Below are 57,671 nucleotides of genomic sequence, written 5' to 3'. Positions count from 1 at the left end.
AGCATCAGTCACCTTGGGCTCCTTCGAGACATTCTTCGCGAGTGAAGTGAAGAATATGCTGACAGGAGCAAGCAGCATTCCCTGATGCATATATGGGGAGCAATCGCGGCATCTCTGCACTCAGCCAGCCTATTTAGACATGGTTTTTCCTCTGGAAATCCGCATCCATCTCCCCTATGGTCCGCCCAACATAATTTTGCCGCAGATCGCACAATTGCTGATCGCGTCTAAAAGCTGAAAGACGACCATGTCCGCCAATACTGCGCAAGCAAGCCACGACAAACGCCGCACCTTCGCGATCATCTCGCACCCCGATGCCGGTAAGACCACACTGACGGAAAAACTGCTCTATTTCGGCGGCGCCATCCGCATGGCCGGGCAGGTCAAGGCCCGCGGCGAGAAAAGGCGCGCCAAGTCCGACTGGATGAAGATCGAACAGGAACGCGGCATTTCGGTCACCTCGTCGGTCATGACCTTTGAGCATCACGACCTGATCTTCAACTTGCTCGATACACCGGGCCACGAAGACTTTTCCGAAGATACCTACCGAACCCTGACGGCGGTCGACAGCGCCATCATGGTGATCGATGCCTCCAAGGGGATCGAAACTCAGACCCGCAAGCTGTTTGAGGTCTGCCGCCTGCGTGATATCCCGATCATCACCTTGGTCAACAAATGCGACCGGGAGGCCAAGGATCCGTTCGAGCTGATGGACGAGATTCAGGAAACGCTGGCGCTCGATGTATCCCCGATGGTTCTGCCCATCGGCTCAGGCTCCCAATTCCATGGCTGCTTCAACATCACCAATGGCGAATATTACACCGCCAGCACCAAGGGCGATGCCTTTGACAAGGTGGTCGAGACTTCCGGCATCCATGACGAAAAGCTCGACGCGCTGGTCGATGGACAGTTGCTCGAAGAATGCCGCGAAATGATCGAGTTGGCCGAGGTCGGTTATACCGAATTTGATCTGGAGAGCTACCGCGAAGGCCATTTGTCGCCGGTCATCTTTGGCTCGGCGCTGAAGGATTTCGGCCCGACCGCCCTGCTCGATCTGATCGCAGAGATCGCCCCTTCCCCGCGCCCGGCCCCGACCACCGAGCGCATCGTGACGCCAGACGAGAAGAAAGTCTCCGGCTTTGTTTTCAAGGTGCAGGCCAACATGGATTCCAACCACCGCGACCGTGTTGCCTTCATGCGCATTTGCGCTGGCGACTTCAAGCGTGGCATGAAGCTCAAGCAGGTCCGCACCGGCAAGGATGTCATGGTTCACAGCCCGATCATGTTCTTTGCTCAGGACCGCGAAGTGGTGCATGGCGCAGGTCCGGGCGACGTGATCGGCATCCCCAACCATGGCACCATCCGGGTGGGTGACACCTTCACCGAAGGCGAAACCTTCCAGTTTACCGGCCTGCCGGCCTTCGCGCCGGAAATCCTGCGCCGCGTCCGTCTGCCGGATACCTCCAAGGTCAAACAGCTGCGCCGGGCGCTGGAGGATCTGGCCGAAGAAGGCCTGACACAGGTCTTCAAACCCAATATCGGCTCCAACTGGATCATTGGCCTGGTCGGTATCCTGCAGCTGGACGTGATCAAATCCCGCGCCAAGGCCGAATATGGCGTCGATATCGACTTCGAGCCTTTGTCCTACAATATGGCCGTCTGGGTGAAATGCGCTGATGAAGCCAAGATGAAAACCTTCCTCACGGCCAATGCCTCCAACATTGTCCGCGACCGAGAAGGCAGCCCGGTCTTCCTTGCCAAGAGCCAGTGGGAGCTCGACTATACCAAGGAGCGCAACCCGGACATCACCTTCATGAAAACAAGGGAGCTGGTGCAAACCGGCGAATGATCAGCATCAAGCGTGGCCAGTCAGCGCCCCTGCGTGGCGCCCAAAGAGGCTGTCATTGAATGGCAGCCTCAATCAGCCGGGATCTCAAGCCCGGTTGGCAGGCCGTCCATGCTTTCGAGATTCTTTTCCTGCCAATAAGCCTTGATGCCTTCAGGCCCCTTATTCTCGGCCCAGTTGATCAGCGACGGGCGTTCCCCCTGATGGTCGAACAGCGGGACACCATAGCCGCAGGATGTCTGCACCAGGTCGATCGACAGTCTGACAATTTTTCTGGCTCCAAGGGGGACCTCCCCGTCAAAATGCTGGTCAATCAGGGCTTTGAACTCATCCTCGTGCCATCCGATCACCTCGCCCTTGCCATAGAGCCGCAAGATATTCGGCGCACCGGAAAAGGCACAGAACATGATCGTCAACCTGCCATCAGCCAGCAGGTGCGCTGAGGTTTCATTGCCGCTTCCGGTTCGATCGAGATAGAGAACGCAAGACTCGTCAACCACCCTGAAAGCCCCGATTTCGCGGGGTGAAACATTGATCCTGCTATCCGCCGTCGCAGATGCGGTGAAGAAGATATGCTGTTTGGAAATAAAATTTGCCAGCTTCTCGTTGAGGGTTTCAAACTGCTTGGCCATCTTGCTCATTCTCCTCGCCCTGATTGAGACGAGGAGTATAAATCGGCCATCCGACAATGCAATCATCAGGCATGCCCTTGTTTTGCCATGGCCCCACTGCAAGCGGCAGAGGAGGCATGAAGCTGCAGTGATTTCAATGAACAGACGTGACATGTCGCTCCACTGCATCCCGCCAGCAGCTTTCATACGTCCCTTCATTCGCCCCTTTGCTGCTGGAATACTACACAAACAGGCTTTGGTTTCGCGCCAGAATCAAATTTAATCTATGGCAACAGCAGCAACGGCAAAGGCTTTGACACATGGAAGTGACGCGCGACCAACTGGAAATCATGAAGTAAGAGGAGCTGCGCAAGGCTCCCTATCAGCTCAATATCTATCATCTGGCATGGGAGCGGGCCGTTCTCGATTCTGTCGAGTTCATCGAGCCACATTTGAACAATGCGCTGCTATATGGTGCCAAAGAGCCACTTTGGAAATATGCCATCAGCAAGCTCGACCGTCAGAGCATGATGGCCATCGAATTTGGTGTCTATAAAGGTGTATCGGTCAATTATATGGCCCAACGCACACCCGATTACATCTGGCACGGCTTTGACAGCTTTGTTGGTCTGAAGGAAGACTGGAAAGGCATGATCGAGGCAGGTCGCCTGTCCATGCAAGGCAATCATCCGACCGTTGAAAGCAATGTGCGCCTGATCGACGGTTGGTTTCAGGATACACTTCCCGGATTCCTTGAAGAAATCGACGCTGTACCGGATCTGATCCATATCGATAGCGACACCTATGAATCGGCCCACTATATTCTGGAAGAAATGGCCTCAGTCATTCGCCCCGGCGCCCTGATCATTCTCGATGAGCATCACGGCTATCCGAACTGGCGCAATGGCGAGTTTCTGGCTCTCAATCAGGCCAGTGAAAAATTCGGTATCGAATTTGAGTATCTGGCCTTCGCTCAGGAGCAGGCGTTGATCAGGATCACCAAGAACGACGCCTATACCGGCATAAGCGATTCCGAATAGGTCGCGGACCACACCAATGCCATTGGATACGCCGACCCTACAGGCAGGGCTGGCGTATCCTCTTCTCACCAGCCACCTCACTGACAGGCCCCGACGCATTCGGGTTGCCACAAAATGACCCTGAAATGACCCAATTCACCTCAGATTTCCCGCCGCAATTGATCGCCAGACTGACAGGCAAGTCAAATGCATGTCTATCTGGAGTGACCCATGGCCCTTTCAGAACAATCCACGCCAAAGCGCATCATCTCGGATCGCATCCCATGCGAACCAGCCATTCCTTTTGGCCCCTTTTCCCTGCCCAACGAGGTCGATGAGGCAGACGCCATTCTCGACAAGATCCTCAATGGTGAATTGCAGGGCGAAGTGGTCACCGCCACCCCCGTGGCTTTGCCTGACGGGGCGAAGCTGGAGGTGCGATTGCTTGACCTCTCGGACATAGACGCGCCGCTCATCATTTTATGCAATGAGAGCATCAGCGACATTCACCGCCTGCCCCACGCTTTCAGCCTCAACTACAATCACCATGCCATCCGGCGTGGCAACATCTATGCGATTTCAGCCACCATTCGCGTGGGTGGCAAATTGCTATTCGGCAATGCTTGTATTCAACTGGTTTTCACCTCAACGACCGAGGCCTTTGTCCGGCTGCAATTGGTGCCAGTGGGATAAGAAAACCCGGCCTCACTGGTGCAAGGCCGGGTCCAAAATGTCGTCACACAAGCAAAATATCTCTAGTCGATCCGCTTGAGATTGGAGATGTCGCGCACAGCGCCCTTGTCGGCCGAGGTGGCCATCAGGCCATAGGCTTCGAGCGAGCGGGACACAATCCGATCCCGTTTCTCAACCGGTTTCCAGCCACCATCAGGCCTTGCATTCATCGCATCGCGACGGGCCTGCAGCTCTGCATCCGAAATGGCGACATTGATGGTGCGGTTCGGAATGTCGATCTCGATCATGTCACCCTGCTCGATCAGGGCAATCGCACCGCCCGATGCCGCCTCAGGCGAGGCGTGACCGATGGACAGGCCGGACGTGCCACCAGAGAAGCGCCCGTCGGTGATCAAGGCGCATGCTTTGCCCAACCCCATGGCTTTCAAATAAGAGGTTGGATAGAGCATTTCCTGCATGCCCGGACCGCCGCTTGGCCCTTCATAACGGATGACAACCACTTCACCGGCCTTCACATGGCCTTTGGTGATGCCTTTCACCGCATCATCCTGACTTTCAAAAATATGGGCCGGGCCAGAGAATTTCAGAATGCTCTCATCAACCCCTGCCGTCTTCACGATGCAGCCATCTTCGGCAATGTTGCCGGACAGGACCGCAAGGCCGCCATCCTGACTATAGGCATGGGCCTTGTTGCGGATACAGCCGCTTTCGCGGTCACGATCCAGCTCTTTGTAACGCTTGGCCTGCGAGAAGGCCTCCGTCGTGCGCACCCCGCCCGGTGCCGCCTTGTAAAGCTGTTCCACCTCGGCCGTCGGCGAACGCATGATGTCATAGGCATCGATCGCATCGCCGAGCGTCGGCAGATGAACGGTCGAGCAATCCCGATGCATCAGTCCAGCACGGTCCAACTCGCCCAGAATGGCCATGATACCGCCCGCCCGGTGACAATCTTCAATATGATAATTCTGGGTCATTGGCGCCAGCTTGCAGACCGATGGCACGGAGCGTGACAGGCGGTCGATGTCGGCCATGGTGAAGTCGATTTCCCCTTCCCGCGCCATGGCGAGAATATGCAACACCGTGTTGGTCGATCCACCCATCGCGATGTCGAGCGTCATCGCATTCTCAAACGCCTTGAAACTGGCGACATTGCGCGGCAGAACGCTTTCATCTTCGTCCTGATAATAGCGCTTGCACAGATCAACCGCCGTGCGGGCGGCTTTCAGGAACAGTTCCTTGCGATCTGCATGGGTTGCGACAATGGTGCCGTTGCCCGGCAGGGCCAGACCAAGGGCTTCGGCCAGACAGTTCATCGAGTTGGCCGTGAACATGCCCGAGCAGGAGCCACAGGTCGGGCAGGCTTCTTCCTCAACCTTCTGGACCATTTCGTCCGACACGGTCGGATCTGTACCCATGACAATCGCGTCAACCAGATCGAGACCATGGTCAATGCCTTCCGCGCGGCCCGCTTCCATCGGACCACCGGAGACAAAGACCGCCGGAATATTGAGGCGCATCGCGGCCATCAGCATGCCCGGGGTGATCTTGTCACAGTTGGAAATGCAAACAAGCGCATCGGCGCAATGGGCATTGGCCATATATTCCACCGAGTCCGCGATGATCTCGCGTGATGGCAGGGAATAGAGCATGCCGTCATGGCCCATGGCGATGCCGTCATCCACCGCGATGGTGTTCATTTCCTTGGCAATGCCACCCGCTGCCTCGATTTCACGCGCTACCATCTGCCCCAGATCTTTCAGATGCACATGACCCGGTACGAACTGGGTGAAGGAGTTGCAGACCGCGATGATCGGCTTGCCGAAATCCGTATTGCCAACACCGGTCGCCCGCCAAAGAGCGCGCGCGCCAGCCATGTTGCGGCCATGGGTCGAAGTCTTGGAACGATAATCTGGCATGGTAGTCTTTCCTTCAGGACGAGTCTCGGAACCGTCCGGATATGTCGGTGAGATGGTCGAGCCTTGCACGGGGATCAGGAAGGCTACGCATTGGTCCAAACCTGTTTAGACCATTCCATGGAGGGGAGACAATAGCGTTTGTTTCAAAAATCAACGCCTATTTGTATTTTTCGCAAAGCGAGCCGGAGAGAGGATCGCAATCACCAAGCGGGCTCAGCTCCCGCACCATAGCCCTCACAGCCACAGAAAACAAAAAACGGCCCTCATGAGGGCCGCTTTCCCAATCACGCAACCGCTCTGGATTATAGCTCAAAATCTTCGCCGAAGCCGAACTTCTCGGTCACATAATCGATGTCCTTGTCGCCACGACCGGACAGATTGACCAGAATGCTCTCCCCGGGCAGATCCGGCGCCATCCGCATGGCATAGGCAACCGCGTGTGAGCTTTCAAGCGCCGGAATGATGCCTTCATATTTGCCCAGAGCGTAGAAAGCACGCAGGGTTTCATCATCACTGGCCGAGCCATATTGGACCTTGCCGATGGTATGCAAATAGGAATGTTCCGGCCCAACACCCGGATAATCAAGACCAGAAGCAATGGAATGAACCGGCGCAGGCTCACCCGCCTCATCGGTCAGCACAAGGCATTTGAACCCATGGATCATGCCCGGTTTGCCATAGGTGATGGTTGCGGCATGTTTGCCAAGCTCGGTACCCGTGCCATGCGGCTCGACCCCGTGCAGCTGAACCTCGTCATTGTCGATGAAACCGGAAAACAGTCCCATGGCGTTTGACCCGCCACCAACACAAGCCATCACATGATCAGGATTATTGCCGGTCATCTCGAAGAATTGGTCCCGTGCCTCAAAGCCGACAACAGACTGGAAGTCTCGCACCATTTTCGGGAAAGGATGTGGCCCGACCACAGATCCGATGGCGTAAATGGCATCTTCCGCCTGTTCCAGATAGGACATGAAGGCACTATCGACCGCTTCTTTCAGCGTTTTACCCCCAAAGCTCACTGGCACCACCTGTGCGCCCAAAAGCTTCATGCGGATCACATTGGGATGCTCCTTGGCGATATCGACTTCACCCATATGGATTTCGCATTCCATACCGAAATAGGCTGCCGCCGTCGCCAGAGCCACCCCATGCTGGCCAGCGCCGGTTTCAGCAATCAGCTTTTTCTTGCCCATAAATTTGGCAAGCAAGGCTTCGCCCATACAGTGATTGAGCTTATGGGCCCCTGTATGGTTCAAGTCTTCACGCTTGAGATAAATTTGTGCCCCGCCCATTTTCTCGGACAGATTCTTGGCATGCTGCACCGGTGTTGGTCGGCCTTGGAAATGCTTGCGAATATAGCGCAGTTCCGCAATATAGGAGCTATCAACAGCGAGGCGCTCATAGGCGGCGGCGATTTCCTTGAAATGCGGTTCCAGCTGTGGCGGAATGAATGAGCCGCCAAAGTCACCAAAATATCCGTCCTTGCTCGGGACTTGCTTCAAATAACCCATGAACACTCTCCAGTCAGTTGATCGTTTTTATCATTGTCTTGATACCGGTAAAATCCGTAGACTCAACCTAACCAAGAAAGACAGGGCTGAACAGTACCGGCAAACACGTGGGGCCGACATAATTGTCGCGCGTCCATAAGACCTTGGAAGGAGACTGGGTGCAAATCCAGTTTTCCCTTGCACTGGCTGACTACTCGCCATATGCAGCAACGAAATGACAAAGTTCCGTGCGAAGCAAGAGGAAACGTCGCACCTTTGGACCGACATCACACCCACAGCATCACTTTCAGATGAGGGATAGGCGATTGAGCATCATGGACGAACAGACCCCCGGAGCCATCTATGGCATCGAACGTTGGGGCAATGGACGCTTTGAAATCCTGGACAATGGCAATATTGGACTGATCACCCACCATGGTCAGGACACCACGAGCACCGATCTGACGTCGATCCTCCACTCGCTGGAGGAACGCGGCATTGCCTCGCCGATCCTGTTGCGTGTGGCCAACAGCCTCAAACAACAAATTGACCGCATCAACAATGGCTTCAAGAATGCCATCAAGGAACTGGACTACAGCACCGCCTATCGCGGCGTCTTCCCGGTCAAGGTCAACCAGCAGGCCCATGTGATCGAAAAGATCGTCGAATATGGCGCGCCGCACGAATTCGGTCTTGAAGTTGGTTCGAAACCCGAACTGATCATTGCCCTGTCCCAGCGCCTGTCCCGCGAAGCCTTGTTGATCTGCAATGGTATCAAGGATAGCGAGTTCATCAATCTGGCACTTCTGTCCCGTAAGCTCGGCTTCAACACCATCATCGTGCTGGAAAGCGCGTCCGAACTGGAGCTGGTTCTCGAGGAAGCCAAGAAGCTGAAAATCCGTCCGGCCCTTGGCATTCGCATCAAGCTGAACAACCGCATCACCGGCAACTGGGCCTCCTCATCGGGCGACCGTTCGGCCTTTGGCCTGTCATCTCCGGACGTGCTGCGCGTTGTCGATCGTCTGCGCGACGAGGGCTATCTCGATTGCCTGCTGCTGCAGCATTTCCATCTCGGCAGTCAGGTACCGGATATTCTCGATGTGCGCCGATCCACCGCCGAAGCCTGCCGCTTCTTTGTCGAGTTGCGCAAGGAAGGCGCGCCGCTCCATTATATCGATCTGGGTGGCGGTCTGGGCATCGACTATACCGGCGAGCACAAATCGACTGAAAACTCCATCAACTACACCACCGATGAATATTGCTACAATATCGTCGAAGCGGTGCGCAACACGATGGATGATGCGGGTGAAAAGCACCCGATCATCGTCACCGAAAGTGGCCGCGCCACGGTTGCCTACAGCTCGATGCTGTTGTTCAACATTCTCGACGTCACCGAATATGACGAAGATGAAGAAGTGGAAGTCACCGAGGAAGACAGCCGTTCCCTGCGCGACATGCGCGACGTGGAAAGCTATCTCACCCCGGCCCGTCTGCAGGAATGTCTCAACGACGTCACCTTCTATCGCGACGAAGTGCGCCGCAATTTCGGTCGCGGTGAATGCGGTCTGCGCGACATGGCCAAGGCAGAGCAGCTCTATCTCCACCTGATTTCCAAGATGCGCAAGGTGGCCCGCACCGACGAGTGGATTTCCGATGATGTTGTCAGTGCGCTGGAAGCCACCGCGGACATCTATCATTCCAACTTCTCGCTGTTCCAGTCTCTGCCGGATGTCTGGGCGATCGATCAGTTGCACCCGATCATCCCGATCCAGCGCCTGAATGAGGAACCAACCCGCCGGGCGATCCTGTCGGACATCACCTGCGACAGCGACGGCAAAGTCGATCAGTTTGTGCTGGCTGACGGCATTTCCCAGTCCCTGCCGGTCCATGCGCTGGCGCAGGGTGAGCATTACTCCCTTGCGGTCTTCTTTGTCGGTGCCTATCAGGAAACGCTGGGTGACTTGCACAATCTGTTCGGCGATACCAATGTGGCGACCATTGAAATCCGCCCTGACGGCGGCTTCGACCTCATTCACGAGGTCGAGGGTGACACAATTGCCGAAGTTCTGCGTTATGTAGAATATGACCCGCTTGCCATGTCCAACTCCTTCAAGATGATGGTTGAGGAAGCGGTGTCCCGCAAGGCCCTGACGCTCAAAGAGCGCAAGGCCATGATGAATGCCTTCAAGGAAAGCCTCAACGGCTACACCTATTTCGAATTTGACCACTAAGCTCGCGCCTGGCGCGCCCCCCATTTGACTGTGGGGATGAAGACTTTGAGAAAGAGGAACTGACATGAACAAGATTCTGGTCATCGGCGCAGGCGGCGTCGGTTCGGTTGTCGTCCACAAAATGGCCCAGCTCAGCGAGATCTTCGGCGAGATCACCCTTGCCTCCCGCCGCATTTTCAAATGCGACGAGATCGCGACCTCGGTGAAGGAACGCACCGGCGTCACCATCAACACCGCAGAAGTCGATGCCGATGATGTGGATGCAACCGCGGCCCTGATCGAAAAACTCGGCGTGTCGCTGGTGGTCAATGTGGCCCTGCCTTATCAGGACCTCAACATCATGGATGCCTGCCTGAAAACCGGCACCAACTATCTCGACACCGCCAACTATGAGCCGCGCGATGTGGCCAAGTTCGAATATAGCTGGCAGTGGGCTTATCAGCAGCGCTTTGAAGAAGCAGGCCTGATGGCTCTGCTCGGCTCAGGCTTTGATCCGGGCGTCACCAACGTCTACACCGCTTATGCCAAGAAGCATCTGCTCGACCGCATCGACACCCTCGACATTCTCGATTGCAATGGCGGCGACCATGGCCAGCATTTCGCCACCAACTTCAACCCGGAAATCAACATCCGCGAAGTGACGGCCCCGGTCCACCACTGGGAAAATGGCGAATGGGTTACCACACCCGCCATGTCCAACAAACAGCCTTATGACTTCCCCGCTGTTGGCGAGAAGAACATGTATCAGATGTATCACGAGGAGCTGGAAAGCCTTGTGAAGCATCTGCCGGAAATCAAGCGCGCCCGCTTCTGGATGACCTTTGGCGATGCCTATATCAAGCATCTCGAAGTGCTGCAAAATGTCGGCATGACCCGCATCGATCCGGTCCTCTATGAAGGCAAGGAAATCATTCCACTGCAGTTCCTAAAGGCCGTGCTGCCAAATCCGGGCGATCTGGGCAAGACCACCAAAGGCAAGACCTGCATCGGTAACATCATGACCGGTGAGAAAGACGGCAACGAGAAAACCGTCTATGTCTACAATATCTGCGACCATGAAGAATGCTTCGCAGAGGTTGGCTCTCAGGCCGTGTCCTACACCACCGGTGTGCCAGCCATGATCGGTGCCGCTCTGATGCTGACCGGTGCATGGTCTGGCAAAGGCGTCTTCAACATGGAACAGATGGATCCGGATCCCTTCATGGACATGCTCAACAAGCATGGCCTGCCATGGCAGACCGTCGACCTCGACAAGCCACTCGATTTTTAAACCCAAGCGTTTGCAAAGCAAACGCGCCAGAAGGTGCAACGCGGCTCTCACGTGCAGCGACAGGTGGTTTGCCAAAACCACTCAAAGCCTTATGTATCGAGAGCCTGTTGCATCGAGAATGAAGCGCAAAGCCCCCCCCATTTCGGGGGGCTTTCCACTCTTGAATGAGCCCTTTTCACGCCCCTTTCCCGGAGCCAGTGTCCAATGACCGACGCCCCAATCATGGAAACCCAGGCCGGCGATGCCGGAGCCTTCAAGGACTTCGACCTTAGCCGTGTGCCCTCCCCCTGCTTTGTCATTGACAAGGCCGCCATCCGCCGCAACCTCTCCCTCCTCTCTGAGGTCGGCGAACAGGCGGACGTCAAGGTGCTGTTGGCGCTGAAGGCCTTTTCCTGCTGGTCGCTGGGCGATCTGATTGGCGACTATCTCGATGGCACTTGCGCCTCGGGCCTGTGGGAAGCCAAACTGGCACGCGAGAAATTCAAGGGTGAGCTGGCCACCTATTCCGCAGGCTTCAAATCAGATGAAATGCCGGAAATCCTTGAGCTGTCCGATCACCTGATCTTCAACAGCCCCGCCCAAATGCAGCGATTTGCACCGCAAATTATCGCAGCGCGCAATTGGGGATACGTGCCGGATTTCGGCCTGCGCATAAACCCGGAACATTCCGAAGGGTCGATTGCCAAATATGATCCCTGTGCTGCCGGGTCGCGCCTCGGAACCCCGATCAGTCAATTGAGTGAAGCCGATCTCGCGCCTTTCTCCGGCATCCATATGCACACTTTGTGCGAGCAGGATTTCCTGCCCCTCAAACGCACCTTCGAGGCGGTCGAAGACACAATCGGCCCATGGCTGCACAAGCTCAAATGGCTGAATTTCGGTGGTGGACATCACATCACCCGCGACGATTATCAGCGCGACGAACTGGTGGCCTTCCTCAAGACGATCCGCGCCAAATATGATGTCGAGATCTATCTCGAACCGGGTGAGGCCGTGGCCCTTGATGCTGGCATTCTGGTCGGTGAAGTGCTCGACGTGACCCATAATGGCGATGTGCGGCTGGCGATCATGGACATTTCCGCCACCTGCCATATGCCCGACGTGATCGAGGCCCCCTATCGGCCCGCCCTGCTGGGCGAAGCAGACAACGGAATGACTTTCCGTCTGGGCGGCCCGTCCTGCCTTGCGGGGGATGTGATCGGCGATTACAGCTTTGCACAGGACCTTGAAATCGGTCAGCGCATCGCCTTTCTCGATCAGGCCCACTATTCGATGGTCAAAACCAACACCTTCAATGGTGTCCGCTTGCCCTCGATTGCCCTTTGGGACTCGGAAACGGACGTTCTGGAAATCATCCGCCGCTTCCCCTATGAAGAATTTCGCGACCGCCTGTCCTGAGGCGCGCAGACGAAAGGATCCTCCCCATGGCCGACCTCAACTATCCCGCTTTTCTCGGCTCTGAGCTCAGCGACGACGAGCGCAACCCGGACACTGCCTTGTTTGAAGTGATCCCTTGCCCGCTGGAGAAAACCGTCTCCTATGGCTCGGGCACCGGTGCGGGTCCGTCAGCTTTGCTCGAAGCCAGCCAGGAGCTGGAACGGTTCGATGGCAAGGGTTTCCCGATTGAAAAAGGCATCATCACTGCCGACCCGATTGATTGCAGTCTGACGATTGAAGAAGTCATGCACAATCTACGTCGCGCCACCCGCAACAGCGTTACCGCAGGCCGCGTGCCCGTCACGCTCGGCGGTGAGCACAGCCTGTCCTATGCCGCCATCATGGGCGTGGTGGATGCGCTTGAACACCCAATCGGCATCATTCAGGTCGATGCCCATGCGGATTTGCGCGTGGCCTATCAGGGCCACAAACATTCCCACGCTTCGGTGATGCATCTCTGTGCCGTCGAGGAACAATTGCCACTGATCCAGTTCGGCATTCGCGCCCTTTGCATCGAAGAGCAGGAAGCCCGCCTTGCCACGCCACATATTCACCATGTGGATGCGGAAGAGCTGGTCACTGGCAACATCAATGCCTTTGATTTGCCGGAAGACTTCCCGCAGGATGTCTATATCACCTTCGATGTGGACGGCCTTGACCCGTCCATCATGCCAGCCACCGGTACACCAGTCCCCGGCGGCCTGAGCTACTATCAGAGTCTCAATCTCGTCGCCCATGCGCTCAAGGGCCGTCGCTGCGTCGGTATGGATGTGGTGGAGCTGGCGCCGATTGAGGGCCAATGGGCGTGGGATTTCACCGCCGCGAACCTGACCTACCGTCTGATGGGCTTGGTCGCAGACGGCAACGCATGAACGACAATATACCGCGGGAACGGCGCAGGGCCGGAGACCTCCGCGCATCATCAACGATGCTGATCAGCTTCCTCTAGCAAGGCCGGAACCACTGCGAGCCAAACGCTCATAAGCCGCCGATCAAGTTGTTATTTCGTGCGTTTCTTGCGCGCCAAAGCCGGTTTTTTGTCGGCTGCGTCCTTTGCGTCGGCGGCCTCTTTTTCGAGCCGCAGCGCCTTCAGGCGTGCGGTATTTTCGCGCTGCTTAAGCACTTTTTCCTGCTCTTCACTGAGCACAGCTTTCTGCTTCTTACGTGTCGCAGCGAACCGTTCTTCCGCGTGATTTCTGGAAATTTTAATCATAGGGACTCCCGTCACAAAAAAGGGCCATCTGAGACAGATGGCCCAAATATCAGGTCAACGCGCGGTTTGTTCAGTCGGACTAGTCATCTCAATGAACACGCGCGTCACCTTTTTTCGCGTAATAGGCAAGAGACATGTCTCTTGCAGACCGCGTATCAGTCAGCAGGCTGCAGGTTCACTGCGGAAGCCCGGCCGTCACGACCACTTTCCAGATCGTAGGAAACTTTCTGACCTTCATTGAGGCTATGCATGCCTGCATTTTCAACAGCAGAAATATGAACGAAAGCATCTTTGCCGCCATCATCTGGTTGAATGAAGCCGAAACCTTTGGTGGTGTTGAAGAATTTTACGGTGCCGATTGTCATGGCGATTACCTTTGTGTAAGAACCCGAAGCCGTAGGCGAACGAGTAGATGTCCCTTGCACGACATGTGAAGGGATGAAAACGTTCGCAAAAATCAGGGGAAGCCAAGCAGTCCAATAAAATTGGAAGATCAGTTTGCCAATGATGGCAGTAAACGTATTTTGCTTACATGGCCCCTTAATGTGACAATTTCAAGGCCAAATCGAAAAAGACTGCAAAACAACTGAAATTGGCATGTATTTTCCATTAATTTCGAACAAAATGGCTTCGAGCCAACAATGAGGCGAAACGCAAATGGCCACCAGCACCCCGGCAACCAAGACACTGGAAAAAGCAGGCATCGCATTCGAGCTGGTGCAGTATGATTATGCACCGGGCAACGACCGCGTGGGTCTGCAAGCCGCCGATGCAATCGGCGCGCCGCCCGGCCAGGTTTTCAAAACGCTGATGGTCGAGTTGGATGGCAAACCGGTCTGTGCCATTCTTCCATCTGACCGTGAACTCAACATGAAAAAATGCGCCAAGGCGCTCAAGGGCAAGTCCGCTGCCATGATGGACCCGCAAAAAGCCGAGCGCCTGACCGGTTACAAGGTCGGCGGCATCAGCCCGCTGGGCAGCCGCAAACGCCTGCCTGCAGCATTGGACGCTTCCGCCAAGCGTTATGACACAATCTTCCTTAATGGCGGCCAACGCGGCCTGCAAGTGAAGCTGAAACCGGGCGATCTGATAAAGCTTCTGGGCTGTCAGGTCGAGGACTTGGTGCGGTAGGGTTCAAAAAAGAACGTATCTTGCCTCACCCAACCTTGAACTGCTTGCACATATTGGTGTCTTCATAACGATAGGTGTGGAAGCCCATGGCTTCGTAAAAGGCCAAAGCTTCTCCATTGTCCGCCCCGATTTGCGCTTCGATGTCCTTCAAGCCAGCCTCTTGCGCCGCCTTCAGCGAAACTGCAAACAGTCGCTTGCCGATGCCCAACCGGGCAGCTGAGGGGCGAATATGCGTACCGATAACGCCCCAGCCCACGGGCGCGTTATAGATATTGCCAGCCCGCACAAGCTTGAGGGATTGAAACCCCAGAACGCAACCGTCATCCGCCTCCATCACTGTGCAGCATACCCGATCCGGATCTTCGATATAAAACTCACGCACCATTGCGGCATCACCGGCGGACGCTCGTTTTCCCACGCGAAAGATTTCATCCAGCACATCGCTGATGGCGTCGGCATCAGCCAAGGTGGCGGGCCTTGTCTTCATTTCGATTTCCCTTCACCCCACCACGGCAAATGCAATACCGCAGTCATTCAGGATCTGTTCGGACCGCGTGGTATCAAAGCGGTTCTGGATGCCCTCATTGTGGCGCCAGACGACCTTAGCCACCTGATGGGCGGCGAGGAATTTGGTGCATTCCTTGCACGGCGGATGGGTGACATAGACGATGCAGCCCTTGGCGGTTTCCTTCATCGCCGCGAGCGCATTCATCTCCGCATGAACAACGCGATCATATTTCTCCTCGCGCTCCTCATACCATTCATCCCGATCTTCCATACCGCGCGGAAAGCCATTATAGCCCACCGCGGCAAAACTCTTGTCGGGCCGCACGATGACGCAGCCCACCTTGGTGGAGGGATCGCGGCTGCGTTTGGAAACAGCCTCGGCGCAGTCGAGCACCCATTCATCAAATCCGGATCGGGACACCATGTCGAACCTCTTTCAACCTGTGGTGCGCCCACCTTAGCGCCCTGATGGCCAGAGCAAAAGCGGGAAATCAACACCGTCAGGCAATAGTCCCGCCCCAAAATGACAAAAGCCCCCGCATCATCCGGATGAAGGGGCTTGTTGTTCATCGGTGTCGATTGATCAGTTGGCCTTCGCCTTCAACCGGCGTTCCAGTTCGGTCAGGTTGACCTCGATGGTCGCCGCCCCGATCAGCTCCTTGGTTGACGGATCAACAAGGCTCTTGTTGATCTGCATCCGCCAAATATGGTTGTCTTCATCCCATTCAGGCTCATCAACAAAGACGGCATCAGGACCTACATCATAAGTCTTCTGGAATTTGGCTTCGTCGCCTTGCCAAAAATCCGAAGTGATCGAAGACTGCCCCACATTGAGGCCCTTCTTGTTCATCACAAAGATCTCGACAAACAGACCCAGATTTTGGCCCTGCATGCGGGTCAGATAGACCGACAGCGGGCTCGACAGGGTGGAGGCAATCAGAGGCTTCATCACCTGCTTGCGCTCGGCACGCCACTGTTTGTCCAGCGCGTCGACCTCGGCCTGCGCGAGATCGCCATAGAGTGCATTGTGAGCGTGAACGCTGACCCGAACAATTTCGTTGTCGAGCCATTTGTCAATCATGGCAAACAGCTCTTTGGAATCCATCTTCTTGAAGTCAGGCGCCTCGGCAGCAACAGCCAGATTGGCCCAGACCATTGCACAGATCACCGTGAAAAATCTCAAAATTCGCATTTTCTTCTCCCTGCTTCGGCCATTCAGAGGGATCCAGTCGAGGGATCCGGCCTCAGGTTTATTCTTTGTCTTGAATGGGGTCCCGTCGGCCTTTAGGCCGCCAACAACCGCTTGATGAAGCCATCAAGCTCATGCTGCAGGGTTTCATTCTGCTGGTTCATTTTCGAGATAAGGTCATTCATCGTCGCAGAGACCTCTCCGGTATTGACCGCACCACCTGCGACCGTGACCATCGATTCATTCACGTGGCTGGTGCCTTGGGCCGCTTCATTGACATTGCGCGCAATATCTGTGGTGGCAACATTCTGCTGATCAGCAGAAATGGCCATTTCACTGACCCGCTCATTGATCGCCTTGACCCGCTCGGTCACATTGCTGGTTGCGGCAATCGACTGACCGGCAACAGACTGCATGTTTGCCACCTGCTGCTCGATCTGCTCGGTTGCTTTCGAGGTCTGGTTGGCCAGATCCTTCACTTCAGCGGCAACCACGGCAAACCCACGCCCTGCTTCCCCGGCACGCGCAGCCTCGATGGTGGCGTTCAGGGCCAGAAGGTTGGTCTGTTCAGCGATATCATTGATCAGGCGGGTCACGTTGCCCACTTCCTGAAGCACATTCTGCAAGGCCACCATGGATTGACTGGAGACGTCAACCTCGGCCATCGCTTCTGCCGAAAGGGAAGCGGAATCTGCAACCTGCTGACTGATCTCACCAATCGAAGCGGCCAGTTCCTCGGTCGCTGAAGCCACCGCCTGCACATTGCTGCTGGCTTCCTGAGAGGCACGCGTCACGGCCTCGGACTTCGAAGCGGTATCTTTGGAGATGCTCGACAATTCGTGCGATTTGTCCTGCAAGCTGCCACAGGTCTGAGCCAGCGTCCGGGCGATGGAGCCAACGGCTTGTTCAAACTCACCGGCAATGCGCTGCATTTCGGCTTTTTTGTCCAGCTCGCTTTGTTCCTGAATGCGCTTGGCCTCTTCCTCCATCTGCCTGTTTTGGGCAAGACTGTTGCGGAACACGGTCAAGGCGCTGTTCATGCGGCCAATTTCATCGGCACGTTTTTCCTGCGGAATTTCAACTTCGAGATGGCCCTGAGACAGGAACTCAGTCGTTTCAGTCAATTGGCGCAATGGTTTAGAGACTGCGATATTGTTGACCACGCCCAGCACCACGGTGGCGATCACCAACAACACCAGACCGATGGCCGCCGAGTTGTAAACCGATTCCAGTTTAGCATTCTGCTTGATGGTCAGCTGGCCCTGCACGCTTTCCAGATCGGCAATCTGTTTGTCGATCAAGGCAACCATTTCTTCGATGCGCTTGTTGCTCTGACCGGACACTTCGATGGCACGCGCCAGATCCACCCGCATCGGATCGCTCATATGATCAATCTGTTTTTTGGCGAACTCATCCGACCAGGTCAGCCAGAGTTTTTCGATTTCCGCGATGCCTTTCTCCGAATTCATTTTCTGGAACTGTTCGGTCAGGACGGCGTCAATCTTTCGCATCACGTCCAGTTCTTTGAGATCACCGGTCAACAGAAAACTCTTGAGAGAAATGGCTTCATTGGCCAGTTCCATTTGCAGCTCATCAAAGGCACCGATCCGTTTATCGATGCTTTGACGCTCTTGCACAGCCACCTTGACCGCACCTGATTGCCAGAAACCTACGGCACCCACGCCGATACCGATCACCGCCAGCAAAATGAAGAACAGCAGGCTCTTGATTGTCAGAGAAACATTTTTAAGCATCGCTTGGTCCTTTTTGTCTTCACGCCTTTTTTTATGACGCCAAAACGATTTAGAACGTCCAAAATGAAGGCTCAGACATTCCTGTTGAAGGCGAGCTCTGATGGCCGCACCTTTGGCTGGTTATTGCTTATTGGAGGATTCTACCCGGAGAACGTCCTGACGGATCACAAACGCCGGTCTTTTCGCCCGTATGCCTTCACCGCAACAGGCTCAAGTGCCGACTTGCGTGCCGCAATGGCACAGGTCATGAGAAGCGACGTGGCGAGGAAAACGAACGTAACCATAAGGGTGCCCACCTATGTTTGAGTTAGCACCAGTTTAAATTTCAAATTTTAAAAATTAGTTTCGAGATTCAATGACCAATACAATTGGTTAGCAAATATTGGGAGAAAAAGACCAAAAACTTCGGAATTCCGTTTAATATCATTAGTATTAGCCCAGCCAAACACGGCAGAAAGCACGCAAAGATTGAATTAAGACCTATCAACACCTTTAATTGATAAGTATTTATGCGCACATCCTTCACCACACCTTTTCAATCAAAAGAAACGTGGAAAATTATTGCAACCTGGTTCCTTTTCCTCATCGCCAGCGGGTTTGAGGTCTTTTTTCCTTCTGACAACATTCCACTGAAGGCGGTTGGCGACACCGACAAGTCACATCATTCTGGATAACTTTGTCTACATGAAGGATTTTCCAATCCGGCTGCCATAGGAATAGGCGAAGTCAGTGGACGTTGCATAAATTGTATGCAATAGAATTCGCTGATAAAAATATAATCACATTCGACTTGTCAAACGGCACAATTTGCTCAAAGCTGCCGGAAACCAACCAGACATTTAGGGATTTGACATGGCCAAAGACACCAACCTCCTGCCTTCGCTTTCACGTCGTCACTTCATGCAGCTTTCTGGCGGCTTCGCCTTGAGCCTTGCGGCCTTTGGCCAGAAGGCATGGGCCGCTGAGCCGATTCCGACCGCTGCCATCTATACCGTGCCGGTTGAACAGCAATGGGTCAGCCGCATCCATGTTGCCGCAGAAGCCGCCAAGGCCCGTGGCGACATCACCTATGTCTATTCCGAGAATGTCTCCAACAGCGATTATGAGCGCGTCATGCGCGAATATTGCGAATCCGGCCACAAGCTGATCATCGGCGAAGCCTTTGCCGTGGAGAAAGCCGCCCGCGCCGTGGCTGCCGACTATCCGGACGTCTCCTTCCTGCTCGGCTCGAGCTTCATGCCGAAAGACGATGCGCCAAACTTCGCCGTCTTCGACAATTACATTCAGGACGCCTCCTACCTGTCCGGCATCATTGCCGGTGCCATGACCAAGTCCAAGAATATCGGCATGGTTGGCGGCTATCCGATCCCGGAAGTCAACCGCCTGATGCATGCCTTCATGGCAGGCGCCAAAGAAATCGCCCCGGACATCACCTTCCAGGTCGCCTTCATCGGCTCTTGGTTCGATCCGCCGAAAGCCAAGGAAACCGCCTTTGCCCAGATCGAAGCCGGTGCTGACCTGCTCTATGCCGAACGCTTTGGCGTGTCCGACGCTGCCAAGGAAAAAGGCCTGCTGGCCGTTGGCAACGTCATCGACACCCAGGCCGATTATCCGGAAACCGTGGTGGCCTCTGCCCTGTGGCATTTCGAGCCAACCCTCGACCATGCCATTGCTCAGCTGAAAGCTGGCAACTTCAAGGCCGAGAATTACGGCATCTATTCCTTCATGAAAGAAGGCGGCTGCTCGCTCGCTCCATTCGGCACCTTTGAAGGCAAAATCCCTGAAGCGGCCCTCAAGCTGGTCGCCGAGAAGGAAGCCGCCATCAAGGACGGATCCTTCGTGGTCGAAATCAACGACACCGAGCCAAAATCAAGCTAATGACAAAAGACAAGATGCAAGAGGCGGAGATTGTTCTCCGCCTCGATGCGATCACCAAACGCTTCGGCCCCCTGATCGCCAACGATTCCGTCAGCTTTGACTTGCGGAAGGGCGAGGTCATTGCCCTATTGGGCGAGAATGGCGCGGGCAAGACCACCCTGATGAATATCCTTTTCGGCCATTATGTCGCCGATGAGGGCCATGTCGAAGCTTTTGGCACACCCCTGACGCCCGGCGACCCCTCAGCCGCGCTTGAGGCAGGCATCGGCATGGTGCACCAGCATTTCACCCTGACCGACAATCTTTCCGTCCTCGACAATATCGCTCTTGGCACCCAGAGCCTCTGGTCTTTGCGCTTTGATCGCAAGGCGGCCCGCAAGCGCATTCTCGAGCTGTCGGACAATTTCGGCCTGACGGTCGACCCGGATGCGATGATTTCCGACCTGACGGTTGGCGAACGTCAGCGGGTCGAAATCCTCAAGGCCCTCTATCGCAATGCCCGCATTCTGATCCTCGATGAACCCACCGCCGTATTGACGCCGCTGGAGACAGACGCGCTGTTCGAAACCCTGCGCCATCTGATCCGCGACGGCCTGTCCGTGGTCTTCATCTCCCACAAATTGAACGAAGTGATGCAGATCAGCGACCGCGTGCTGGTCCTGCGCTCCGGCAAATTGTCCGGTGAGCGCATCACCTCCGAGACCGACCGCCACGAGCTGGCCGAATTGATGGTCGGCGAAGAAATCCCGCTGCCCGTGGTCGAAAGCAAAGAGCCCGGCGCGCCAGTGCTTGAATTGATGGCGGTGACCACCCCGCAAATCGGCACAGCCACCCGCCTTGATGACATCACCCTCACCCTGCATGAAGGCGAAATCACCGGCCTTGCGGGCGTGTCCGGCAATGGGCAGGTCGCCATGTCGGCCTTGCTGTCCGGCATGCTGGCACCCGAAAGTGGCGACATGCTCTTTTGCGGTTCCTACATCGAAGACTGGTCGCCACAAAAGGCTTTGGCCGCAGGCATTGGCCGCATCCCCGAAGATCGCCACAGCACCGGCACCATCGGCGACATGTCGATCTTGGAAAACACAATTCTGGAAAATTACCGAAACGTCCCCTATTCCCAGCTCGGCTGGATGAACAAAGCCAAGGCCCGCGCCTTCACCGAGCAGGCCATCGCCGATTATGATGTCAAATGCCCCTCGCCAGATGCTCCCATTCGGCTGCTATCGGGCGGCAATATGCAAAAACTCATTCTCGCCCGCGCCCTCGATAATCATCCCAAGCTGATCATCGCCGCCCAGCCGACCCGTGGCCTTGATGTTGGCGCGGTCAATTATGTCCACCAAAAGCTGCTCGAAGCCCGCAGCAACGGCGCGGCCATCCTGCTGATTTCCGAGGATCTCGACGAAATCCGCCTGCTGTCCGACAAGATCGTTGTCATCAGTCAGGGCAAATTGTCCGCCCCATCGGCGCGCGGCGAACGCAGCATCAAGGAGCTCGGCATTTTGATGGCTGGCCACAAGAAGGGGGCCGATGCATGAGACTGGAACCCAAAGACACGAAATCACTCGCTGCCTCCATCCTCTATCCGGCTGGCGCGATCCTCGCGACGCTCATTTTCTCCTCCATCCTCGTGTTGATGGCAGGAGCGTCCCCCTTTTCGGTCTTCTATCTGGTGGCCAAAGGCGCGGCTGGCTCGCAATTTGCCTTTTTCGAAACCCTGACCCGCGCCACCCCGCTGATCTTCACCGGCCTTGCGGTCGCTGTCGCCTTCCGGGCCAAGCTGTGGAATATCGGGGCCGAAGCCCAGCTTTATATCGGCGCTGTGGTCACCATCCTGATGGGCACCGGCGCCTTGCCTTTGCCGTCCTATTTGCTGATCCCCGCCATCATGGCCGCGTCCATGCTGGCCGGTGCGGTGATGCTGCTGGGACCCGCTTTCCTCAAAATCCGCTTCGGCGTCGATGAAGTCGTCACCACGCTTTTGCTCAATTTCGTCATTCTGCTGTTTGTATCGATGCTGCTCGAAGGTCCGCTGAAAGACCCGATGGGCCTTGGCTGGCCACAATCCGAAGCAGTTGAAGATGCCGCCACCCTGTCCCGCGTGGTCAAAGGCAAGCGCCTGCATTATGGCTTTGTCATCGCGGTCGGCGCGGCGATCCTTCTCTGGGTGATCATGAAGAAAACCACCCTTGGCTTTGAAATGCGCGCTGTCGGCCACAACCCCAATGCTTCGGGCTTTGCGGGCATCAGCGTCAATGGCGTCCTGATGAAAACCGCGCTTCTGTCCGGTGGCATCGCCGCACTGGCTGGTTTTTCCGAAGTGGCGGGCCTCAAAGGCAGTCTCAGCCTCGATCTGTCGCCGGGCTATGGCTATACCGGCATCGTTGTTGCCATGCTGGCCATGCTCAACCCGCTTGGGGTCATCCTGTCGGCCATTTTCGTCTCGGGCATCTTTGTCGGGGCGGACGCCATGAGCCGCACCGCAGGCGTGCCGAGTTACATTGCCGATGTGATGGTCGCCACGGCCCTTCTGACCATGGTCACGGCCATCATGCTGACCCGTTACCGGATCCGGTGGAGATAGATCATGCTTGAGGCTTTAGACATCCTGCTGACCAGCTCTTTCTGGGTCGCCGTCATCCGCATCGCATCGCCACTGATTTTCGCCACCATGGGCGAATTGGTCTGCGAACGGGCGGGTATTCTCAATCTCGGCATTGAAGGCATCATGACCGCCGGGGCCTTTGCCGGCTGGGTCACCGTCTATCTGGGTGGCGATCTCTGGCTTGGAATCTTTGTTGCCGCCACCGTCGGGATGGCCATTGGTGCGTTGCATGGCCTTCTGACCGTGCCCCTTGCCCTGTCCCAGCATGTGACGGGCATCGGCATCACCTTGCTCGCGACCTCGCTCACTTATTACACCTACCGCTTGGTGCTGCCCAAGGTCACCTCGCCCCCCAAAATCGAGGCCTTCGAGCCCTATGCCATTCCGGGGCTGTCGTCTCTGCCGGTGATTGGCGAAGCCCTGTTCGCCCAGACACCGCTCACCTATCTCAGCTTTGTCTGCGTGGCGCTTGTTGCCTATATTCTCTATCGCACCCCGCTCGGCCTTGCGGTCCGCGCGGTCGGTGAAAATCCAGAATCCGTCGAAGCGCAGGGCATTTCTGTCGTCGCCATCCGCATGGGCGCGGTCATGTGCGGCAGCGCCATGATGGCCGTTGGCGGCGCGTTCCTCACCATGTCGGCCTTCAACTCCTTCTTCTTTGAGATGGTCAATGGCCGTGGCTGGGTCTGCATCGCTTTGGTGGTGTTCGGCTCTTGGCGTCCAGGCAAGGCCCTGTTGGGGGCCATTCTCTTTGCCGCCTTTGATGCCTATCAGATCCGCCTGCAACAGGTCACCGGCGGTGTTCTGCCCTATCAGCTGTTCCTGATGATGCCCTATCTTCTGTCCATTCTTGCCTTGATCGTCATGGCCCGTCGTGCCACCTATCCAAAGGCACTGATGATCCCATATCTCAAGGGGGAACGATAATGTTTGATCTCATCGTCAAGGGCGGCACGCTGCCCAGCAAAGTCCGAGAGGACGGCTCGATAAAAGAAGGCACCATCGCCGACATCGCCATCAAGGACGGCAAAATCGCGGCCATCGAGCCAACGATCACGGCTGAGGCAGGCGAGATCATCGACGCGTCAGGCACCCTTGTCGCCCCGCCCCTCGTCGACCCGCATTTCCATATGGACGCCACCCTGTCCTATGGCACCCCGCGCATCAATGCCTCTGGCACCCTGCTCGAAGGCATCAATCTGTGGGGCGAGCTGAAACCGATCCAGACCGAAGAAGACATCGAGACAAGGGCGCTTGCCTATTGCGACTGGGCCGCATCCATGGGCTTATTGGCCATCCGCACCCATGTCGACACATCCGACGAAGATGGCCTCAAAGGCGTCCGCGCCCTTCTGTCCGTCCGCGACAAGGTCAAGGATTATATCGATCTGCAGTTGGTGGCCTTCCCACAGGATGGCTATTTCCGTTCCCCCACCGCCAAGGATTGCACCTTGCGGGCGCTCGATCTGGGCGTCGACATTGTCGGCGGCATCCCGCATTTTGAGCGCACCATGGAGGATGGCCGCCGTTCCGTGACCGAGCTCTGCGAAGTGGCAGCCGAACGCGGCCTGATGGTCGACATGCATTGCGATGAAAGCGACGATCCCCTGTCACGCCATATTGAGCAGTTGGCCTTGGAGACCCAGCGATTGGGCCTGCAAGGCCGGGTCGCAGGCTCGCACCTGACCTCGATGCACTCGATGGACAATTATTATGTCTCGAAATTGCTGCCGCTGATCGCCGAGGCCGAGGTCTCCGCCATCCCCAATCCGCTGATCAACATCGTCCTGCAAGGTCGCCACGATACCTATCCCAAGCGCCGCGGCCAGACCCGCGTGCCGGAAATGCTCAAACAGGGAATCCGCGTCGGCTTTGGTCAGGATTGCGTGCTTGACCCTTGGTATTCGCTCGGCACCGCTGACATGCTCGACGTCGCCTTCATGGGCCTGCATGTGGCGCAAATGACCAGCCCGGCAGACATGCGCAAATGCTTCGACATGGTCACCGTCGACAGCGCCGCAATCATGGGCCTTGAGGATTACGGCCTCGCGGTGGGCAAGAAGGCGAGCCTCGTCCTTCTCGACGCCAATGACCCGATCGACGCCATCCGCCTGCGGGCAACCCGACTGACGGTCATCGCCAAGGGCAAGGTCATTTCCCAAAAGCCCCGCGATATGCCCAAGCTCTCTCTGCCCGGCCGACCGGACACTGTCACACGCCGCGCACCCAAGCGCTAGGATTGCTGACGGGCCGCTCCGGCACAAGCGGCCTGCTCACCATCCAGACCTCTTCCCGACATCGACCATACCACTGATCAGCAGGCCATAATTCGCCTGATGATCTCACGCTTTTTATAAAGCCCGTCAGGCCCGCAAATAGTCCTCAACACAGAGCCTTGGCACATTGATGGACAGGCGATGGATCTGGGTGACCAGACGGCCTCCTTGCTCTATCGCCGACCGCATGGCATGAGGGCTAATGTCCATCAAGGCCTGACTTTCCCTTCGATGCAAAGCGGCGGGATTGGCCACCACCAGAAAGCCCATCCTTTGCAGGAAAAGGTCCGACGGACAGCCCGGCTGCGCAAAATTGGAAACCGCATCAAAGGCCTGCATCAGCGACGCATCATCCTCTCCACGCAGAATGATCAGCACTCCGGCGACACCGCTTAATTGACAAAGGACAGACATCAAACTCAGCTGATCAATTGGACTGATCCCCGCCACCGGCTGACCAAGCTGTGACAAGGCGAGCGCCATTTGCCTTTGATCGCCTTCCCCATATGCCTGCCAGTAGGAGAGAAGGCGGTGAGACAAATGGCGTCCACCAGTCAACGGTCGCAAGACCTCCAGCCGTTTTCGGATTATGGCATGCTCATCACCCCTGTGGCGATTGGCTTGCGCTCTCACCCCAGCAAAGAAGCGATCCAGCAACGCTGCCATGGCTTTGAGCCCTTGATGCCCGCCTTGCGCCAGACCGGTAGCAAAATCAGGGTCGAGACCCCAGCCATAGCCGTCTTGCGGCACAACTGACACAGTCAGAACCGCGGCCTGTTTGGCGCAAACCGTATGGCGAGCAAGGTCGAGCAACATCGAGCGGCCAAAGCCGTCCTCCCCCACCAGCAACCGTACCGGTCGTGAGCCCTCAAGCAGACGATTGGCGAAGAAGACAATCTCTTCTATTGCCGTCGATTGATCAAACTGGGTGGCTTGTGACCAGTTGCTCATGACCCTTACTCCTGTTCCTCCACCAGCCAGTCACGACCGCACGGCGGCCTCGCGCGCCAGATTTTGAAACCGCTTGAACAGGTCATAGCGTGTGTCGTGATAGGCCCGGATCGCCCCATCGGCGGGCGGATAGTCCGCCGCAATCGACGACATCGCGGCCATGGCATCGGCCACCGTGCCAAAGGCACCGCCAGCCACCGCGCCCAGAATGGCCGAACCAAGCAGGACCGGCTCTTGCGTTGCAGGGGCTGCTACCCGAACCCCGGTCGCATCCGCCAGCAATTGCCGCACAAGGTCACTGCGCCCCGCACCGCCACTGATGACGATCGACTGGATCTTGGCACCTGCTTCCGCCTGCGCTTCGATGATCTGTCGCAAGCCATAACCAAGGCTGCAGACGCCTGCCACATAGAGCGCCACCAGATTGTCGATATCGGCTTCCATGCCAAGGCCCGCAATCACCGCGCGGGTATGCGGGTCGCCATAAGGGGCGCGGTTGCCGATAAATTCCGGCACCACATGCATCCCGTCCGCCAAGGAAGCCACCGCCTTGTCAGCCCCAGCCATGGCCACGGCACGAACCGCCAGCCAATCGGGCAGCGAACATCCGTCTGCCTTGGCCAATCGACCCGCTTCACCGGCGGCGGGATGATAGGTCAGCAATTGCGCAATGGCAGCGCCCGCCGCCGACTGCCCCCCTTCATTCAGCCACAGCCCCGGCACCATGGCCGAGAAATAAGGACCCCAGACACCGGGCACAAAGACCGGCTCGTCGGTCGAGGTCATGGTGCAGGAGCTGGTGCCAAAGACATAACCCAGATTGTCCTGCGGTTTGCCCGCGCCCGTAGCCCCCACCGTGCCAATGCCACCCGCATGGGCGTCAATCAGACCAGCCCCGACAGCGGTTCCCGCCACAAGTCCCAGATCGGCTGCGGCCTCTGCGCTCAACCCAGTACCAAGCGGCGTCCCGGCATCAACCACCTGCGTGCCGATCCGCTCAAAGCCTTCTTCAGCCAATATCCCAAGGCCGATCTTGGTGAAATAATCCGCGTCCCAACTGGCTTCATGGCCCATATAGGTCCATTTGCAGGTCACAGTGCAAATGGAGCGCGCGTCGCTCCCCGTTGCCCGCCAAGTGAGATAATCCGTCAAGTCAAAGAAGCGCCATGCCTTGGCGAAAATTTCAGGCTTGTGTTCCTTCAGCCAAAGCAATTTGGGCGTTTCCATTTCCGGCGAGATGATGCCGCCGACATAATCCAGAACCCTGTGGCCCATTTTGTTGATCCGCTCAGCCTGTTCAATCGAGCGATGATCCATCCAGACGATGATGTCACGATCCCCGTTGGCATCATCACCAATCGGCAAAGGCGTGCCCCCCTCGCCCAAGACCACCAGCGAGCAGGTCGCATCAAAGCCGACACCAACCACATCGGCCGGATCAATTCCGGCTTGCACCAAGGCGCCCTTACTGGAAGTGGCAACAGCCTGCCAGATCTCGCTAGAAGACTGCTCCACCCGCGAGCCCGGCTCATGAAAAACCGTGATGTCGCATTTGGCCGTGCTGAGCATGCGGCCAGCTTGATCAAAAATCCCGGCGCGTGCGCTGCCCGTACCGACGTCAATACCCATGAAACAAGTTGCCATGATGCGGATCCTTTAAAAGCAATTGGAGATAAGAGGCGGCACCAGCACGCCGCCTCTCAAGTCGGGCAAAGCATCGGGGGCCGTCTCTGACCAGACCGACTGGGTGGCGGTTGATCAGATCCGTTGGAGCCACCCGGCCCCGCGCCTGCCTTGCCTTTGGGGGTTGCCCCCCAAAATCCGAGGAGCCTCAGAGACGATCAAAGTTGGTTGGCAGAACCAGCATGTCGCGAATGGTGACATTGCGGTCGCGGGTCAGGATATACATCACCGCATCGGCCACTTCCGTTGCCTCGATAAGGCTGCCGGATTCCTTGGCTTTGCGTAGATTTTCTTCGGGCCAGTCGGCCAGCAGAGCCGAAATGACCGGCCCCGGAGACACCTGCGAGACGCGGATGCCATGCGGGATCATCTGCCGACGCATGGTCTGGACAAAACAGGTGATCGCCCATTTTGATCCCGCATAAACCGGCTCCCAATGCGTGGGGAAGTGACCGGCAATCGAGCAGGTGACCATGATGTCGCCGACCCCACGCTCAATCATGTGTGGCGCCATATCGCGGACATTCTTCATCACCGCATTGACGTTGAGGTTGAGCATCCGGTCGATGGAATCCGTATCGGTGTCGATCAGGTCCCCGCCGATATAGATCCCTGCATTGCAATAGAGAATGTCGACATGGTCAACTTTTTCAAGGATTTCCGGAACCATGTTCGCACAGCTCTCTCGATCAAGCAGATCGGTCACTTGAGCAATCGCCTTGTCGCCCAGCTCGGCGGTCAGCCGTGCAAGGGCCTCTTCGTCGCGGTCGACCATGACCACGGTCGCCCCGGCATCGAGAAGGGCCTTGGTTGATGCCAAACCGATACCAGAAGCGGCACCGGTGATTGCTGCGATTTTGCCTTCCATGGACACTGCCATTGTCTTGCTCCTTACTTGGATGAAATCGTGAAGTTGATGTGTCAGACCGCCAGAAACCCGCCATCGACAGACAGGACAGAACCGGTCACCATCGCGGCGTCATCGCTCAAGACCATCGCGATGCTGCGGGCCACATCCTCCGGCTCGGCGAAGCGGTTCATCGGATGACGCACCATCATTGGCTGGCTGTTGACCGGATCGCTCCAGGCCTCGATCGCCAGATCGGTCAAGGTGATGGTCGGGGCGACGGCCACCACGCGGATGCCATGGGGTCCAAGCTCCTTGGCCATCACCCGCGTCGCGCCTTCGAGCCCGGCTTTCGAGGCGGCGTAGCAGACATGGGCCTCAAAGCCCCGATGCCCGGCAATGCTGGTGATATTGGCGATCACCCCGCCACCGCCTGCGGCCACCCGTGCCTTGGCGAACTCCTGCGCTGCAATCAGCGCGGCCCGCAAGTTGAGATTGAGCACCGCCTCGCAGCCCTCGTCTGTCATGTCGAGGACGCTTTCAAGAATGTTGGTACCGGCACAATTGACCAGATAATCGCAAGGGGCCTCACCGCCCATTGCCTCCTGCATGGCCCGGCGCACATCGCTTGCCTTGCTGAAATCCGCCGCGATGGAGTGGGCACCTGTTTCCGCTGCCAGTTTGGCCAACCCATCCTCTGAGCGGGCGATGCCGACAATCTTGGCCCCGCGTTTCGCCATCAGGCAGGCGGTGGCATAGCCAATGCCCTTGCTGGCGCCGGTGATCACCACCGATTTTCCCTTGAAATCCATTTTGAACCTCTCATCTTTCCGCGTCCCACCCGCGCAGTTCGTGGGGCAAGAACAGCTCAGACATCTGCCAATCAGCCTGAAAAAAGCGCGACTTCCCCCGTCTCCCGGAGAGAGCCCTCACCGAAAGGTCACTTGTCGTTGCAAGTGGGTTTTGAAATTTCTGTTGCTCAGTCAGTCATCGGCGTCTCAAGTCAGACCTCGAGACGCCTTTAAGCCTGGGACCATCAGCGCCATTCGCGACCGATATAGATGGCCAGCAGAATGATGCAGCCCTTGATGACATCTTGCAGATACGGATTGATGCCCATCAGATTGAGACCATTATTGAGGATTCCCAACAGGATTGCGCCGATCAGGGTGCCAAGGATCAGACCACGCCCCCCGGCAATCGACGTGCCACCCAGCACCACAGCCGCGATGGCATCAAGCTCAAAGCCGACCCCGGCATTGGGCTGACCACTCATCAGCCGACCAGTCAGAACGATGGCGGCCAGCGACGAGGTGAAGCCGGAAATGGTGTAGATGGCCAACTTGATCCATTGGGTCTTGACGCCCGACAGACGGGCAGCCGTCTCATTGCCACCGATGGAATAGACATGGCGACCAAAGGGCGTGCGCTGCAACAGCACCCAAGCGCAGAAATAGATCACCACCATCAGGATCACCGGCACCGGAATATCGCCAATCCTGCCAATGCCGAACCACGAAATCCAACTTGGCAACCCGCTGATCGGATAGCCACCCGAATAGATCAGCCCCAGACCTCGGGCGATGCCCATCGTCGCGAGCGTCACAATGATCGCGGGCATGCGCCCCCACGCCACCATCGCCCCGTTAATCAGGCCAAAGCCGATCCCGACCGCTGTGCCGCCCAAAAGCCCAATGCCCCCAGACATGTCGCCATGGACAATCAACCCGGCACAAATCGTCCCAGACAGGGCCATCACGGCACCGACCGAGAGGTCAATCCCGCCCGTAAGAATGACAAAGGTCATGCCAACCGCCAGAATGCCAATGATCGACACCTGTCTTAGCACATTGAAAATGTTGGACATGCTGAAGAAATTCTCACTCGCAATGCCCATCATGATGGAGACCACGATCAAACCGGCCAACGGCAGGACCAGCGGCGAATGCAGATAGTCACGGAAATTGAAACTCTGGTTCATGCCTGGTGCCTTCCCGGCCTCGCTGATAATTTCATTATGCGACATTGTCTTGTCTCCCGGTCGTTGCGAGCGTCATGATTTTTTCCGAATTGATGTTCTCGCCTTCGACCGTGTCGACAATACCGCCGTCACGGAAGACGCAAACCCGGTCGGACATGCCGAGAATTTCCGGCAGCTCCGAGGAAATCATGATGATGGAACACCCCTGCTCGGTCAGTTCGCGCATCAGCTGATAGATTTCAGCCTTTGCCCCGACATCAATGCCGCGGGTGGGTTCGTCAAAAATGAGGACATTCATGGTGTGGTTCAGCCAGCGGGCCACCACCACCTTTTGCTGGTTGCCCCCCGAAAGGGTATCGAGCGGATCGCTGGGGCCATTGGCCTTGACCCGCACCTGTGCCATCACCTCTTTGGTGCACAGCACTTCCTTTTTGAGGTCGATAAAGACCCCATTCTTGCGATATTTGCCGTAATTGTTGATCGAGACATTGCGCAGGATCGAGAAGCTGGTCACCAGCCCCTGTTCCTTACGGCTTTCGGGCAACAGCCCGATGCCATGGGCCAGCGCATCAGCAGGCTCGGAAAAGCGCACCTCCTTGCCATTATGCTTGACCTTGCAGGTGACGGACGGATGCGCCCCGATCATCGCCAAGGCGGTCTCGGTGCGCCCGGACCCAACCAAACCGGCAAAGCCGAGAATTTCGCCTTGATGCAGTTGGAAGGACGAAACCGGACTTGTTTTTGACAATTGCAGCTCACTCACATCAAGGACAGGTACTCCGCTCATGTCGATATCCGGCTTGGGCGGGAAGCTCTGCTCGATCCGGCGGCCAACCATCAGCTCTACCAAACGGTCTACATCCACCTCGGCGACATCGTGCGTGGCAATATAATGCCCGTCGCGCAGCACGGTGATGCGGTCGCAAATCTCGAAAATCTCTTCCATGTGATGGGAAATGAAGACAATCGCCACCCCGTCCCGGCGCAATTCGCGGATCACCTTGAAGAGATGCTCCACTTCGGATGGCGTCAGGGTCGCGGTTGGTTCATCCAGCACCAGAATGCGCGCTTCCAGCGACAAGGCCTTGGCGATCTCGACAAATTGCTGTTCGGCGACGGACAGATTGGCAACCGGCACATTGAGCGGCAGGTCCACATCAAGCCGAGCGAGGATTTCGCGCGCCCGATTGCGCATGGCCTTGCGATCCAGAAGCCCGAGCCGAGTGGTCATCTCTCTGGCCAGAAACATATTTTCGATGGCCGTCAGATAAGGAATGAGACTGAATTCCTGAAACACGATGCCGACGCCAGCCGCAATGGCCGCGTCATAATTGGCAAAGGAGTGAAGCTCATCATTGATCCTGATGGTGCCTTCGCTCTCCTTGATAATACCACACAGGACTTTCATCAAAGTCGATTTGCCAGCACCATTCTCGCCCAGAAGCGCATGCACTTCCCCCGCGCGCACCTCAAGATCAACGCCATGCAAGACTTCGATAGAGCCGAAGCGTTTTTTGATCCCGTTCATTTGCAGCATAGGACAGTCCAATAGGTTGGAGTGAGAGAACCACCCCCACCAAAGAAGCGGCGGGAGTGGTCTTGGGAGGTCCAGATTACCAGCTGAAGCCTTTGGCATTCTTGGCGTCGATCACACGAACGTCGATCGGCACTTCAGACGGTACAACGCGAGCACCCCAGAGCTGGGCCAAAGCCATGCCCAAACCGACGCGGATCTGATCGCGTGGGAACTGAGCGGTGGTTTCGATGAATGGCGTGCCATTGTTGATGGCGTCAATGGCTTCAGGCGCACCGTCAACCGAGGTCAGCTTGATGTCGCGACCCGATCCCTGAATGGCAGCCAGCGCACCCATGGCACCACCGTCATTGACGGAAAAGATCCCTGCCAGTTTCGGATGGGACTGGATCATATTCTCGACAACACCAAGGGCAACCGAACGGTCCTGGCGGCCATTCTGTGTATCGACCAGTTTGATATCGGCAAATTCACCCAGTGCGGCTTTGCAGCCTTCGACGCGTTGCAGGATCGGCACCACCGGGATACCATCCAGAATGGCCACTTCCCCTTTGCCACCCAGAGCCTCAGCCATATATTTGCAGGACATGTAGCCTGCATCGCGGTTTTTGGACCCAACGAAGGTGTCAACCGGACCATTGGCGTTGGCATCCACTGCCACGACGATGGCACCCGCTTCCTTGGCCATGGTCACAGCGGCTTCGATGCCGGCGCTGTCGGTCGGGTTCAAAAGGAGGATATCAATATCCTGCTGCAACATGTCTTCCACATCGGAAAGCTGTTTGGCGACATCATGACCCGCATCGGTGACAACCAGATCAGCATTCAGCGAAGCCGCAGCTTCTTTCAGCGCTTCATGCATGGAAACGAAATAAGGGTTGTTCATTTCCTGAAATGTCATGCCGATTTTCAATTTGCCGTCAGCGGCAGCAGACATCATGGTCGAAGCCATCAGGCCAAGAGCGGCGACCGATACGGTTTTCAGTAGTTTCTTCATCTGGGTTCCTCCCGTTTGTGAAGTGGGCAATACTTACCCGTTTGCGCAGAGTGTTATTCTGCGACATGGTTGAAATCAAAAGCGTTTTTAAAAAATCTACCCTGTCATACGGACCACATTATTCGCCGCAAAAGAGGTTCGGAATTCCGACGGGGACATCCCCTTGAGCTTTTGGAAGTGTCGGTTGAAGTTGGACAGGTTGGCAAAGCCGACATCGTAACAAATGTCAGCGATGCGAGCGTCGACGTCCGACAGCAGCATGTGACAGGCCAGATCGATCCTGAGCTGGTTCTTGTAGCGCACCAGCGTCATGCCCGTATGGCGCTTGAAGGACCGCGAGAAGGAGCTTTGGCTCTGCCCGGTCAGGTCCGCAAGATCCGCTTCGGTGATCGGCTTGGTCAGATTTTCCCGCAGGAAATGGATCGCCCGATTGATGCCCGTATCATCAGCCCCGCCCATTTCCAGCTGGAAGTTGAGGCTGGCAAGAACTTGCGGCTCCGGCGCCCGAAGCAGTGTGTCGACGATCTCGCAAAACAGGGCAATCCGCTTGATCCCCGTTGCATCCACCAATTGGCTGAGCACAGGCTCGATCGAATTGCCGGTCTCGTTGTCGAACAAAAGGCCACGTTGGCTCCGCTCAAGCATCGGACGGAAAGAGGCCATTTCAGGAATGGCATCCATGGCATCTTCGATGAAGGGTTCGGAGAACTGGATGACCTGACTGCGGCGATGGTGAAAGCTGCCTTCGGGAATCTCGCTGATCCAGTTTTGCGGCAGATAGGGACCGGTCATGACGAGCTGGCCAGGCTTGAACTGGCCGATATGATCGCCGACATAATATTTGCCGGACGTCGAAACAACGAGATGAATTTCATATTCCGGGTGATAATGCCAGCGGACAGTGCGGAATGGATATCCGTGCTGCCAGGCGGCAAAAGACTCACCTTTTCGAATATGCACCAACTCAAGATCTGGCTGCATCCTATCCTCCCATTAACGCCAATCCACCCCCTCCCAAGGGTGCAAACGATCGTCGTCTTGTCAGCGAGTATAGGTCAGATATTTCCAATAACTCCACATCACTACGGAGTTTTATATAATACTTTTTTGACCAGCCATTGTGAATATTGGCATAGGCGATCCGCGCAAGCCATTATAAAACATGAACTTTTCAAGAATAATTAACCATTGAAAATCAGAAACTGTCGTCAAAAACGGGAGATTTTGGCCAAATCAGACCGAGGCTGAGGTTAAACCCTGCCCAGAAAAGAGCTTGGGCGCTCTTTGATATGCAAATTTACCGTACGCAGTTTCCGACATGCGTTCGATACTATTTTAACATTCCAAGATGCATCTTATCCAATTTTTCGTTGCATTGAGGATATTATGTCGCAGCTGAATTTGGAAATAGCTGTTCAAAACCAAACGTGCTTGAAAAACATGGCGGACAAGTGATCCACCTCAATGGGTTGGGCCCCATCACAATAGGGATATGAGCTCCTCTATCCGATGCGGCGGACGTCTTTCGTCGACACAAGTTCGAGCCTGGACGAGCCGATAGTCCCTACTGACAATCATGGATAGTATCATCCCATCTAATGCCAACCTTTTGACACCAAGTGTCAAAAAACCATCAGGCCGAAGGGTAATCGGGCTATAGACGCCCCGAAATGAAGGAGGAAAAGGCGGAGAAACCACCGCGATCTTGTTGATCGCGCCTGTCCAGTGAAAAGATGAACCATCTTTCTGCCTGACTGGCCGACAAGATCCCAAGGCGCGTCTGTGTTTTTTGCGCCTTGGGAAAGGGCGTGGAACTATCGCTGGCTGGTCTGCCAATCTGGATGGATCCAGGCTTGGCTTTCATCGCGCGGCAACATCTGGCCAAGGATATGATCGGCCGCTTTCTCGCCGACCATGATGGACGGGGCGTTGAGATTGCCATTGGTGATTTGCGGGAAGATGGAGCTGTCTGCCACCCGCAATCCATCAACCCCAATGACCTTGAGATCCGGGTCGACAACCGCCATCGGATCGTCTTTCGCTCCCATCTTGCAGGTACCGCAAGGATGGAAGGCACTCTCTACATGCTCACGGATAAAGTCATTGAGCGCCTCTTCAGACGTGACCTCTGCACCGGGCTGGATTTCCTTGCCGCGATAGGGTGCAAAGGCCTCCTGCCCGAACAGTTCGCGGGTCAACTCAATGCAGGTGCGGAAATCGCGCCAATCCTCTTCATGCGACATGTAGTTGAACAGAATTTTCGGATCCTGTCGCGGATCTGCAGAACGCAAGGTGACTTCGCCGCGGGATTTTGACCGCATCGGCCCGACATGGGCCTGAAAACCATGGCCTTCGGCAGCCACCTGCCCGTCATAGCGCACAGCGATGGGCAGGAAGTGGAATTGAATGTCGGGATATTTCACCCCGGCGGCCGTGCGGACAAAAGCCCCGCTTTCAAACTGGTTCGACGCGCCCAGTCCGGTTTTGGTGAACAGCCATTGCGCACCGATCAGCGCCTTGCCAATCAGGTTCCAGTATTTGAACAGGGTGATCGGCTGGATACAGGCCTGCTGGATATAAAGCTCCAGATGATCCTGAAGATTCTTGCCGACACCGGGCCGGTCCGCAACGATGTCGATATCATGCGCCGCCAGCTCCGCCGCAGGGCCAATGCCGGACAGCATCAACAGCTTGGGCGAGTTGATGGAGGATGCAGCGACGATAACCTCGCAATTGGCATGGATCACTTCGGTCTGGCCGCGCCGGTGGACTTCGACGCCCGTCGCCTTGCCATCCTCAATCACAATTTTCTGGGCAAAAGCCTTGACCAGTTCGCATTTACCGCCTTGAAGCGCAGGCTTGAGATAGGCCTTGACGCAAGACCAACGGGTGCCTTTCCAGATATTGGCCTCAAGCGGGCCAAAGCCCTCCTGCTTCTCGCCATTGTAATCCGCGGTCATTTGATAGCCAGCCTGACGACCGGCTTCTTCAAAGGCGGAAACCAGCGGATTGTCGCGCGGCCCCCGCGAAACATGCAGCGGGCCGTCCTTGCCACGCCAGTCGGCATCCCCCCCATGGCCACCGGAATGCCATTGCTCCATGCGTTTGAAATAGGGCAGCACATCCGCATAGGACCAACCAGACGCGCCATTCTCGTTCCAATCGTCATAATCACAGGCATGACCGCGCACATAAACCATGCCGTTGATCGACGATGTGCCACCAATGATTTTGCCCCGAGGCGTCACAAGCGACCGGCCACCCAGATGGGGCTCAGGCTCGCTTTTGAAGCCCCAATCGTAAATGGGCATGTTCATGGGATAGGACAGAGCAGCTGGCATCTGGATAAAGGGACCAATATCCGTGCCACCCTGTTCGATGACGATCACCGATTTGCCTGCTTCGGCAAGCCGATAGGCCGTCGCACTACCGGCAGAACCGGACCCGATAATTACATAATCCGCGCGCATCAAAAGGGAGCCTCCGTATCACCAAGACAGACATAAACCGACTTCAACTGGCTATAATGCTCAATCGCGGCCTTGGAATTTTCACGCCCGACACCCGACATCTTGACGCCACCAAACGGCGCCTCGACCGGGGTCAGATTAAAAGTGTTGATGTAACAAGTCCCGGCTTCAAACCGCTCGACAACGCGGTGAGCCCGGGTCAGATCACTGGTAAAGACGCCTGCCGCCAGACCGAATGCGGTCGCATTCGCCCGATCGACAACCTCCTGTTCATCCCGGAAGGACAGAACAGACATGACGGGTCCGAAAATTTCTTCCCGCGCGATGGTCATCTCATCGGTCACGTCAGCGAACACCGTCGGCTCGATATAATAACCGGCCCCGTCAATGGCCTTGCCACCGGCGACCAAGGTTGCACCTTCTTCAAGGCCTCTGTCGATATAGCCCAGAGTGATCGCGCGTTGACGCTCTGAGACCATCGGCCCGATGGTGGTTGCCTCATCCATCGGATCGCCGATGATGGCCAATTCCATCCGTTTGGACAGGCGAGCCAGAAACACATCCTTGATGGACTCGTGCACGAAGACACGGGTCGAATTGGAACAAATCTGACCGGTCGAATAGAAATTGCCATTGATCGCAGCGGACACCGCATTGTCCAGATTGGCATCATCGAAAATGATCAGCGGCGATTTGCCGCCCAGCTCCATCGTGGCATGTTTGAGCCCCGAAGCCGCGCTGGCATAGACCTTCTGCCCCGTGGGCACAGATCCGGTCAGCGACACCTTGGCAATGCGCGGATCTGCCACCAAGGCCGCGCCGACATCCCCATAGCCTTGCACCACATTGAACAGGCCAGCAGGGGCACCGGCCTCGATCAGGATCTCGGCCAACTTCAAGGCAGAAAGCGGGGTCACTTCGGACGGCTTGAAGATCATCGCATTGCCGCAAGCCAAAGCCGGTGCGGCTTTCCAGCAGGCAATCTGAATCGGATAGTTCCAGGCACCGATCCCGACACAGACCCCAAGCGCTTCGCGGCGCGTATAGACAAAGTCACCCCCGGCAACCGGAATATGCTCGCCGGTCAACGTGCCTGCGAGGCCACCGAAATATTCAAGCGCATCCGCACCGGACGCTGCATCGGCAACAAGGGTCTCCGACAAAGGCTTGCCCGTGTCATGGGTCTCGATTTCCGACAGCTCACGATTGCGCTCACGCAGGATCTGTGCGGCACGGGTCAGAACCCGGCCCCGCTCTGTGCCAGACAGTTTTGCCCACATTTTCTGAGCGGCCTCAGCGGCAACAATGGCCTGTTCGACAATCGCGGTGGAGGCGCTGTGAACCTGCGCAATGGTCTCGCCGGTGGCCGGATAGACCACCTCGATGGCAGCTCCGGTGGAGTCTTCACAATATTGCCCATCCACAAAGTGGCTGGCTCTGGGCTGATAAGCCAATGTCATATAAGTCTACTCCTGTCCCCCGACCAACGGGGGCTTGGCAATGGGAGCCATCGGGCTTGGGTCGGCCTCATCGATGGATATTTCCTCATTTTCGTGAATCTCGGTGCACTCGGCCGCGATGGCCCGCAAGACATGCTCAGACGCCGCCTGATTGTCGTCTGATGACGTATCCAGCGCATAGCGCAAATAGAGACCATCAATCAGACCGCCAATGCGTCGGGCGACATCCGGTGCAGTCTCGCCGATCAGGGGGCGCAAATTGTAAACCAGATTGCTGTGCAGCCGCCTTTGATAGATATAGAGCAACCGCCGCGCGGCCGGGGATCGCAAAGCCAGCGAATAAAAGATCAACCAGGCATGGATGGCTTCCTTGGTAAAATTGCGATTGTTGAAACTGGCCCGCGCAATAGACGCAAGGCGCTCTTGCGGCGTGCGGGCTTCAGCCAGTCCCCGTCGCACATCCTGACCATAGCGCGTCAGAATGTGCGCCATGGCTGCCAGAAACAGGCTGTTTTTGTCCTTGAAATAATGAAAAGCCAGACCTGATGACACACCTGCGCTTTTGGCAATCTGACTGGTGGTCACATCCAGCGACCCAACGGCGGCGACCTCTCGTATGGTCGCAGCAATCAGCTCTGCCCGTCGTTCCTGTTCGCTTTTTCTCGCCAATGCCATTATCCTGCAAAGTGGGTTGCAAATTTCTTCTAGCCTGTTATTTATTAACCAGTCAATCAATAACTATCAATAGTCACCATCCACACAATTGAAAGCGAGACCTTCCATGAAACTGGCTGTCGCCGCCTCCATCTTTGCCCTTTCCACTGCTTCAGCTTTTGCCGATTGTTCCACAGTGACATTCTCAGATGTTGGCTGGACGGACATCACGGCAACCACTGCAGCCACGTCCACGGTTCTCAATGCAATGGGTTACAAGACCGACACCCGCGTCCTGTCGGTGCCAGTGACCTATGTTTCTTTGCAGGAGGGAGACGTTGATATTTTCCTCGGCAACTGGATGCCGACCATGGAAGCCGACATCAAGCCCTACCGCGAGAAGGGAACGGTTGAGACCGTTCGTGCCAACCTTGAAGGCGCGAAATACACCCTCGCGACCAATGCGGCAGGCGCCAAGCTTGGCATCACGGATTTTGCCTCTATCGCCAAATTCTCCGATGAACTGAAGGGTGCCATCTACGGCATCGAGCCGGGCAATGACGGCAACCGCCTGATCATGGACATGATCGAAAAAGATGCCTTTGGCCTCAAGGATTTTAAGGTGCGTGAAAGCTCCGAGCAGGGCATGCTCAGCCAGGTTGGCCGTCTGAGCAAACGCGACAAGCCGATTGTCTTTCTGGGCTGGGAACCGCATCCGATGAATGCCAACTTCGATCTCACCTATCTGTCTGGTGGCGACGACTATTTCGGCCCGAATTTTGGTGGCGCGACCGTCTATACCAACGTCCGCGCAGGCTATGTTGCGGAATGCCCCAATGTTGGTAAACTGCTGACCAATCTGGAATTCTCCCTTGCCATGGAAAACGAGATCATGGGTGCAATCCTCAATGATGGCGAAAAAGCCGAAGACGCGGCAGCAAAATGGCTCAAAGCCAATCCAGCCGTTCTCGATGGCTGGTTGGATGGTGTTAAGACCATCGATGGCAAGGAAGCCCTGCCCGCCGTCAAATCGGCTCTGGGCCTCTGATACCAAATCATCACCAAGCCCCGCTTCGTGCGGGGCTTGTCATATCCGGCCGGAGATCTGCAACAGCGCACTTGCCACAGCAAGAAATCGCATCATTGCAGTCAATCAATCCTCCCGCTGAAAGAAGGAACCCCTATTGTGGACTGGCTCTATGAGCATAAAATACCCGTCGGCGATGTCGCGAGCGCAATCTTTGAATGGGTGCGCACCCATGCCGAAGAGGGACTAGATCTCCTTTCTATCTTCCTCGAAACCATCATTGACACCATCCTCTGGCTGCTGAACGCCCCCCACCCCCTTATCGTGATAGCCATTTTTGTCGCTCTGACATGGCTTTTCCAACGCAACTGGAAGACCTGCCTGTTGGTCGGTCTTGGCTTTCTCTTCATTCTCAATCAGGGATACTGGCAGGAAACGACCGAGAGTCTGACCCTTGTCCTGACATCGTGCAGCGTCTGCATGGCCATCGGCGTTCCCATTGGCATCATGGCCGCCCACAGGCCGCATTTCTACGCCATCCTGCGCCCCATTCTTGACTTGATGCAGACCTTGCCGACCTTCGTCTATCTGATCCCGGCGATTGTCTTTTTCGGCATCGGCATGGTGCCCGGCCTGATCTCGACGGTGGTCTTCGTCCTGCCCGCCCCCATTCGCCTGACCCAACTGGGTATTTCCTCAACCCCGGACAGTCTGGTCGAGGCCGTGCGCGCCTTTGGTGGCTCGAACCGGGATGTCCTGTTCAAGGCCGAAATTCCCCATGCCATGCCGCAGATCATGGCGGGCCTCAACCAGACCATCATGCTCGCCCTCTCCATGGTCGTCATTGCTGCGCTGGTCGGTGCGGACGGACTGGGCGTGCCGGTGGTCCGCGCCCTCAATCAGGTCAATACCAGCCTTGGCTTTGAAAGCGGCTTCATCATCGTCGTTGTCGCCATCATTCTCGATCGCATGCTGCATAGGAAAAGTGACCAATGACGCCCGCAATAAAATTCGACAATGTGTCGATCGTGTTTGGCGACCATCCCGAGCAGGCCCTGCCCTTGATGGACGAAGGCTTGGATCGCAACAGTATTCAGGAACAGACCGATCAGGTCATGGGCGTCCATGATTGCTCCTTTGAGGTTCATCAGGGTGAAATTTTTGTCCTGATGGGCCTGTCCGGCTCGGGCAAATCGACCTTACTGCGCGCAGTGAATGGATTGAATCCTGTGGTGCGCGGTGCGGTGCATGTGGATGACGGAGGCTCCATCATCAATGTCACCGCAGCTTCGCCAAGGGAACTGCGTCATATCCGTAGCAACCGCATTGCGATGGTATTCCAGCAATTCGGCCTGCTGCCATGGCGGAGCGTGGTGGAAAATGTCGCACTGGGGCTGGAACTGTCCGGCATTCCGAAGAAACAGCGCCGAGAAAAGGCAATCGAGCAACTGGCGCTGGTCGGACTTGAAGACTGGGCCGACAGTCAGGTCGCCGAATTGTCCGGCGGGATGCAACAGCGCGTTGGCCTTGCCCGCGCCTTTGCCACCGACGCGCCTATTCTGCTGATGGATGAGCCTTTTTCGGCGCTTGATCCCCTGATCCGCAACAGACTGCAGGATGAATTGCTCGACCTGCAAGAAACTCTCAAGCGCACCATTCTGTTCGTCAGTCACGATCTCGACGAAGCCTTCAAACTGGGCAACCGCATCGCCATTCTGGAAGGCGGACACATCGCCCAGATCGGGACGCCGCGCGAGATCTTCTCAAGACCGGCCGATAATTATGTGTCGGACTTCGTCGCGCACATGAATCCGCTCGCCATTTTGCGTGCCAGTGACGCCATGAAGAAACCGCAAGCCGAAAGCTACGAAGAAACCGTCCCGGCAGAAACCCTGCTGGCCGACATGCTCGACACGCTGGCAAACAATGACAACCCGATCGGTGTCGTCAAACATGGCAACATCGTTGGTGAGCTGACGGCAACCAAGGTGTTGAGATTCCTAGCCGGTCATCTGAGCGACGAAGGGTAACGCCCCGACCTCCCATCAGATGCGGATGGCGGGATCAGACATGGCCCTGACAACCAATAAACCCCGCACCCTTTATCATGAAGGGTGCGGGGTTTTTCAATCATTTACCCAAGCGACAGCAAAGAATGTCCTGTGGATCAACCATGCTCCAGCGCAACCATGATGCCACGCAACTCGGCAAGGCCTTTCAAGCGACCGATCGCCGGATAGCCCGGCTGGGCCTGACGCTTGAGATCATCGAGAATATCGAGCCCGTGATCTGGACGGAACGGAATGGACCAGTCCTTGCGCCCCTGCGCCCGCCGTCTTTCTTCCTCGGCCAGAGCAGCCTTCATCAAGGCAACCATATCCACATGCCCCCCCAGATGCTCGGCCTCGTAGAAGGAACCTTTGATATCACTGCTTTCCAGCACCACATTGCGCAGATGTAAGAAATGCACCCTGTCGCCTAGGCGTTCCATCATGCCCGGCAGATCATTATCCGGCCGCGCGCCCAGAGACCCGGAGCATAGCGTGATACCGTTGGCGGGAATATCGACTGCATCCATCAGATATTTGTAATCCGCTTCCTTCGACATGACCCGAGGCAACCCCAACAAGCCAAAAGGCGGATCGTCCGGATGACATCCAAACCGCATGCCAAGGCTCTGGGCAAGTGGCGCGATTTCTTCAAGAAAGTCGACAAAGTTGGAGCGCAGTCGCTCTTCCGAGATCCCGTCATATTCAGCCAGATTCGCCCGGACCTTTTCCATCGACGGGGCTTCTGCATCGCCGGGCAAGCCAAAGATAATGGATTCGGCCAATTCGACCTTTGCCGCATCATCCAGCTTGGCAAACCGCTCTTTCGCTGCTTCGATCACGTCTTCGGGAAAATCGTCCTTCGCACCTTTGCGCTCCAGAATAAACAGATCAAACGCCGCGAAATCGATGAAGTCAAACCGCATGCATGTCGCACCGGTTGGCAAGCGGTAGGCCAGATTTGTTCGCGTCCAATCCAGCACCGGCATAAAATTGTAGCAGATGATCTCGATGCCGGCGTCAGCCAGATGCTTCATGCTCTGCTTGTAATTGGCAATATGGGTGCGCCAGTCGCCTTTCTGCTTCTTGATATCCTCGGAAACCGGCAGGCTTTCCACCACGTCCCAAGCAAGACCGGAGGCCGAGCCATCCGAGCAACGGGCGATCAATTGCTGGCGCTTGGCGATTTCCTCGGGTGTCCAGACATCGCCGTTCGGGACGTGGTGTAACGCGCTGACAACGCCCTCTACGCCTGCCTGCAGCATATCCTCGATCATTACTCGGTCCTGCGGACCAAACCAACGCCACGTCTGACGCATTTATGCCTCCTGCTCTGTCTTGTTGGCACCCTCAAAAGTCAAAATTCCTTTCAAGCTTTTTGAGGGGGCAAGTGCATTCGAAACGGGCTAGAAAGGCAGAGATGCAAAAAGGAGCCACGCCGGGCTTCGAATGAATACAAGATTCGTAACACAGCCAACGCCGGTTGACAAGTATGGTGGTATACCGGTATGGTGGTTAGCAATTGGAGGACCTAATGACATCGATGGATATGCTCGAACAGACAGAGATTGACCTGCGCTTGCCCGTGGCACCGCAGATCCATCAGATTCTGCGACAGCAGATTATCTGCAATCAACTGTCACCGGGGAGCCGCATGTCGGAAGCCGAACTGGCAACCGGATTTGCCGTCTCCAGACAACCTGTTCGCGAGGCCTTCATCAAGCTTGCCAATGACGGCCTCTTGAATGTCTTGCCAAACCGCGGATCCTTTGTGCGCAAGATCTCCATCAATGCTGTGATGGATGCGCGCTTCGTGCGTGAAGCGATTGAAGCTGACATCGTTAAACTTGTTGCTCAAGAGCATGAAGCCAGCCTCGACCGCACGCTTGGTCGACAGATTGCCCAACAACAAAAGGCAGTCGAACAAGGTGATCCTGACGCCTTCATCGAACTCGATGAACTGTTCCATCAAACCCTCGCCGAAGCCGCCAAAAAGGCTGGAGCCTGGGCCGTTATTCAAAGCCAGAAGGCACAGATGGATCGTGTTCGATATCTCAGTCTTGGCCAGCAAAATATAGCAAAGCTGGTCGAGCAACATCGTGCAATCACGGTCGCTATTGCCGATCGTGATAGCGCAACTGCAGAGCAGGCCATGCGCACTCACCTACGGCGGATCATCAATGATCTACCAACAATTGCGCAACAAAAGCCTGAACTATTTGAGCCTGGGGGCAACTGACCCCCGATTACCAATCAACAGGGAGGGAAACCTGATGAAACAGAAAACACTTGGCACACTCATTCTCGCAGGTGCAATGGCCAGCTTGCTTGGCTCGACAGCCATGGCTGCAGATTACACGCTGAGCATCAATACGGCGCTTGCCACGTCTGATCCTCTCTACAAAGGTCTGGAAGCCTTCCAGAGCAACATGAAGGAAGCCTCTGAGGGTCGTCTGGAAGTCAAACTCTTCCCGAACTCCCAGTTGGGTCCTGATGAAGACGTGCTCGAACAGGCCCGCGCTGGCGCTCCTGTTGCCGTGATTGTTGATGGTGGCCGTCTTGCGGTCTTCCAGAAAGAACTCGGCGTGCTTGGCGCGCCTTTCCTCGCATCCGGCTATGATGGCATCCGCAAGGTCGTCACCTCTGACTTGTTTGAAGAATGGGTCAAGAAACTGCATGACAATTCCGGCCATCAGATTCTCAGCTTCAACTGGTGGCAGGGCGAACGCCACTTGCTGACCAACAAGGAAGTCAATGTACCAGCGGACCTCAACGGCATCCGCATGCGCACGCCAGGTGCCCCTGTCTGGACCGGCACCATTGCTGCCATGGGCGCAACGCCAACCCCGATGCCTTGGGGTGAAGTCTATTCTGCTCTTTCCGCCAACGTGATCGATGGCGCAGAAGCCCAGTTCCCGGCCATCGTCGGCGCGAAACTCGACGAAGTCATCACCCACGTCACCAAAACCGGTCATATCAACCTGATCACCGGCATGGTCACCTCGGCTGACTGGTATGACAGCCTGCCAGCAGATCTGCAGAAAATCCTGCGCGACGAAGCCTTGAAGGCAGGTGATATCGCCTCTTATGGCACCCAGGATGCCCTTGCTGGCATCGAAGAAGCCCTCACAGCCAAAGGCATCTCCGTCCGCGCCGTCGACGTGACCCCATTCAAGGACGCCACTGCCAAGGTTTATGACGATCTGGGTTATGGCGACCTGCGTGACACGCTTCGCGCCATGGCGTCAAAATAATCCTCCCGCAGACTTGAACCAGCGGCCGCCGCGAAGTTTTCCTTCGCGGCGGTTAGAGTATCGCCATCCTGTCGAGCCCGATAACGTGGCCATAGGGAGCGCGTTCAAAACACCATCCGGGATTGCGTGCCAAATCAGCGAAGACACCGATCCCGTAGAAAGGCGAGGCAGTCATGCCGGGTTTTCTGGGAAAAATAGAATTTGCCGTGGGAGCAATCCTGTTGGCCATCATCACGGTGCTGGTCTTCATCGCGGCAGTCATGCGCTTTTTCGGCCATCCGTTGATCTGGTCGGTGGATCTGGCCCAATTGCTGTTCATTTGGCTGTGTTTTATTGGCGCGACGCGTGCCATGCGCGAGCGTGTTCATCTGGGTGTTGACTATCTGGTCCGCCTCTTCCCGTTTGGTCCACGCAGGCTGATTGAAACGGCGTTGGCTCTGGTCTTTATCGGCTTTTTGCTGCTGTTGGCCAAAGAGGGATATCGCTTGACCATGCTCAACTGGCAGCGGATTTTCGGGGATTCCGGCCTTTCCTATGCCTGGGTGACCATTGCCGTCCCCGTTGGCTCGATCCTGCTCTCCATTTCAATCCTGTCCAATCTGATCATCTCCTGGCGATCGGGGCCTGAAAATCAGCAGCTTATCTTCATTCGCAAATCCTCCGCCCAAGACGCTGCGACAGACAAGACATCAACGGAGCTCTGAGCCATGGCCTTGATTGCATTTATCTTCTTTCTGTTGATGATCCTCGGCGCCCCGGTGGCTTTCGCCATTGGCATTTCCGGCTTTGTCTTCTTCCTCACCTCCGATGTGATGCCTGTATCCATTGGTGTTCAGAAAATCGCCACGGTATCCCAGAGCTTCCCTCTTCTCGCGGTGCCTTTCTTCGTGCTGGCGGGTCACCTGATGAATGAGAGTGACATCACCGAACGGTTGTTCCGCTTTTCCAAGGTCGCCCTTGGCTGGATGTCCGGTGGCCTGGCTTTGGTGTCGATCTTTCTCTCCACACTGATGGGCGGTGTGTCCGGCTCAGCGGTGGCCGATGCAGCCATGGAGGCCCGTATTCTTGGGCCTCAGATGCTCGCCAACCGCTACACCAAGGGATACACGGCCTCCGTGATCGCACTCAGTTCGCTGATCACCGCAACCATCCCGCCATCCATCGGACTTATCCTGTATGGCTATGTCGGGCAGGTCTCCATTGGTCGTCTGTTCCTTGCGGGCGTGGTTCCCGGCCTCTTGATGATGTTGTTCCTGATGGTTGCTGCCTTTCTGATCGCCAAGAAACGCAACTATGTCATCGATGCCGCGGAGAAACCCACCGCGCGCGACGTCGGCGTGGCAGCATGGGACGCCAAATGGGCCCTGCTCTTTCCGGTCCTGCTGATCATTTCCATCCGCGGCGGCATTTTCACCCCGTCCGAAGTCGGGGCCTTCGCGGTGGTTTATGCCATTGCTATCGGCCGTTTCGCCCATGGCATCATGACCTTTGAGGCCGCCAAACGGGCCTTTGGCCATGCACTCAGCGACATTGGCATGATCATGTTGATCATTCTGATGAGTGGCATGATCGGCTTTGCCATCATCTTCATGCAGGTGCCTCAGTCGGTTGCTGGCTTCCTGCTCAGCTCGATTTCCGAGCCGCATCTAATCGTTGGTGTCATTCTGATCTTTCTGCTGATCTCGGGCCTGTTCTTCGAGAGCACCATTCTTGTGCTGTTGTTGACCCCGATCTTCGTGCCGGTGATCAAGAGTGCCGGGGTCGATCCGGTCCATTTCGGCATTCTGATGATGACCATCGTCACGCTTGGCTCCATGACACCGCCCGTCGGGGTGGCCATGTTCACGGTCTGCAGTCTGCTCGACACGCCAATTGATGAATATGTCAAGGAAAGCCTGCCCTTCCTGCTGGCAATCCTGTGTCTGGTCCTGCTGTTGCTGTTCGTTCCAGAAATCGTGCTTTTCCTACCCAATTGGGCCTTTGGCTAGAGCCCCATTGAGAACCCTCCCTTAAGGTGAGGAGCAGATTTCCCGTTTGATGTGTCTACAGGCATCACAAACGAGTTGGCTCCTCGCCCCCTTTTTTTTGCGAGCCTCACCCCATGACAAGCCTCCCCTTCCCCCAAAATCCAAATCCTGATGTTGCATTGCCAGACTACGACCGATCTTCCTTGGCCGTTCGCATGTGTCATATCGGCTTCGGCGCCTTCCATCGCGCCCATCAGGCCGTCTATACCGACCAGTTGATCGGGATGGGCGCCACCAACTGGGCCTATCGGGAAATCGAACTGATGGGACCGACCGCACCACTCAATGCCCTGAAGAGCCGCGACTATCTCTATAGCGTCGTTGAGAATGGCGCAGACAACCGCAAAGCCCGGGTCATCGGATCTGTCATCGATCATCGCCACATGGCCGATTGCGGCCCCGAAGCCATCATCGAGGCCATTAGCGAAGACCCGATCGAGATCGTCTCGATCACCGTGACGGAAAAAGGCTATACGCTGGCTTCCGACGGCGGTCTGGATGTCGACAATGCCATGGTCAAGGCCGATCTGGCCGACCCTGAAAATCCCAAAACCGTAATCGGCGTTCTGACTGCCGGTCTTGCCTGCCGCCGCAAGGCAGGCAAAAAGCCTTTCACCATCCTGTCCTGTGATAATCTCCCGTCCAATGGTCACATGGTAAAACGTGCCGTGCTTGACTTCGCCGCCGCCATTGATGCGGATCTGGCGACATGGATTGAAGCCGAAGCCCGCTTCCCCTCCACCATGGTCGACCGGATCGTGCCTGCCATGACACCGGAAAGCCACAGCATGCTCGCAGATGTGCTAGGCTATGAGGATCCGGCTGGCATTTTGTGCGAGCCATTCCGCCAATGGGTCATCGAGGACGATTTCGTCTCCGGTCGCCCGGATTGGGACAAGGCGGGCGCAACCTTCACCAAGGATGTGCTACCCTTTGAGAATATGAAGCTGCGGATGCTCAACGGCTCCCACTCTTTCCTCGCCTATCTGGGTTATCTGGCAGGCCATGAGACCATCGCGGACACGATGGGAGATCCGGTCTTCAAAAAAGCCGCCCGTGATCTAATGGTGCTGGAACAGGCACCAACACTCGAGGCTCCGGGTGACGTCAATCTGGAAGATTATGCGGATATCCTGATCGCTCGTTATTGCAACCCGTCGATCCGACACCGGACCTGGCAGATCGCCATGGATGGTAGCCAGAAACTGCCTCAGCGCGCGCTTGAATCCATCGCCCACCATCTCGATCACGGCACCCCCTTCCCACGACTGGCAATGCTCGTGGCAGGCTGGATGCTCTATGTCAGCGGCACCGATCTGAACGGTCAGCCAATCGAGGTATCAGACCCGATGGCCGACAAGCTCAAGATCCTTGCCAAGGGAGACGGAGTCGAAGCAATTGTCAGCGATCTGATGCAGAAGACCGGCATCTTCCCCCAAAAGCTGGCGGACAATGCAGCATTGAAGTCCAGCCTGATCGACGCCTATGAAGCGATCCGGCAACAGGGCGTCAAGGCAGCGATTGCCGCGCTTGGATAAAGGCAAGCAGAAGCCGCCAATCCTGTTGCTCCCCAAAAACAAAAAACCGCCGCGAGCCAAAGTTCGCGGCGGAAGTTGGGAGGGGTGCAGATCCATGCAGCCCATGGCTTTCTGCTGAGCCAATTCCGGTCACCGCCCTTCACCAACCGCATCGACGATGCATGGCGGCTCTCTTGCCAACCGCATGCGCCTGCTTCTGAAAAACATCGAGACAGTTCGCAGCGCAGTTGGCAGTCGCTTCCCCGTCGCCCTCAAACTCAATTCCAGCGACCAACTCGAGGGCGGCCTTTCAGAGCAAGAGGCCGTGACGACAGCGCCTATGAAGACATTTGGCAGGCCATCAAGGCTTACGATGAACGCGACGATGAGCGCACCAGAATATGGTTGAAGCATTTCTGCCAAGGACAATAACTGGCGCGGGTGTTGGACGATACCCAGCCCATCAGCAAGGTCCCAAGCATGCCCCAGCAAAACCACTTAAAACACCCTTTATACTCCAGCCAGATCCCTTAATGGACATGATGAAAAATATGCCTTTTTTTTCATCATTTCTGAATCTAAGATGATTAATTTTTGATCACCAGTAAAAGGCTATGCGCAGGATTTGCCAGACAGATTTCACAGACTGAAGCATGATCTTCAGTGCAACAGGCAAAGAAAGCTTGAAGCTGGAAAAACGCATCCCGCAACGCGCTTTGAAAATTTGGAAATCATCGATCAACAAATCCAAATAAATGGAAAAATTGTTAGCGCTTATCGCAACAATCAGAATTTTTGACCGTTTTCTGTCAGCCGTGACCGCCTTTCGAAAAATGCAGGTGAACGCAACTTGCAACCCGCCGAAATAGGTTACGCCCTATTTTTGTACGAAATAACTGAAAAAATCAGATCGCCAAGTCTGCCCATAATTTCAGCAAAAATTGCACCTCTTATACTATTTTACTAGAGATCATAGAGGTCTGATTTTTCAAAGTAATTCGGAAATAACCAGAGCCAAGAGGATTTTTGATTAGCTCACATTAACAAAAATCAATTTTCGCAGTTGGGGCTGGTGGTATGGCTCGCAACGGGAGGACCGGCCCGTATGCAGGACCAAATCAGCAAAAGAGCTTTCTTTCGCGGAAAGCTCAAGGCCGCAATATCGTTGCGACCACCCGGAGCGGTGGAGCAATTTGCCGAGCTTTGCACGCGATGCGATGCATGCCTCGCGGTCTGTCCGACCGGGATCATTGGCCGTGATCCAGAGGGATTACCCAAAGTCGACCTGAGCAATGGTGCCTGCCTGTTCTGTGGGGAATGCGCCGAGGCGTGCGAGCCGCAAGCGATCTTGCCCGCAACCAGTTGGGCAATCCGCGCCAAGGTGAATGCCACCTGCCTTTCCTTCAATGGCGTCATGTGCCGCACCTGTGAGGATCATTGCGATCATCAGGCCATCCACTTTCATCTCATGACCAGAGGACGGTCCGTCCCGACCATCGATCCCGACAGGTGCACCGGCTGCGGCGAATGCGCTGCCCCGTGCCCATCCCAGTCCATTCAATTTTACGAACAACCAAGCCAGCGAGGATAGTCCATGTTTAACATTTGCGGATGCCTCGTCCATGTCATGCCCGCTGAGGCCGATCGGGTGATCGGCGCAATCGAGGCTATGGCTGGATGTGAGGTCCATGCCCATGAAGACGGACGCCTCGTCGTCACGGTCGAAGACATCGGGGACCAGAAGGCCTCGGACACGATCATGGCCATGCACCAAATTCCAGGCGTGCTGACCATCACTCTCACCTATCACCATTTCGAACCGCTCGGCCCACAAGAGGCTGCGGCTTCTGCACTCTGAGGAGGCACAGACATGACACTTGACACCACCCGTCGTAATCTTCTGAAAGCAACTGCTGCCACCGCGACTGCGTCAGCCGCTGGCATCGCTTTGCCACAGGCCGCAAGCGCCCAGATTGGCCGTCCGGACATCCGCTGGGACAAAGCGGTCTGCCGCTTCTGTGGCACCGGCTGCTCGGTTTTGGTCGGCACCAAAGAGGGCCGCGTGGTCGCAACGCAAGGGGACCCGGACGCACCGGTCAACCGGGGCCTGAACTGCATCAAAGGCTACTTCCTGTCCAAGATCATGTATGGCAAGGACCGCCTGACCACCCCGATGCTGCGCAAGAGCAACGGCGTCTATGACAAGAATGGTGAATTCACCCCGGTTTCGTGGGATGAAGCCTTTGATATCATGGCCGAGAAATGGAAAGCAGCCCTGAAAGACAAGGGCCCGGATGGTGTGGGCATGTTCGGCTCTGGCCAGTGGACCGTCTGGGAGGGCTATGCCGCATCGAAATTGATGAAAGGCGGCTTCCGTTCCAACAATATCGACCCCAACGCCCGTCACTGCATGGCGTCCGCCGTCGCTGGCTTCATCCGCACCTTCGGCATCGATGAGCCAATGGGCTGCTATGACGACCTTGAGCATGCAGACACCTTCGTGCTCTGGGGATCCAACATGGCCGAGATGCATCCCATTCTCTGGTCACGCCTCACCGACACCCGTCTGACCAAGCCGGGTGCCGAGGTGCATGTGCTGTCCACCTTCGAACACCGCTCTTTCGAGCTGGCCGACAATGGCATGATCTTTGTGCCACAGACGGATCTGGCGATCCTCAATTACATCGCCAACTATATCATCCAGAACAATGCGGTGAACTGGGACTTCGTCAACGCCAACGTCAACTTCACCAAGACCAACACTGACATCGGCTATGGCCTGCGCCCCGAGCATGCCTTGGAACAGGCCGCTACCAACCCGGCTCACGAAGGCAAGCACGGCAAACTCGAGAAGATCTCGTTCGAGGAATACAAGGAATATGTCTCCGAATATACCTTGGAGAAAGCGGCAGAACTGTCCGGTGTGCCGGCTGCCAAGCTGGAACGGCTGGCCCAGCAATATGCTGATCCGAACCGCAAGGTGATGTCGCTCTGGACGATGGGCTTCAACCAGCATACCCGTGGCTCTTGGGTCAATTCCCTGATGTATAACGTCCATCTTTTGGTCGGAAAAATCGCCGAGCCCGGCAACTCGCCTTTCTCCCTGACCGGCCAGCCTTCTGCCTGTGGCACGGCGCGTGAAGTCGGCACCTTTGCCCACCGTTTGCCCGCTGATCTTGTGGTGGCCAATGAAAAGCACCGCACCTATTCAGAAGAAAAATGGAAGCTGCCAAAAGGCCTGCTCAATGGCAAGGTCGGCGCTCATGCCGTGCTTCAGCATCGCCTGCTGAAAGACGGCAAGATCAACGCCTATTGGGTGCAATGCACCAACAATATGCAGGCCGCGCCGAACATGAATGAGGAAGGCTATCCCGGCTATCGCAATCCGGACAATTTCATTGTCGTCTCGGACCCTTATCCGACAGTTACCGCCTTGGCCGCCGACCTGATCCTGCCAACCGCCATGTGGGTCGAGAAGGAAGGGGCCTATGGCAATGCCGAGCGCCGCACCCAATTCTGGCGCCAGCAGGTCAAGGCTCCCGGCGAGGCACGCTCCGACGTCTGGCAGGTGATTGAGTTTTCCAAGCGCTTCACCGCTGAAGAAGTCTGGCCTGCCGAGATTCTCGATGCCAACCCCGATTACAAGGGCAAGACCCTGTATGAGATTTTGTTTACCAACGGACAGGTCGACAAATATCCGCTGACTGAAACCGCGGAAGGGTTCGACAATGACGAAAGCGAGTATTTCGGTTTCTATGTCCAGAAAGGCCTGTTTGAGGAATATGCCGCCTTTGGTCGCGGCAAGGCCCACGATCTGGCACCATTTGACACCTATCACAAGGCCCGTGGTCTGCGTTGGCCGGTGGTTGATGGCAAAGAGACGCTCTACCGTTTCCGCGAAGGCTATGACCCTTATGTGAAAGAAGGCGAAGGGGTCAAATTCTACGGCAAGCCCGATGGCAAGGCGAACATCATTTTCGCTCCGTTTGAGCCAGCCGCCGAGGAACCGGATGAGGATTATAACCTCTGGCTGGTAACGGGCCGCGTGCTCGAGCACTGGCATTCAGGTTCCATGACCCGGCGCGTGCCAGAGCTGCATCGCTCCTTCCCGAGTGCGGTTGTCTTCATGCATCCCGAAGATGCCAAGGAGCGGGGCTTGCGGCGCGGACAGGAGATCACCATCACAACCCGCCGCGGCGAAGTGAACAGCCGTCTGGAAACCCGTGGTCGCAACAAGATGCCGCGCGGCCTTGTCTTCTTCCCTTGGTTCGATGAAGGCCAGTTGGTCAACAAGCTGACGCTGGATGCAACCTGCCCGATTTCCAAGGAAACAGACTTCAAGAAATGCGCCTGCAAAGTCGATCGCGCCTGATCCCTTGACGCCAGATCTTTTGACCTAAGAGAAACACCATGTCCACCAACGCGAAAAAATCTGCCAACCCGGACCGCCGTCGCTTCCTGACCGAAGTGGCCCGCGGCTCGGCAGGCTGTGCGCTGGCGGGCATGGGACTGGCCTGGTTGACAAAAGAAGCCCAAGCTTTGCCCACCACAGCCATCCGACCGCCCGGCGCTCTGGCGGAAGAGGCGTTCCTTGCCGCTTGCGTCCGGTGTGGTCTGTGTGTTCGTGACTGCCCGTATGACACGCTGACACTGGCCGAGCTTGGCCGCGATGCAGCAGCAACGGGCACGCCCTTTTTCACGGCAAGGACCATTCCTTGCGAGATGTGCGATGACATTCCCTGTGTCGTGGCCTGCCCGACCGGAGCACTGGATCCGGCTCTCGACGTGATTGATGACGCGGATATGGGCGTTGCCGTACTGATTGATGAGGAGCATTGCCTCAACGCCTTGGGATTGCGTTGCGATGTCTGCTATCGCGTTTGCCCGCTGATTGATGAAGCCATCACGCTCGAACAATCCCACAATGCCCGCTCCGGCCATCATGCGATCTTCATGCCCACGGTTCATGCTGACAAATGCACCGGCTGTGGCAAATGCGAGAAATCCTGCGTCCTACCCGGAGAATCCGCAATCCGGGTGCTGCCGACCAGACTGGCACGGGTGGAACCGGCCGAGCATTATCGTCTTGGCTGGGAAAATCGCGAGAAAATCGTCGATGAACTGATCGATCTGCCAGATCGACTGCCCGGTCCGGGAACCGACAATCTCAAGGCGCCCGGCGGCTTTGAACAGGAATTCAAGCCGACCTTCTCCTTGCCACAGGGGAGTAAGGGGCAATGAGCGCAAAAACCCAAAGCCCGGTCGGATCCGAAGCCATCGAATTGAAGGGCTGGCTCGCCGCCCACAAATATCTGCTTCTGCGTCGCACCACCCAGTTGCTTTTCCTAGCCCTGTTCCTGATCGGTCCATGGTTCGGCATCTGGTGGGTCAAGGGCAACCTTGCTGCATCGATGACGCTCGACATCCTGCCATTGGCTGACCCCCTGATGCTTCTGCAGTCCGCACTGGCTGGCCATTGGCCGGAACAAACCGCCCTTGTCGGGGCGCTGATCGTGGCTGTGACCTATGCACTGATTGGCGGGCGCGTCTATTGCAGCTGGGTATGCCCGATCAATATTGTGACCGACGCATCCCATTGGCTGCATGACTGGCTGGGCTTGCCCAAAGGCTGGCAGCCAAAGGCCAACACGCGCTATTTCATGCTGACCGCGATCCTCATTGCCTCGGCCATGGCCGGAACGCTGGCCTTCGAACTCGTCAACCCCATCACCATGCTCCATCGTGGACTGGTTTTCGGGCTTGGCTTTGCATGGACCTTCGTGATTGGCATTTTCCTGTTCGATGTCCTGCTGGCCCGGCGGGGCTGGTGCAGTCATCTGTGTCCAGTCGGGGCCTTTTACGGCTTGCTTGGCAGCAAGGCCCTGCTACGCGTGTCCGCCACCGACCGCGCCGCCTGCGACGATTGTATGGATTGTTTCGCGGTTTGCCCGGAAATGCATGTCATCACGCCCGCCCTGCGTGGCAGAAGCGAAGACACACCCATCATCCTATCCCGCGATTGCACCAATTGCGGGCGCTGCATCGACGTCTGTTCGGTGTCTGTTTTCCAGTTTACCCATCGATTTGACCAACGCCCCAGCCCGGGGCGGACCTCAGGAAAATCCAAACTTGCGCATAAGGCGACAGAAGCTGCCTAACCAGGCGAAGGAGGAAGAGAAATGAAACAACATAGCCTTATCGGCATTCTTACAGTGTCTATTTCGCTCGCACTGGGCAGCTTTTCCATTGCACAGCAGATGAACAAACCAGGCAAGGTGGAAAGCTTGCGCGGTGCAGCGCTTGACGAGCAACCGCCAGCGGAACAGGTCTTCCATCAAGATGAAAACCGATTTGTTCGCAACTATCGCCAGCAGCCACCGCTGATCCCGCACACCATCGCCCAATATCAGATTGATCTGGCGGCCAATGAGTGCCTGTCCTGCCACGACTGGACCAACGCCGGCGACCGTGGCGCCCCAACCCTGTCCATGACCCATTATCTGGACCGGGAAGGCAACCAGCTGGACACCATCGCCGGCACCCGCTGGTTCTGCAACCAATGCCATGTGCCACAGGCCAATGCCCCAGAACTGGTTGAAAATACCTTCGGGAAATCCAACTGACGCACCGCTTGTAAGGAACATTGAACATGGCTGATCAAGATAACCATGCCCAAGATAACCAGGCCGGGAAAGCGGGCTTCCTCAAACGCCTCTGGCGGTTCGTCTCCAAACCCTCGGTCTCCTATTCACTTGGCTTTTTGACCATTGGCGGCTTCATTGTCGGGATTCTGTTCTGGGGGGGCTTTCACTGGGCACTGGAACTCTCCAACACCGAGAGCTTCTGCATCTCTTGCCATGAGATGGAAGACAATGTTTATGCCGAATATCAGGGCACCATCCACCAGAATAACCGCTCCGGCGTCCGTGCCACCTGCCCGGACTGCCACGTTCCCAAGGAATGGGGAGCAAAGATGATCCGCAAGATTCAGGCCTCCAAGGAGCTCTATGGCCACTTCATCACGCGCTCTATCTGGACAGAGGAGAAGTTCAAGGCGGAGCGCATCAATCTGGCCACCCATGAATGGGCACGCATGAAGAAGAATGACAGTCAAGAATGTCGGAACTGTCACGCCTTTGATTTTATGGACTTCACCATGCAGGAAAATCGGGCAGCCGATAACCACCAGAAGGCGCTTGATGACGGCATGACCTGCATCGATTGCCATCAGGGCATTGCCCATGATCTGCCGCCCGACTATCTCGACGCCTATCGCAAGCTTGTTGCTGATATGGTCAAGAATGGCGACATCGAGCCACAGAAGCGCGACATCGAAGACGCCAAGGCTGCCATGAAGAAGTGATTTGAAGCCGATCGATCAACCAATGCCGGGGCGCTGGGGAACCCACTCTGCGCACCGGACCCGCCTGACCGCCCTTCACGCCCCAGCAATCGCCCAAGAGATCCCCTTCGATGACCATCGCCTATATTCGCAGCCTGCAACGCGGCGGCACCAATGAGCTGTTTGATCTTTTCGCCCATCACCTGCTGGCGCAAGGGTTTCGCGTTGTTGGCACCATCCAGACCAACACCCCGCGCCCCAAAAGCCATAAATGCGATATGGATGTGCGCATTCTGCCCGACGGTGACATCATCCGGATTTCGCAAGATCTCGGACCAAACTCGCGGGGCTGCCACCTCGATCCATCGGCGCTGGAAGAGGCTGTGATGCAAACCACGGCCCGCCTCGATCAGGCCGATCTGCTGATCCTCAACAAATTCGGCAAACAGGAAGCCCAGGGACGCGGCTTTCGTGACGTGATCGCACAGGCTGTCATGCAGGACATTCCCGTGCTGGTCGGTGTTAATGACCTCAATCTGGCGGATTTTCTGACCTTTTGCGGTGATGAAGCTGTTGAGCTGCCAACGGATCGCGAGCATCTGTTCAAGTGGGGCGACGCATTAAAGCTTCCCCAGAACAGCTGATTGACTTCACAAGGATACGCAAAAACCAACAAGGCCACAAAGACGCCAAAACAATCAATAGTCAGCCAATATCGGCTCACCCTCTAGCCCTTGAAGCCATCAAGGAGAAGGAACAAAAACCAGCAATGGATTGACCTTCTACCCGGACCACTCAAAGGGATCTGATCAAAATAGAAGCGCCAATTCAACAAGTTAAACGTCATGCCCGAGTTTTCGTTGAAGCCGTTTGACGCGCTTCATGACCGAGCGCTTCATTCTTTGAGGCAGTGTTTTTGCCCGAATTGGCTGTTCAGGGTCATCAACATGCTGGCCATCGCCGATGTGGTAACATGAACCCGGATCCAGAAACGCCACCATGAGACCATCTCGTTTCATTACAATGCTTATGCGCTCTTCCGTTACATATTCTGCATAGGGGCCATACTTTTTCCAAAGACTGAGGCGGGTGAGGCTAGGGTTAAAGGAAAAACTGAGCCATTCAGGATGGATATCCAAGGGCATCAATGCATAGGAGACGCCATCAACTTCCTTTCGGAGGCAGTTGTCCTGAAAGCGCTGCTGAAGATCTGAGATTTTCCGAACACATACAACGCTGACATCCGGTTCAGCCTCGAGCACCTTCATGCAGGACGGAATCGTATCTTCTCCACCGAAAAGCCAATCATCCTCACCATGAAAAATAAATTCAGTATCAACGCCCTGATACAGCTTGTCGATCGACTTCATTTGCCCCAGTTGCGTATCGTTTAGAATAACCTCGATATCAGGATAGTTTTCTTCCACCCAAAGCTTCACTTCCAAACTATTCGCGTCATCTATAACAAGCATTCTGCTTAAGTTATTTGTATGGGATGGGACAAAACTATCCAGTGTTCTTGCCAAAAGATCCTTACGCCCACAGCTTGTAACGCACAGCGTAATTTTTCCTTTAGCTTCACCTTGCTTCATCTTACTAAGCTCCTGAATTATATACCATCTACCGAATGAAGCGGTTGATGCGGTTGTGTTTCTGTTCTATACCACATTCAAACAAATTACTAAGAGCCAGATTTAAAAGTAGTTGAGCGATATCAATAGGTTGTGATTCAACCGTCTTTGATGAGAAGATGGAGGGTCATATGCCTTGGGATGATATCGCTCGGGTTCAATATAACCGGGATAAG

General features: G+C 56.1%; 51 protein-coding genes and 1 pseudogene. 29 read left to right on the top strand and 23 right to left on the bottom strand.

Annotated elements, in window-relative coordinates:
* Positions 1–247: 247 nt before the first annotated feature.
* Positions 248–1,849, top strand: coding sequence for a peptide chain release factor 3 (locus FDK21_RS00260; RefSeq protein ID WP_114010645.1), 1,602 nt, complete (start codon positions 248–250; stop codon positions 1,847–1,849).
* A 68-nt stretch (positions 1,850–1,917) separates the two neighbouring features.
* Here FDK21_RS00260 and FDK21_RS00255 read toward each other — a convergent pair whose 3' ends face one another.
* The gene (locus tag FDK21_RS00255; RefSeq protein WP_138147119.1) at positions 1,918–2,478 is read right to left on the bottom strand and encodes a pyridoxamine 5'-phosphate oxidase family protein; all 561 of its coding nucleotides are present in this window, start codon (positions 2,476–2,478) and stop codon (positions 1,918–1,920) included.
* Positions 2,479–2,909: 431 nt separating this feature from the next.
* Here FDK21_RS00255 and FDK21_RS00250 point away from each other — a divergent pair, with 431 nt between their 5' ends.
* Together FDK21_RS00250 and FDK21_RS00245 are read left to right on the top strand one after the other, a co-directional pair.
* Positions 2,910–3,497 (top strand): class I SAM-dependent methyltransferase, encoded by a 588-nt coding sequence (locus FDK21_RS00250; protein ID WP_138147118.1) that lies wholly within the window; start codon positions 2,910–2,912, stop codon positions 3,495–3,497.
* Positions 3,498–3,707: 210 nt separating this feature from the next.
* Positions 3,708–4,169, top strand: a complete 462-nt coding sequence (locus FDK21_RS00245; RefSeq protein ID WP_138147117.1) for a YbaY family lipoprotein — start codon at positions 3,708–3,710, stop codon at positions 4,167–4,169.
* 62 nt (positions 4,170–4,231) lie between these two features.
* On the opposite strand, the gene ilvD is transcribed toward FDK21_RS00245, so the two are convergent.
* Both ilvD and trpB read right to left on the bottom strand, forming a co-directional pair.
* On the bottom strand, positions 4,232–6,085 hold the full coding sequence (gene ilvD / locus FDK21_RS00240) for a dihydroxy-acid dehydratase (protein ID WP_138147116.1): 1,854 nt from the start codon (positions 6,083–6,085) through the stop codon (positions 4,232–4,234).
* A gap of 302 nt (positions 6,086–6,387) precedes the next feature.
* Complete coding sequence (gene trpB, locus FDK21_RS00235) at positions 6,388–7,599, bottom strand: tryptophan synthase subunit beta (protein ID WP_114010641.1); 1,212 nt, start codon at positions 7,597–7,599, stop codon at positions 6,388–6,390.
* Positions 7,600–7,913: 314 nt separating this feature from the next.
* On the opposite strand from trpB, the gene speA reads away from it, so the two are divergent.
* The 4 genes from speA to FDK21_RS00215 all read left to right on the top strand — a co-directional run bounded on the left by speA (position 7,914) and on the right by FDK21_RS00215 (position 13,388).
* The gene (gene speA, locus FDK21_RS00230; protein ID WP_138147115.1) at positions 7,914–9,809 is read left to right on the top strand and encodes a biosynthetic arginine decarboxylase; all 1,896 of its coding nucleotides are present in this window, start codon (positions 7,914–7,916) and stop codon (positions 9,807–9,809) included.
* 64 nt (positions 9,810–9,873) lie between these two features.
* The gene (locus FDK21_RS00225; protein WP_114010639.1) at positions 9,874–11,079 is read left to right on the top strand and encodes a saccharopine dehydrogenase family protein; all 1,206 of its coding nucleotides are present in this window, start codon (positions 9,874–9,876) and stop codon (positions 11,077–11,079) included.
* A gap of 204 nt (positions 11,080–11,283) precedes the next feature.
* The gene (gene nspC / locus FDK21_RS00220) at positions 11,284–12,477 is read left to right on the top strand and encodes a carboxynorspermidine decarboxylase (protein WP_171021885.1); all 1,194 of its coding nucleotides are present in this window, start codon (positions 11,284–11,286) and stop codon (positions 12,475–12,477) included.
* Positions 12,478–12,503: 26 nt separating this feature from the next.
* Positions 12,504–13,388 (top strand): agmatinase family protein, encoded by an 885-nt coding sequence (locus tag FDK21_RS00215; RefSeq protein WP_114010638.1) that lies wholly within the window; start codon positions 12,504–12,506, stop codon positions 13,386–13,388.
* A gap of 128 nt (positions 13,389–13,516) precedes the next feature.
* Here FDK21_RS00215 and FDK21_RS00210 read toward each other — a convergent pair whose 3' ends face one another.
* Both FDK21_RS00210 and FDK21_RS00205 read right to left on the bottom strand, forming a co-directional pair.
* Positions 13,517–13,729 (bottom strand): hypothetical protein, encoded by a 213-nt coding sequence (locus FDK21_RS00210; RefSeq protein ID WP_114010637.1) that lies wholly within the window; start codon positions 13,727–13,729, stop codon positions 13,517–13,519.
* 155 nt (positions 13,730–13,884) lie between these two features.
* Positions 13,885–14,094 (bottom strand): cold-shock protein, encoded by a 210-nt coding sequence (locus FDK21_RS00205; RefSeq protein WP_114010636.1) that lies wholly within the window; start codon positions 14,092–14,094, stop codon positions 13,885–13,887.
* A gap of 292 nt (positions 14,095–14,386) precedes the next feature.
* On the opposite strand from FDK21_RS00205, the gene ybaK reads away from it, so the two are divergent.
* A complete protein-coding gene (ybaK, locus tag FDK21_RS00200) occupies positions 14,387–14,860 on the top strand; it encodes a Cys-tRNA(Pro) deacylase (RefSeq protein ID WP_138147114.1) in 474 nt (157 codons plus the stop codon).
* 25 nt (positions 14,861–14,885) lie between these two features.
* Here the strand turns inward: ybaK and FDK21_RS00195 are convergent, their stop codons facing one another.
* From FDK21_RS00195 to FDK21_RS00180, 4 genes are all read right to left on the bottom strand, one after another.
* On the bottom strand, positions 14,886–15,347 hold the full coding sequence (locus FDK21_RS00195; RefSeq protein WP_138147113.1) for a GNAT family N-acetyltransferase: 462 nt from the start codon (positions 15,345–15,347) through the stop codon (positions 14,886–14,888).
* Positions 15,348–15,359: 12 nt separating this feature from the next.
* A complete protein-coding gene (locus FDK21_RS00190) occupies positions 15,360–15,791 on the bottom strand; it encodes a deaminase (protein ID WP_138147112.1) in 432 nt (143 codons plus the stop codon).
* Positions 15,792–15,950: 159 nt separating this feature from the next.
* Positions 15,951–16,559, bottom strand: coding sequence for a hypothetical protein (locus tag FDK21_RS00185; RefSeq protein ID WP_245418501.1), 609 nt, complete (start codon positions 16,557–16,559; stop codon positions 15,951–15,953).
* A 92-nt stretch (positions 16,560–16,651) separates the two neighbouring features.
* On the bottom strand, positions 16,652–18,310 hold the full coding sequence (locus FDK21_RS00180) for a methyl-accepting chemotaxis protein (RefSeq protein WP_138147111.1): 1,659 nt from the start codon (positions 18,308–18,310) through the stop codon (positions 16,652–16,654).
* A 900-nt stretch (positions 18,311–19,210) separates the two neighbouring features.
* On the opposite strand from FDK21_RS00180, the gene FDK21_RS00175 reads away from it, so the two are divergent.
* The 5 genes from FDK21_RS00175 to FDK21_RS00155 are packed head-to-tail and all read left to right on the top strand — an operon-like array spanning position 19,211 to position 25,033.
* On the top strand, positions 19,211–20,188 hold the full coding sequence (locus FDK21_RS00175; RefSeq protein WP_245418513.1) for a BMP family protein: 978 nt from the start codon (positions 19,211–19,213) through the stop codon (positions 20,186–20,188).
* Entirely contained in the window at positions 20,188–21,729 is a 1,542-nt protein-coding gene (locus tag FDK21_RS00170; RefSeq protein ID WP_246657460.1) for an ABC transporter ATP-binding protein, read from the top strand. Before FDK21_RS00175 ends, FDK21_RS00170 begins: the two co-directional genes overlap by 1 nt.
* Positions 21,726–22,775: an ABC transporter permease gene (locus FDK21_RS00165; RefSeq protein WP_138147110.1), complete on the top strand. Its 1,050-nt coding sequence runs from the start codon at positions 21,726–21,728 to the stop codon at positions 22,773–22,775. Before FDK21_RS00170 ends, FDK21_RS00165 begins: the two co-directional genes overlap by 4 nt.
* Before the next feature lie 3 nt (positions 22,776–22,778).
* Positions 22,779–23,723 carry an ABC transporter permease gene (locus FDK21_RS00160; RefSeq protein ID WP_138147109.1) on the top strand — a complete coding sequence of 315 codons (945 nt, stop codon included), beginning with the start codon at positions 22,779–22,781 and terminating at the stop codon, positions 23,721–23,723.
* Positions 23,720–25,033, top strand: coding sequence for an amidohydrolase family protein (locus FDK21_RS00155; RefSeq protein WP_138147108.1), 1,314 nt, complete (start codon positions 23,720–23,722; stop codon positions 25,031–25,033). The genes FDK21_RS00160 and FDK21_RS00155 overlap by 4 nt, the downstream gene beginning before the upstream one ends.
* Before the next feature lie 126 nt (positions 25,034–25,159).
* Here FDK21_RS00155 and FDK21_RS00150 read toward each other — a convergent pair whose 3' ends face one another.
* From FDK21_RS00150 to betI, 11 genes are all read right to left on the bottom strand, one after another.
* Entirely contained in the window at positions 25,160–26,023 is an 864-nt protein-coding gene (locus FDK21_RS00150; protein ID WP_138147107.1) for a BREX system ATP-binding domain-containing protein, read from the bottom strand.
* Between the two features lie 30 nt (positions 26,024–26,053).
* Positions 26,054–27,667 (bottom strand): FGGY-family carbohydrate kinase, encoded by a 1,614-nt coding sequence (locus tag FDK21_RS00145; RefSeq protein WP_138147106.1) that lies wholly within the window; start codon positions 27,665–27,667, stop codon positions 26,054–26,056.
* A gap of 187 nt (positions 27,668–27,854) precedes the next feature.
* Positions 27,855–28,586 carry an SDR family oxidoreductase gene (locus FDK21_RS00140; RefSeq protein ID WP_138147105.1) on the bottom strand — a complete coding sequence of 244 codons (732 nt, stop codon included), beginning with the start codon at positions 28,584–28,586 and terminating at the stop codon, positions 27,855–27,857.
* 41 nt (positions 28,587–28,627) lie between these two features.
* Positions 28,628–29,365: an SDR family oxidoreductase gene (locus tag FDK21_RS00135; RefSeq protein ID WP_138147104.1), complete on the bottom strand. Its 738-nt coding sequence runs from the start codon at positions 29,363–29,365 to the stop codon at positions 28,628–28,630.
* A 224-nt stretch (positions 29,366–29,589) separates the two neighbouring features.
* The gene (locus tag FDK21_RS00130) at positions 29,590–30,534 is read right to left on the bottom strand and encodes a ribose ABC transporter permease (protein ID WP_138147906.1); all 945 of its coding nucleotides are present in this window, start codon (positions 30,532–30,534) and stop codon (positions 29,590–29,592) included.
* Positions 30,535–30,568: 34 nt separating this feature from the next.
* Entirely contained in the window at positions 30,569–32,071 is a 1,503-nt protein-coding gene (locus FDK21_RS00125) for a sugar ABC transporter ATP-binding protein (protein WP_138147103.1), read from the bottom strand.
* Positions 32,072–32,147: 76 nt separating this feature from the next.
* Positions 32,148–33,065 carry an ABC transporter substrate-binding protein gene (locus tag FDK21_RS00120; RefSeq protein ID WP_114010620.1) on the bottom strand — a complete coding sequence of 306 codons (918 nt, stop codon included), beginning with the start codon at positions 33,063–33,065 and terminating at the stop codon, positions 32,148–32,150.
* Positions 33,066–33,161: 96 nt separating this feature from the next.
* Entirely contained in the window at positions 33,162–34,046 is an 885-nt protein-coding gene (locus FDK21_RS00115) for an AraC family transcriptional regulator (protein ID WP_114010619.1), read from the bottom strand.
* An 833-nt stretch (positions 34,047–34,879) separates the two neighbouring features.
* Positions 34,880–36,535 (bottom strand): choline dehydrogenase, encoded by a 1,656-nt coding sequence (betA, locus tag FDK21_RS00110; RefSeq protein ID WP_138147102.1) that lies wholly within the window; start codon positions 36,533–36,535, stop codon positions 34,880–34,882.
* Positions 36,535–37,989, bottom strand: a complete 1,455-nt coding sequence (gene betB, locus FDK21_RS00105) for a betaine-aldehyde dehydrogenase (RefSeq protein ID WP_210238692.1) — start codon at positions 37,987–37,989, stop codon at positions 36,535–36,537. Before betB ends, betA begins: the two co-directional genes overlap by 1 nt.
* Before the next feature lie 12 nt (positions 37,990–38,001).
* Positions 38,002–38,664 carry a transcriptional regulator BetI gene (betI, locus tag FDK21_RS00100; protein ID WP_210238651.1) on the bottom strand — a complete coding sequence of 221 codons (663 nt, stop codon included), beginning with the start codon at positions 38,662–38,664 and terminating at the stop codon, positions 38,002–38,004.
* Between the two features lie 112 nt (positions 38,665–38,776).
* On the opposite strand from betI, the gene FDK21_RS00095 reads away from it, so the two are divergent.
* The 3 genes from FDK21_RS00095 (at position 38,777) to choV (ending at position 41,706) form a co-directional block, all read left to right on the top strand.
* Positions 38,777–39,697 carry a choline ABC transporter substrate-binding protein gene (locus tag FDK21_RS00095; RefSeq protein ID WP_138147099.1) on the top strand — a complete coding sequence of 307 codons (921 nt, stop codon included), beginning with the start codon at positions 38,777–38,779 and terminating at the stop codon, positions 39,695–39,697.
* Positions 39,698–39,835: 138 nt separating this feature from the next.
* Positions 39,836–40,672, top strand: a complete 837-nt coding sequence (gene choW / locus FDK21_RS00090) for a choline ABC transporter permease subunit (RefSeq protein ID WP_114010614.1) — start codon at positions 39,836–39,838, stop codon at positions 40,670–40,672.
* The gene (gene choV / locus FDK21_RS00085; protein WP_138147098.1) at positions 40,669–41,706 is read left to right on the top strand and encodes a choline ABC transporter ATP-binding protein; all 1,038 of its coding nucleotides are present in this window, start codon (positions 40,669–40,671) and stop codon (positions 41,704–41,706) included. The genes choW and choV overlap by 4 nt, the downstream gene beginning before the upstream one ends.
* Positions 41,707–41,843: 137 nt before the next feature.
* Here the strand turns inward: choV and uxuA are convergent, their stop codons facing one another.
* Positions 41,844–43,043 (bottom strand): mannonate dehydratase, encoded by a 1,200-nt coding sequence (gene uxuA / locus FDK21_RS00080; RefSeq protein WP_138147097.1) that lies wholly within the window; start codon positions 43,041–43,043, stop codon positions 41,844–41,846.
* A 224-nt stretch (positions 43,044–43,267) separates the two neighbouring features.
* On the opposite strand from uxuA, the gene FDK21_RS00075 reads away from it, so the two are divergent.
* The 6 genes and pseudogenes from FDK21_RS00075 to FDK21_RS21050 all read left to right on the top strand — a co-directional run.
* Positions 43,268–43,963 carry a GntR family transcriptional regulator gene (locus FDK21_RS00075; protein ID WP_138147905.1) on the top strand — a complete coding sequence of 232 codons (696 nt, stop codon included), beginning with the start codon at positions 43,268–43,270 and terminating at the stop codon, positions 43,961–43,963.
* Positions 43,964–43,997: 34 nt separating this feature from the next.
* Positions 43,998–44,978, top strand: coding sequence for a C4-dicarboxylate TRAP transporter substrate-binding protein (locus tag FDK21_RS00070; protein ID WP_114010611.1), 981 nt, complete (start codon positions 43,998–44,000; stop codon positions 44,976–44,978).
* Between the two features lie 173 nt (positions 44,979–45,151).
* Entirely contained in the window at positions 45,152–45,682 is a 531-nt protein-coding gene (locus FDK21_RS00065) for a TRAP transporter small permease (RefSeq protein WP_114010610.1), read from the top strand.
* A 3-nt stretch (positions 45,683–45,685) separates the two neighbouring features.
* The gene (locus tag FDK21_RS00060; protein ID WP_114010609.1) at positions 45,686–46,966 is read left to right on the top strand and encodes a TRAP transporter large permease; all 1,281 of its coding nucleotides are present in this window, start codon (positions 45,686–45,688) and stop codon (positions 46,964–46,966) included.
* A gap of 194 nt (positions 46,967–47,160) precedes the next feature.
* Positions 47,161–48,543: a mannitol dehydrogenase family protein gene (locus FDK21_RS00055; protein ID WP_210238650.1), complete on the top strand. Its 1,383-nt coding sequence runs from the start codon at positions 47,161–47,163 to the stop codon at positions 48,541–48,543.
* 81 nt (positions 48,544–48,624) lie between these two features.
* Positions 48,625–48,814 (top strand): annotated as a pseudogene (locus FDK21_RS21050) (oxidoreductase); the annotation flags it as partial.
* Positions 48,815–49,792: 978 nt separating this feature from the next.
* Here the strand turns inward: FDK21_RS21050 and FDK21_RS20860 are convergent.
* On the bottom strand, positions 49,793–50,083 hold the full coding sequence (locus tag FDK21_RS20860; protein ID WP_246657459.1) for a hypothetical protein: 291 nt from the start codon (positions 50,081–50,083) through the stop codon (positions 49,793–49,795).
* A gap of 33 nt (positions 50,084–50,116) precedes the next feature.
* On the opposite strand from FDK21_RS20860, the gene FDK21_RS00040 reads away from it, so the two are divergent.
* The 7 genes from FDK21_RS00040 to FDK21_RS00010 all read left to right on the top strand — a co-directional run bounded on the left by FDK21_RS00040 (position 50,117) and on the right by FDK21_RS00010 (position 56,508).
* Positions 50,117–50,380 (top strand): chaperone NapD, encoded by a 264-nt coding sequence (locus FDK21_RS00040; RefSeq protein ID WP_114010595.1) that lies wholly within the window; start codon positions 50,117–50,119, stop codon positions 50,378–50,380.
* Positions 50,381–50,392: 12 nt separating this feature from the next.
* Positions 50,393–52,894 carry a nitrate reductase catalytic subunit NapA gene (napA, locus tag FDK21_RS00035; RefSeq protein ID WP_138147094.1) on the top strand — a complete coding sequence of 834 codons (2,502 nt, stop codon included), beginning with the start codon at positions 50,393–50,395 and terminating at the stop codon, positions 52,892–52,894.
* A gap of 38 nt (positions 52,895–52,932) precedes the next feature.
* Positions 52,933–53,763 carry a ferredoxin-type protein NapG gene (gene napG, locus FDK21_RS00030; RefSeq protein ID WP_138147093.1) on the top strand — a complete coding sequence of 277 codons (831 nt, stop codon included), beginning with the start codon at positions 52,933–52,935 and terminating at the stop codon, positions 53,761–53,763.
* The gene (gene napH / locus FDK21_RS00025; RefSeq protein WP_138147092.1) at positions 53,760–54,680 is read left to right on the top strand and encodes a quinol dehydrogenase ferredoxin subunit NapH; all 921 of its coding nucleotides are present in this window, start codon (positions 53,760–53,762) and stop codon (positions 54,678–54,680) included. The genes napG and napH overlap by 4 nt, the downstream gene beginning before the upstream one ends.
* A 21-nt stretch (positions 54,681–54,701) precedes the next feature.
* Entirely contained in the window at positions 54,702–55,145 is a 444-nt protein-coding gene (locus FDK21_RS00020; protein ID WP_114010591.1) for a nitrate reductase cytochrome c-type subunit, read from the top strand.
* 26 nt (positions 55,146–55,171) lie between these two features.
* Entirely contained in the window at positions 55,172–55,885 is a 714-nt protein-coding gene (locus FDK21_RS00015) for a NapC/NirT family cytochrome c (protein ID WP_138147091.1), read from the top strand.
* Positions 55,886–55,995: 110 nt separating this feature from the next.
* Positions 55,996–56,508: a DUF2478 domain-containing protein gene (locus FDK21_RS00010; RefSeq protein WP_114010589.1), complete on the top strand. Its 513-nt coding sequence runs from the start codon at positions 55,996–55,998 to the stop codon at positions 56,506–56,508.
* A gap of 192 nt (positions 56,509–56,700) precedes the next feature.
* On the opposite strand, the gene FDK21_RS00005 is transcribed toward FDK21_RS00010, so the two are convergent.
* Positions 56,701–57,456, bottom strand: coding sequence for a glycosyltransferase (locus FDK21_RS00005; RefSeq protein ID WP_138147090.1), 756 nt, complete (start codon positions 57,454–57,456; stop codon positions 56,701–56,703).
* Positions 57,457–57,671 lie beyond the last annotated feature (215 nt).

Origin of the sequence: Cohaesibacter sp. CAU 1516 (genome assembly GCF_005771485.1) — a bacterium.
GTDB lineage: Bacteria > Pseudomonadota > Alphaproteobacteria > Rhizobiales > Cohaesibacteraceae > Cohaesibacter > Cohaesibacter intestini.
Note: the sequence above shows the minus strand (reverse complement) of the source record. Positions and strands in the feature narration are given on the sequence as shown.

Excerpts from the sequence above, each read along its gene's own strand:
- FDK21_RS00260 (WP_114010645.1), top strand. The coding sequence starts at position 248 with ATGTCCGCCAATACTGCGCAAGCAAGCCACGACAAACGCCGCACCTTC.
- FDK21_RS00255 (WP_138147119.1), bottom strand. The coding sequence starts at position 2,478 with ATGGCCAAGCAGTTTGAAACCCTCAACGAGAAGCTGGCAAATTTTATT.
- FDK21_RS00245 (WP_138147117.1), top strand. The coding sequence starts at position 3,708 with ATGGCCCTTTCAGAACAATCCACGCCAAAGCGCATCATCTCGGATCGC.
- ilvD (WP_138147116.1), bottom strand. The coding sequence starts at position 6,085 with ATGCCAGATTATCGTTCCAAGACTTCGACCCATGGCCGCAACATGGCT.
- trpB (WP_114010641.1), bottom strand. The coding sequence starts at position 7,599 with ATGGGTTATTTGAAGCAAGTCCCGAGCAAGGACGGATATTTTGGTGAC.
- speA (WP_138147115.1), top strand. The coding sequence starts at position 7,914 with ATGGACGAACAGACCCCCGGAGCCATCTATGGCATCGAACGTTGGGGC.
- FDK21_RS00225 (WP_114010639.1), top strand. The coding sequence starts at position 9,874 with ATGAACAAGATTCTGGTCATCGGCGCAGGCGGCGTCGGTTCGGTTGTC.
- nspC (WP_171021885.1), top strand. The coding sequence starts at position 11,284 with ATGACCGACGCCCCAATCATGGAAACCCAGGCCGGCGATGCCGGAGCC.
- FDK21_RS00215 (WP_114010638.1), top strand. The coding sequence starts at position 12,504 with ATGGCCGACCTCAACTATCCCGCTTTTCTCGGCTCTGAGCTCAGCGAC.
- FDK21_RS00210 (WP_114010637.1), bottom strand. The coding sequence starts at position 13,729 with ATGATTAAAATTTCCAGAAATCACGCGGAAGAACGGTTCGCTGCGACA.
- FDK21_RS00205 (WP_114010636.1), bottom strand. The coding sequence starts at position 14,094 with ATGACAATCGGCACCGTAAAATTCTTCAACACCACCAAAGGTTTCGGC.
- ybaK (WP_138147114.1), top strand. The coding sequence starts at position 14,387 with ATGGCCACCAGCACCCCGGCAACCAAGACACTGGAAAAAGCAGGCATC.
- FDK21_RS00195 (WP_138147113.1), bottom strand. The coding sequence starts at position 15,347 with ATGAAGACAAGGCCCGCCACCTTGGCTGATGCCGACGCCATCAGCGAT.
- FDK21_RS00190 (WP_138147112.1), bottom strand. The coding sequence starts at position 15,791 with ATGGTGTCCCGATCCGGATTTGATGAATGGGTGCTCGACTGCGCCGAG.
- FDK21_RS00185 (WP_245418501.1), bottom strand. The coding sequence starts at position 16,559 with ATGCGAATTTTGAGATTTTTCACGGTGATCTGTGCAATGGTCTGGGCC.
- FDK21_RS00180 (WP_138147111.1), bottom strand. The coding sequence starts at position 18,310 with ATGCTTAAAAATGTTTCTCTGACAATCAAGAGCCTGCTGTTCTTCATT.
- FDK21_RS00175 (WP_245418513.1), top strand. The coding sequence starts at position 19,211 with ATGCAGCTTTCTGGCGGCTTCGCCTTGAGCCTTGCGGCCTTTGGCCAG.
- FDK21_RS00170 (WP_246657460.1), top strand. The coding sequence starts at position 20,188 with ATGACAAAAGACAAGATGCAAGAGGCGGAGATTGTTCTCCGCCTCGAT.
- FDK21_RS00165 (WP_138147110.1), top strand. The coding sequence starts at position 21,726 with ATGAGACTGGAACCCAAAGACACGAAATCACTCGCTGCCTCCATCCTC.
- FDK21_RS00160 (WP_138147109.1), top strand. The coding sequence starts at position 22,779 with ATGCTTGAGGCTTTAGACATCCTGCTGACCAGCTCTTTCTGGGTCGCC.
- FDK21_RS00150 (WP_138147107.1), bottom strand. The coding sequence starts at position 26,023 with ATGAGCAACTGGTCACAAGCCACCCAGTTTGATCAATCGACGGCAATA.
- FDK21_RS00145 (WP_138147106.1), bottom strand. The coding sequence starts at position 27,667 with ATGGCAACTTGTTTCATGGGTATTGACGTCGGTACGGGCAGCGCACGC.
- FDK21_RS00140 (WP_138147105.1), bottom strand. The coding sequence starts at position 28,586 with ATGGCAGTGTCCATGGAAGGCAAAATCGCAGCAATCACCGGTGCCGCT.
- FDK21_RS00135 (WP_138147104.1), bottom strand. The coding sequence starts at position 29,365 with ATGGATTTCAAGGGAAAATCGGTGGTGATCACCGGCGCCAGCAAGGGC.
- FDK21_RS00130 (WP_138147906.1), bottom strand. The coding sequence starts at position 30,534 with ATGAACCAGAGTTTCAATTTCCGTGACTATCTGCATTCGCCGCTGGTC.
- FDK21_RS00125 (WP_138147103.1), bottom strand. The coding sequence starts at position 32,071 with ATGCTGCAAATGAACGGGATCAAAAAACGCTTCGGCTCTATCGAAGTC.
- FDK21_RS00120 (WP_114010620.1), bottom strand. The coding sequence starts at position 33,065 with ATGAAGAAACTACTGAAAACCGTATCGGTCGCCGCTCTTGGCCTGATG.
- FDK21_RS00115 (WP_114010619.1), bottom strand. The coding sequence starts at position 34,046 with ATGCAGCCAGATCTTGAGTTGGTGCATATTCGAAAAGGTGAGTCTTTT.
- betA (WP_138147102.1), bottom strand. The coding sequence starts at position 36,535 with ATGCGCGCGGATTATGTAATTATCGGGTCCGGTTCTGCCGGTAGTGCG.
- FDK21_RS00095 (WP_138147099.1), top strand. The coding sequence starts at position 38,777 with ATGAAACTGGCTGTCGCCGCCTCCATCTTTGCCCTTTCCACTGCTTCA.
- choV (WP_138147098.1), top strand. The coding sequence starts at position 40,669 with ATGACGCCCGCAATAAAATTCGACAATGTGTCGATCGTGTTTGGCGAC.
- uxuA (WP_138147097.1), bottom strand. The coding sequence starts at position 43,043 with ATGCGTCAGACGTGGCGTTGGTTTGGTCCGCAGGACCGAGTAATGATC.
- FDK21_RS00075 (WP_138147905.1), top strand. The coding sequence starts at position 43,268 with ATGGATATGCTCGAACAGACAGAGATTGACCTGCGCTTGCCCGTGGCA.
- FDK21_RS00070 (WP_114010611.1), top strand. The coding sequence starts at position 43,998 with ATGAAACAGAAAACACTTGGCACACTCATTCTCGCAGGTGCAATGGCC.
- FDK21_RS00065 (WP_114010610.1), top strand. The coding sequence starts at position 45,152 with ATGCCGGGTTTTCTGGGAAAAATAGAATTTGCCGTGGGAGCAATCCTG.
- FDK21_RS00060 (WP_114010609.1), top strand. The coding sequence starts at position 45,686 with ATGGCCTTGATTGCATTTATCTTCTTTCTGTTGATGATCCTCGGCGCC.
- FDK21_RS00055 (WP_210238650.1), top strand. The coding sequence starts at position 47,161 with ATGTGTCATATCGGCTTCGGCGCCTTCCATCGCGCCCATCAGGCCGTC.
- FDK21_RS00040 (WP_114010595.1), top strand. The coding sequence starts at position 50,117 with ATGTTTAACATTTGCGGATGCCTCGTCCATGTCATGCCCGCTGAGGCC.
- napA (WP_138147094.1), top strand. The coding sequence starts at position 50,393 with ATGACACTTGACACCACCCGTCGTAATCTTCTGAAAGCAACTGCTGCC.
- napG (WP_138147093.1), top strand. The coding sequence starts at position 52,933 with ATGTCCACCAACGCGAAAAAATCTGCCAACCCGGACCGCCGTCGCTTC.
- napH (WP_138147092.1), top strand. The coding sequence starts at position 53,760 with ATGAGCGCAAAAACCCAAAGCCCGGTCGGATCCGAAGCCATCGAATTG.
- FDK21_RS00020 (WP_114010591.1), top strand. The coding sequence starts at position 54,702 with ATGAAACAACATAGCCTTATCGGCATTCTTACAGTGTCTATTTCGCTC.
- FDK21_RS00015 (WP_138147091.1), top strand. The coding sequence starts at position 55,172 with ATGGCTGATCAAGATAACCATGCCCAAGATAACCAGGCCGGGAAAGCG.
- FDK21_RS00010 (WP_114010589.1), top strand. The coding sequence starts at position 55,996 with ATGACCATCGCCTATATTCGCAGCCTGCAACGCGGCGGCACCAATGAG.
- FDK21_RS00005 (WP_138147090.1), bottom strand. The coding sequence starts at position 57,456 with ATGAAGCAAGGTGAAGCTAAAGGAAAAATTACGCTGTGCGTTACAAGC.